General features: G+C 44.7%; 72 protein-coding genes and 2 pseudogenes (2 of these 74 only partly in view). 47 read left to right on the top strand and 27 right to left on the bottom strand.

The features are described from left to right. From ACFO0S_RS08155 to ACFO0S_RS08140, 5 genes are all read left to right on the top strand, one after another. Positions 1 to 180, top strand: partial view of a hypothetical protein gene (locus tag ACFO0S_RS08155; protein WP_378141326.1) — the end only. The gene continues 303 nt to the left of window position 1, outside the view; only the last 180 of its 483 coding nucleotides appear in the window; the start codon falls outside the window, past its left edge; it ends in the stop codon at positions 178 to 180. After that, positions 177 to 407: a hypothetical protein gene (locus tag ACFO0S_RS08150; protein ID WP_378141324.1), complete on the top strand. Its 231-nt coding sequence runs from the start codon at positions 177 to 179 to the stop codon at positions 405 to 407. The genes ACFO0S_RS08155 and ACFO0S_RS08150 overlap by 4 nt, the downstream gene beginning before the upstream one ends. Before the next feature lie 40 nt (positions 408 to 447). Then, positions 448 to 630 (top strand): hypothetical protein, encoded by a 183-nt coding sequence (locus tag ACFO0S_RS08145; RefSeq protein WP_378141323.1) that lies wholly within the window; start codon positions 448 to 450, stop codon positions 628 to 630. Positions 631 to 694: 64 nt separating this feature from the next. After that, on the top strand, positions 695 to 892 hold the full coding sequence (locus ACFO0S_RS14820) for a DUF6199 family natural product biosynthesis protein (protein ID WP_465251271.1): 198 nt from the start codon (positions 695 to 697) through the stop codon (positions 890 to 892). 33 nt (positions 893 to 925) lie between these two features. Beyond that, entirely contained in the window at positions 926 to 1,432 is a 507-nt protein-coding gene (locus ACFO0S_RS08140) for a GNAT family N-acetyltransferase (protein ID WP_378141322.1), read from the top strand. 54 nt (positions 1,433 to 1,486) lie between these two features. Here ACFO0S_RS08140 and ACFO0S_RS08135 read toward each other — a convergent pair whose 3' ends face one another. Continuing rightward, on the bottom strand, positions 1,487 to 1,942 hold the full coding sequence (locus ACFO0S_RS08135) for a hypothetical protein (RefSeq protein WP_378141321.1): 456 nt from the start codon (positions 1,940 to 1,942) through the stop codon (positions 1,487 to 1,489). Then, positions 1,939 to 2,145, bottom strand: a complete 207-nt coding sequence (locus ACFO0S_RS08130) for a helix-turn-helix transcriptional regulator (RefSeq protein WP_378141320.1) — start codon at positions 2,143 to 2,145, stop codon at positions 1,939 to 1,941. The genes ACFO0S_RS08135 and ACFO0S_RS08130 overlap by 4 nt, the downstream gene beginning before the upstream one ends. 196 nt (positions 2,146 to 2,341) lie before the next feature. Between ACFO0S_RS08130 and ACFO0S_RS08125 the strand changes: the two genes are divergently transcribed. Next, positions 2,342 to 3,073 carry a DUF2087 domain-containing protein gene (locus tag ACFO0S_RS08125; protein ID WP_378141319.1) on the top strand — a complete coding sequence of 244 codons (732 nt, stop codon included), beginning with the start codon at positions 2,342 to 2,344 and terminating at the stop codon, positions 3,071 to 3,073. 33 nt (positions 3,074 to 3,106) lie between these two features. Here ACFO0S_RS08125 and ACFO0S_RS08120 read toward each other — a convergent pair whose 3' ends face one another. Then, complete coding sequence (locus ACFO0S_RS08120) at positions 3,107 to 4,408, bottom strand: acetamidase/formamidase family protein (RefSeq protein WP_378141318.1); 1,302 nt, start codon at positions 4,406 to 4,408, stop codon at positions 3,107 to 3,109. A 126-nt stretch (positions 4,409 to 4,534) separates the two neighbouring features. Between ACFO0S_RS08120 and ACFO0S_RS08115 the strand changes: the two genes are divergently transcribed. Further along, on the top strand, positions 4,535 to 4,771 hold the full coding sequence (locus ACFO0S_RS08115; RefSeq protein ID WP_378141317.1) for a hypothetical protein: 237 nt from the start codon (positions 4,535 to 4,537) through the stop codon (positions 4,769 to 4,771). 112 nt (positions 4,772 to 4,883) lie between these two features. On the opposite strand, the gene ACFO0S_RS08110 is transcribed toward ACFO0S_RS08115, so the two are convergent. The 5 genes from ACFO0S_RS08110 to ACFO0S_RS08090 all read right to left on the bottom strand — a co-directional run bounded on the left by ACFO0S_RS08110 (position 4,884) and on the right by ACFO0S_RS08090 (position 6,821). Then, positions 4,884 to 5,099, bottom strand: a complete 216-nt coding sequence (locus ACFO0S_RS08110) for a hypothetical protein (protein WP_378141316.1) — start codon at positions 5,097 to 5,099, stop codon at positions 4,884 to 4,886. Positions 5,100 to 5,129: 30 nt separating this feature from the next. Then, positions 5,130 to 5,261 carry a hypothetical protein gene (locus tag ACFO0S_RS08105; RefSeq protein ID WP_378141315.1) on the bottom strand — a complete coding sequence of 44 codons (132 nt, stop codon included), beginning with the start codon at positions 5,259 to 5,261 and terminating at the stop codon, positions 5,130 to 5,132. Positions 5,262 to 5,286: 25 nt separating this feature from the next. Then, positions 5,287 to 5,733: a DUF4362 domain-containing protein gene (locus ACFO0S_RS08100; protein WP_378141313.1), complete on the bottom strand. Its 447-nt coding sequence runs from the start codon at positions 5,731 to 5,733 to the stop codon at positions 5,287 to 5,289. A gap of 181 nt (positions 5,734 to 5,914) precedes the next feature. Continuing rightward, positions 5,915 to 6,154: a hypothetical protein gene (locus ACFO0S_RS08095; RefSeq protein ID WP_378141312.1), complete on the bottom strand. Its 240-nt coding sequence runs from the start codon at positions 6,152 to 6,154 to the stop codon at positions 5,915 to 5,917. Between the two features lie 304 nt (positions 6,155 to 6,458). Further along, positions 6,459 to 6,821, bottom strand: a complete 363-nt coding sequence (locus ACFO0S_RS08090) for a VOC family protein (protein ID WP_378141310.1) — start codon at positions 6,819 to 6,821, stop codon at positions 6,459 to 6,461. A gap of 75 nt (positions 6,822 to 6,896) precedes the next feature. On the opposite strand from ACFO0S_RS08090, the gene ACFO0S_RS08085 reads away from it, so the two are divergent. The 6 genes from ACFO0S_RS08085 to ACFO0S_RS08060 are packed head-to-tail and all read left to right on the top strand — an operon-like array spanning position 6,897 to position 10,473. Further along, positions 6,897 to 7,208 (top strand): hypothetical protein, encoded by a 312-nt coding sequence (locus tag ACFO0S_RS08085; RefSeq protein WP_378141309.1) that lies wholly within the window; start codon positions 6,897 to 6,899, stop codon positions 7,206 to 7,208. Positions 7,209 to 7,245: 37 nt separating this feature from the next. Next, positions 7,246 to 7,800 (top strand): hypothetical protein, encoded by a 555-nt coding sequence (locus ACFO0S_RS08080; RefSeq protein WP_378141308.1) that lies wholly within the window; start codon positions 7,246 to 7,248, stop codon positions 7,798 to 7,800. A 1-nt stretch (position 7,801) separates the two neighbouring features. Then, the gene (locus ACFO0S_RS08075; protein WP_378141307.1) at positions 7,802 to 8,209 is read left to right on the top strand and encodes a DUF4181 domain-containing protein; all 408 of its coding nucleotides are present in this window, start codon (positions 7,802 to 7,804) and stop codon (positions 8,207 to 8,209) included. A gap of 52 nt (positions 8,210 to 8,261) precedes the next feature. Continuing rightward, the gene (locus tag ACFO0S_RS08070) at positions 8,262 to 8,660 is read left to right on the top strand and encodes a DUF4181 domain-containing protein (protein WP_378141306.1); all 399 of its coding nucleotides are present in this window, start codon (positions 8,262 to 8,264) and stop codon (positions 8,658 to 8,660) included. A 23-nt stretch (positions 8,661 to 8,683) separates the two neighbouring features. Further along, the gene (locus ACFO0S_RS08065; protein ID WP_378141305.1) at positions 8,684 to 9,991 is read left to right on the top strand and encodes a D-serine ammonia-lyase; all 1,308 of its coding nucleotides are present in this window, start codon (positions 8,684 to 8,686) and stop codon (positions 9,989 to 9,991) included. Continuing rightward, positions 9,988 to 10,473 (top strand): VanZ family protein, encoded by a 486-nt coding sequence (locus tag ACFO0S_RS08060; protein WP_378141304.1) that lies wholly within the window; start codon positions 9,988 to 9,990, stop codon positions 10,471 to 10,473. The genes ACFO0S_RS08065 and ACFO0S_RS08060 overlap by 4 nt, the downstream gene beginning before the upstream one ends. Before the next feature lie 326 nt (positions 10,474 to 10,799). Here ACFO0S_RS08060 and ACFO0S_RS08055 read toward each other — a convergent pair whose 3' ends face one another. After that, the gene (locus tag ACFO0S_RS08055; RefSeq protein ID WP_378141303.1) at positions 10,800 to 11,336 is read right to left on the bottom strand and encodes a superoxide dismutase family protein; all 537 of its coding nucleotides are present in this window, start codon (positions 11,334 to 11,336) and stop codon (positions 10,800 to 10,802) included. 250 nt (positions 11,337 to 11,586) lie between these two features. On the opposite strand from ACFO0S_RS08055, the gene ACFO0S_RS08050 reads away from it, so the two are divergent. From ACFO0S_RS08050 to ACFO0S_RS08040, 3 genes are all read left to right on the top strand, one after another. Continuing rightward, on the top strand, positions 11,587 to 12,666 hold the full coding sequence (locus tag ACFO0S_RS08050) for a type III polyketide synthase (RefSeq protein WP_378141302.1): 1,080 nt from the start codon (positions 11,587 to 11,589) through the stop codon (positions 12,664 to 12,666). Further along, entirely contained in the window at positions 12,657 to 13,193 is a 537-nt protein-coding gene (locus ACFO0S_RS08045; RefSeq protein WP_378141301.1) for an isoprenylcysteine carboxyl methyltransferase family protein, read from the top strand. The genes ACFO0S_RS08050 and ACFO0S_RS08045 overlap by 10 nt, the downstream gene beginning before the upstream one ends. A 288-nt stretch (positions 13,194 to 13,481) precedes the next feature. Continuing rightward, the gene (locus tag ACFO0S_RS08040; protein ID WP_378141300.1) at positions 13,482 to 13,865 is read left to right on the top strand and encodes a DnaJ family domain-containing protein; all 384 of its coding nucleotides are present in this window, start codon (positions 13,482 to 13,484) and stop codon (positions 13,863 to 13,865) included. Here the strand turns inward: ACFO0S_RS08040 and ACFO0S_RS08035 are convergent. Then, a complete protein-coding gene (locus tag ACFO0S_RS08035) occupies positions 13,862 to 14,125 on the bottom strand; it encodes a hypothetical protein (protein ID WP_378141299.1) in 264 nt (87 codons plus the stop codon). The genes ACFO0S_RS08040 and ACFO0S_RS08035 overlap by 4 nt on opposite strands. A 13-nt stretch (positions 14,126 to 14,138) precedes the next feature. Here ACFO0S_RS08035 and ACFO0S_RS08030 point away from each other — a divergent pair, with 13 nt between their 5' ends. After that, a complete protein-coding gene (locus ACFO0S_RS08030; protein ID WP_378141298.1) occupies positions 14,139 to 14,297 on the top strand; it encodes a hypothetical protein in 159 nt (52 codons plus the stop codon). A 315-nt stretch (positions 14,298 to 14,612) separates the two neighbouring features. After that, positions 14,613 to 15,038, top strand: coding sequence for a protein-tyrosine phosphatase family protein (locus tag ACFO0S_RS08025; protein ID WP_378141297.1), 426 nt, complete (start codon positions 14,613 to 14,615; stop codon positions 15,036 to 15,038). Positions 15,039 to 15,079: 41 nt separating this feature from the next. Here the strand turns inward: ACFO0S_RS08025 and ACFO0S_RS08020 are convergent, their stop codons facing one another. Then, positions 15,080 to 15,322, bottom strand: a complete 243-nt coding sequence (locus ACFO0S_RS08020; RefSeq protein ID WP_378141296.1) for a hypothetical protein — start codon at positions 15,320 to 15,322, stop codon at positions 15,080 to 15,082. Positions 15,323 to 15,421: 99 nt separating this feature from the next. Between ACFO0S_RS08020 and ACFO0S_RS08015 the strand changes: the two genes are divergently transcribed. The 18 genes from ACFO0S_RS08015 to ACFO0S_RS07930 all read left to right on the top strand — a co-directional run bounded on the left by ACFO0S_RS08015 (position 15,422) and on the right by ACFO0S_RS07930 (position 27,704). Next, positions 15,422 to 15,823 (top strand): hypothetical protein, encoded by a 402-nt coding sequence (locus ACFO0S_RS08015; protein ID WP_378141295.1) that lies wholly within the window; start codon positions 15,422 to 15,424, stop codon positions 15,821 to 15,823. A gap of 110 nt (positions 15,824 to 15,933) precedes the next feature. Next, on the top strand, positions 15,934 to 16,572 hold the full coding sequence (locus ACFO0S_RS08010; protein ID WP_378141294.1) for a FusB/FusC family EF-G-binding protein: 639 nt from the start codon (positions 15,934 to 15,936) through the stop codon (positions 16,570 to 16,572). 63 nt (positions 16,573 to 16,635) lie between these two features. Continuing rightward, positions 16,636 to 16,848 carry a hypothetical protein gene (locus ACFO0S_RS08005; protein ID WP_378141293.1) on the top strand — a complete coding sequence of 71 codons (213 nt, stop codon included), beginning with the start codon at positions 16,636 to 16,638 and terminating at the stop codon, positions 16,846 to 16,848. A gap of 18 nt (positions 16,849 to 16,866) precedes the next feature. After that, positions 16,867 to 17,289, top strand: a complete 423-nt coding sequence (locus ACFO0S_RS08000; RefSeq protein WP_378141291.1) for a hypothetical protein — start codon at positions 16,867 to 16,869, stop codon at positions 17,287 to 17,289. Between the two features lie 68 nt (positions 17,290 to 17,357). Next, complete coding sequence (locus ACFO0S_RS07995; RefSeq protein ID WP_378141290.1) at positions 17,358 to 17,753, top strand: thiol-disulfide oxidoreductase DCC family protein; 396 nt, start codon at positions 17,358 to 17,360, stop codon at positions 17,751 to 17,753. A 43-nt stretch (positions 17,754 to 17,796) separates the two neighbouring features. Further along, on the top strand, positions 17,797 to 18,009 hold the full coding sequence (locus ACFO0S_RS07990; protein WP_378141289.1) for a hypothetical protein: 213 nt from the start codon (positions 17,797 to 17,799) through the stop codon (positions 18,007 to 18,009). Beyond that, entirely contained in the window at positions 18,006 to 18,410 is a 405-nt protein-coding gene (locus ACFO0S_RS07985) for an RDD family protein (RefSeq protein WP_378141288.1), read from the top strand. Before ACFO0S_RS07990 ends, ACFO0S_RS07985 begins: the two co-directional genes overlap by 4 nt. Positions 18,411 to 18,514: 104 nt before the next feature. Next, entirely contained in the window at positions 18,515 to 19,084 is a 570-nt protein-coding gene (locus ACFO0S_RS07980) for a maltose acetyltransferase domain-containing protein (protein ID WP_378141287.1), read from the top strand. Further along, positions 19,081 to 19,281, top strand: coding sequence for a hypothetical protein (locus ACFO0S_RS07975; RefSeq protein WP_378141285.1), 201 nt, complete (start codon positions 19,081 to 19,083; stop codon positions 19,279 to 19,281). Before ACFO0S_RS07980 ends, ACFO0S_RS07975 begins: the two co-directional genes overlap by 4 nt. After that, entirely contained in the window at positions 19,278 to 19,646 is a 369-nt protein-coding gene (locus tag ACFO0S_RS07970) for a hypothetical protein (RefSeq protein WP_378141284.1), read from the top strand. The genes ACFO0S_RS07975 and ACFO0S_RS07970 overlap by 4 nt, the downstream gene beginning before the upstream one ends. Continuing rightward, the gene (aac(6'), locus tag ACFO0S_RS07965; protein WP_378141283.1) at positions 19,643 to 20,830 is read left to right on the top strand and encodes an aminoglycoside 6'-N-acetyltransferase; all 1,188 of its coding nucleotides are present in this window, start codon (positions 19,643 to 19,645) and stop codon (positions 20,828 to 20,830) included. Before ACFO0S_RS07970 ends, aac(6') begins: the two co-directional genes overlap by 4 nt. Further along, on the top strand, positions 20,831 to 21,292 hold the full coding sequence (locus tag ACFO0S_RS07960) for a GNAT family N-acetyltransferase (RefSeq protein ID WP_378141282.1): 462 nt from the start codon (positions 20,831 to 20,833) through the stop codon (positions 21,290 to 21,292). Between the two features lie 71 nt (positions 21,293 to 21,363). Next, positions 21,364 to 21,867 (top strand): VanZ family protein, encoded by a 504-nt coding sequence (locus ACFO0S_RS07955; protein ID WP_378141280.1) that lies wholly within the window; start codon positions 21,364 to 21,366, stop codon positions 21,865 to 21,867. Between the two features lie 302 nt (positions 21,868 to 22,169). Beyond that, positions 22,170 to 22,373 carry a hypothetical protein gene (locus ACFO0S_RS07950; protein ID WP_378141279.1) on the top strand — a complete coding sequence of 68 codons (204 nt, stop codon included), beginning with the start codon at positions 22,170 to 22,172 and terminating at the stop codon, positions 22,371 to 22,373. Positions 22,374 to 22,413: 40 nt separating this feature from the next. Next, the gene (locus tag ACFO0S_RS07945; protein WP_378141278.1) at positions 22,414 to 23,061 is read left to right on the top strand and encodes an SDR family oxidoreductase; all 648 of its coding nucleotides are present in this window, start codon (positions 22,414 to 22,416) and stop codon (positions 23,059 to 23,061) included. An 81-nt stretch (positions 23,062 to 23,142) separates the two neighbouring features. Beyond that, positions 23,143 to 24,480: a 3' terminal RNA ribose 2'-O-methyltransferase Hen1 gene (locus ACFO0S_RS07940; protein WP_378141277.1), complete on the top strand. Its 1,338-nt coding sequence runs from the start codon at positions 23,143 to 23,145 to the stop codon at positions 24,478 to 24,480. Then, complete coding sequence (locus ACFO0S_RS07935; protein ID WP_378141276.1) at positions 24,477 to 27,053, top strand: AAA family ATPase; 2,577 nt, start codon at positions 24,477 to 24,479, stop codon at positions 27,051 to 27,053. Before ACFO0S_RS07940 ends, ACFO0S_RS07935 begins: the two co-directional genes overlap by 4 nt. Positions 27,054 to 27,509: 456 nt before the next feature. Next, complete coding sequence (locus ACFO0S_RS07930; RefSeq protein WP_378141274.1) at positions 27,510 to 27,704, top strand: hypothetical protein; 195 nt, start codon at positions 27,510 to 27,512, stop codon at positions 27,702 to 27,704. Positions 27,705 to 27,748: 44 nt separating this feature from the next. On the opposite strand, the gene ACFO0S_RS07925 is transcribed toward ACFO0S_RS07930, so the two are convergent. The 4 genes and pseudogenes from ACFO0S_RS07925 to ACFO0S_RS07910 all read right to left on the bottom strand — a co-directional run bounded on the left by ACFO0S_RS07925 (position 27,749) and on the right by ACFO0S_RS07910 (position 31,708). After that, positions 27,749 to 28,480 carry an NADPH-dependent oxidoreductase gene (locus tag ACFO0S_RS07925; RefSeq protein WP_378141273.1) on the bottom strand — a complete coding sequence of 244 codons (732 nt, stop codon included), beginning with the start codon at positions 28,478 to 28,480 and terminating at the stop codon, positions 27,749 to 27,751. 92 nt (positions 28,481 to 28,572) lie between these two features. Then, a pseudogene (locus tag ACFO0S_RS07920) lies at positions 28,573 to 29,570 on the bottom strand (anion permease). 9 nt (positions 29,571 to 29,579) lie between these two features. After that, a pseudogene (locus ACFO0S_RS07915) lies at positions 29,580 to 30,188 on the bottom strand (DUF47 domain-containing protein); the annotation flags it as partial. Positions 30,189 to 30,394: 206 nt separating this feature from the next. Then, entirely contained in the window at positions 30,395 to 31,708 is a 1,314-nt protein-coding gene (locus tag ACFO0S_RS07910) for a short-chain fatty acid transporter (protein ID WP_378141272.1), read from the bottom strand. 161 nt (positions 31,709 to 31,869) lie between these two features. Between ACFO0S_RS07910 and ACFO0S_RS07905 the strand changes: the two genes are divergently transcribed. Both ACFO0S_RS07905 and ACFO0S_RS07900 read left to right on the top strand, forming a co-directional pair. Further along, complete coding sequence (locus tag ACFO0S_RS07905; protein ID WP_378141270.1) at positions 31,870 to 32,400, top strand: NfeD family membrane protein; 531 nt, start codon at positions 31,870 to 31,872, stop codon at positions 32,398 to 32,400. A 12-nt stretch (positions 32,401 to 32,412) separates the two neighbouring features. Further along, positions 32,413 to 33,981 carry an SPFH domain-containing protein gene (locus ACFO0S_RS07900; RefSeq protein WP_378141269.1) on the top strand — a complete coding sequence of 523 codons (1,569 nt, stop codon included), beginning with the start codon at positions 32,413 to 32,415 and terminating at the stop codon, positions 33,979 to 33,981. Between the two features lie 315 nt (positions 33,982 to 34,296). Here ACFO0S_RS07900 and ACFO0S_RS07895 read toward each other — a convergent pair whose 3' ends face one another. The 3 genes from ACFO0S_RS07895 to ACFO0S_RS07885 all read right to left on the bottom strand — a co-directional run bounded on the left by ACFO0S_RS07895 (position 34,297) and on the right by ACFO0S_RS07885 (position 35,911). Next, positions 34,297 to 35,262 carry a nuclease-related domain-containing protein gene (locus ACFO0S_RS07895; RefSeq protein ID WP_378141268.1) on the bottom strand — a complete coding sequence of 322 codons (966 nt, stop codon included), beginning with the start codon at positions 35,260 to 35,262 and terminating at the stop codon, positions 34,297 to 34,299. A gap of 26 nt (positions 35,263 to 35,288) precedes the next feature. After that, complete coding sequence (locus ACFO0S_RS07890) at positions 35,289 to 35,531, bottom strand: hypothetical protein (RefSeq protein WP_378141267.1); 243 nt, start codon at positions 35,529 to 35,531, stop codon at positions 35,289 to 35,291. Between the two features lie 107 nt (positions 35,532 to 35,638). Further along, positions 35,639 to 35,911, bottom strand: coding sequence for a hypothetical protein (locus ACFO0S_RS07885; RefSeq protein WP_378141266.1), 273 nt, complete (start codon positions 35,909 to 35,911; stop codon positions 35,639 to 35,641). A 23-nt stretch (positions 35,912 to 35,934) separates the two neighbouring features. On the opposite strand from ACFO0S_RS07885, the gene ACFO0S_RS07880 reads away from it, so the two are divergent. Continuing rightward, positions 35,935 to 36,396, top strand: a complete 462-nt coding sequence (locus tag ACFO0S_RS07880) for a hypothetical protein (protein ID WP_378141264.1) — start codon at positions 35,935 to 35,937, stop codon at positions 36,394 to 36,396. Positions 36,397 to 36,442: 46 nt separating this feature from the next. Here ACFO0S_RS07880 and ACFO0S_RS07875 read toward each other — a convergent pair whose 3' ends face one another. Beyond that, on the bottom strand, positions 36,443 to 37,978 hold the full coding sequence (locus tag ACFO0S_RS07875) for an FAD-dependent oxidoreductase (RefSeq protein ID WP_378141263.1): 1,536 nt from the start codon (positions 37,976 to 37,978) through the stop codon (positions 36,443 to 36,445). Positions 37,979 to 38,143: 165 nt separating this feature from the next. Here ACFO0S_RS07875 and ACFO0S_RS07870 point away from each other — a divergent pair, with 165 nt between their 5' ends. The 4 genes from ACFO0S_RS07870 to ACFO0S_RS07855 all read left to right on the top strand — a co-directional run bounded on the left by ACFO0S_RS07870 (position 38,144) and on the right by ACFO0S_RS07855 (position 44,001). Further along, on the top strand, positions 38,144 to 39,607 hold the full coding sequence (locus tag ACFO0S_RS07870) for a circularly permuted type 2 ATP-grasp protein (RefSeq protein WP_378141262.1): 1,464 nt from the start codon (positions 38,144 to 38,146) through the stop codon (positions 39,605 to 39,607). After that, positions 39,588 to 41,465, top strand: coding sequence for an alpha-E domain-containing protein (locus ACFO0S_RS07865; protein ID WP_378141261.1), 1,878 nt, complete (start codon positions 39,588 to 39,590; stop codon positions 41,463 to 41,465). The genes ACFO0S_RS07870 and ACFO0S_RS07865 overlap by 20 nt, the downstream gene beginning before the upstream one ends. A gap of 225 nt (positions 41,466 to 41,690) precedes the next feature. Further along, positions 41,691 to 42,482: a LysM peptidoglycan-binding and 3D domain-containing protein gene (locus ACFO0S_RS07860; protein WP_378141259.1), complete on the top strand. Its 792-nt coding sequence runs from the start codon at positions 41,691 to 41,693 to the stop codon at positions 42,480 to 42,482. A 139-nt stretch (positions 42,483 to 42,621) separates the two neighbouring features. Continuing rightward, positions 42,622 to 44,001 (top strand): MATE family efflux transporter, encoded by a 1,380-nt coding sequence (locus tag ACFO0S_RS07855; protein ID WP_378141258.1) that lies wholly within the window; start codon positions 42,622 to 42,624, stop codon positions 43,999 to 44,001. A gap of 19 nt (positions 44,002 to 44,020) precedes the next feature. Here the strand turns inward: ACFO0S_RS07855 and ACFO0S_RS07850 are convergent, their stop codons facing one another. After that, on the bottom strand, positions 44,021 to 44,185 hold the full coding sequence (locus ACFO0S_RS07850) for a hypothetical protein (RefSeq protein ID WP_378141257.1): 165 nt from the start codon (positions 44,183 to 44,185) through the stop codon (positions 44,021 to 44,023). Positions 44,186 to 44,240: 55 nt separating this feature from the next. Then, positions 44,241 to 44,849, bottom strand: coding sequence for a hypothetical protein (locus ACFO0S_RS07845; protein ID WP_378141255.1), 609 nt, complete (start codon positions 44,847 to 44,849; stop codon positions 44,241 to 44,243). Between the two features lie 163 nt (positions 44,850 to 45,012). Here ACFO0S_RS07845 and ACFO0S_RS07840 point away from each other — a divergent pair, with 163 nt between their 5' ends. From ACFO0S_RS07840 to ACFO0S_RS07825, 4 genes are all read left to right on the top strand, one after another. Next, the gene (locus tag ACFO0S_RS07840) at positions 45,013 to 45,597 is read left to right on the top strand and encodes a sigma-70 family RNA polymerase sigma factor (protein ID WP_378141253.1); all 585 of its coding nucleotides are present in this window, start codon (positions 45,013 to 45,015) and stop codon (positions 45,595 to 45,597) included. Continuing rightward, positions 45,578 to 46,384, top strand: a complete 807-nt coding sequence (locus ACFO0S_RS07835) for an anti-sigma factor (RefSeq protein WP_378141252.1) — start codon at positions 45,578 to 45,580, stop codon at positions 46,382 to 46,384. The genes ACFO0S_RS07840 and ACFO0S_RS07835 overlap by 20 nt, the downstream gene beginning before the upstream one ends. Positions 46,385 to 46,792: 408 nt before the next feature. Next, a complete protein-coding gene (locus tag ACFO0S_RS07830; protein ID WP_378141250.1) occupies positions 46,793 to 48,184 on the top strand; it encodes a copper amine oxidase in 1,392 nt (463 codons plus the stop codon). Positions 48,185 to 48,187: 3 nt separating this feature from the next. Beyond that, positions 48,188 to 48,850 carry a class F sortase gene (locus tag ACFO0S_RS07825; protein WP_378141249.1) on the top strand — a complete coding sequence of 221 codons (663 nt, stop codon included), beginning with the start codon at positions 48,188 to 48,190 and terminating at the stop codon, positions 48,848 to 48,850. Between the two features lie 278 nt (positions 48,851 to 49,128). Here ACFO0S_RS07825 and trpA read toward each other — a convergent pair whose 3' ends face one another. The 6 genes in view from trpA to ACFO0S_RS07795 are tightly spaced (at most 34 nt apart) and all read right to left on the bottom strand, a layout consistent with a single transcriptional unit that may run on beyond the window. Further along, entirely contained in the window at positions 49,129 to 49,926 is a 798-nt protein-coding gene (trpA, locus tag ACFO0S_RS07820) for a tryptophan synthase subunit alpha (RefSeq protein ID WP_378141247.1), read from the bottom strand. Continuing rightward, entirely contained in the window at positions 49,923 to 51,134 is a 1,212-nt protein-coding gene (gene trpB, locus ACFO0S_RS07815; RefSeq protein WP_378141246.1) for a tryptophan synthase subunit beta, read from the bottom strand. The genes trpA and trpB overlap by 4 nt, the downstream gene beginning before the upstream one ends. Next, positions 51,131 to 51,742, bottom strand: coding sequence for a phosphoribosylanthranilate isomerase (locus ACFO0S_RS07810; RefSeq protein WP_378141245.1), 612 nt, complete (start codon positions 51,740 to 51,742; stop codon positions 51,131 to 51,133). The genes trpB and ACFO0S_RS07810 overlap by 4 nt, the downstream gene beginning before the upstream one ends. Beyond that, positions 51,729 to 52,517: an indole-3-glycerol phosphate synthase TrpC gene (gene trpC, locus ACFO0S_RS07805; protein ID WP_378141244.1), complete on the bottom strand. Its 789-nt coding sequence runs from the start codon at positions 52,515 to 52,517 to the stop codon at positions 51,729 to 51,731. Before trpC ends, ACFO0S_RS07810 begins: the two co-directional genes overlap by 14 nt. Next, positions 52,514 to 53,473 (bottom strand): anthranilate phosphoribosyltransferase, encoded by a 960-nt coding sequence (gene trpD, locus ACFO0S_RS07800; protein ID WP_465251272.1) that lies wholly within the window; start codon positions 53,471 to 53,473, stop codon positions 52,514 to 52,516. Before trpD ends, trpC begins: the two co-directional genes overlap by 4 nt. A 34-nt stretch (positions 53,474 to 53,507) precedes the next feature. Continuing rightward, on the bottom strand, positions 53,508 to 53,851 hold the 3' portion of the coding sequence (locus tag ACFO0S_RS07795; protein WP_378141242.1) for an anthranilate synthase component II. The gene runs 235 nt beyond the window's last position; the window shows 344 of its 579 coding nt (coding positions 236-579); the start codon falls outside the window, past its right edge; the stop codon is at positions 53,508 to 53,510.

The following is a 53,851-nucleotide window of genomic DNA, read 5'->3' as shown; positions in this document are numbered from 1 at the left end:
GTGGGGAGTTCATTTGACGTAGAAACGACATCGACGTTCATCCGTTGGAATGTCGAAAAGAACTACAGCGATTACGTCGTTCAGACGGAAGAGGACCTCGCGTATGCAGTCGACCCTTATACGGGAGAAGTGGAGCAGCTAGTAGATGGATTCACTTTTGGGGAGGACGAAAGAAATTGAAAATCTTAAAAGTCCTTGTCGGGTCGATTGGGATAACTAGCGTCATTATTCATTTCGTTACGAAAGAGACTCTCTTTTTTACGATTTTCCTAAGCGTTTTACCATTTATTTGGGGATTCGCAGCGTACGATGAGTGGAGAGCAGAGAGAAGGTTTCTTTCTGCTTTCTTGATGATCGTTACGTTAGCATCTATCATTCTTGCCGTAGATGTCTTTTTTATATCTTGATGGATTGAAGTACAATCAGTTTTTAAAAAGAGGTGTACATATGTCAACTAAACATGAAGACCAAAAACCATTCAATGATGTAATGGATCATCTGAATAAAGTGGAAGGCTATCCTGTACGGAAGGCAAAAAATCTTCCTCGACCGATTCAATGGATAGGCTACTTTATGGCAGGTGGAATCGTCCTAATCATATTAGGCATGGTAATAAACCTGTTCATGTAAAACATCATAGAATCAACTATCAAATGACTGTCTTTGCATAGTCATCAAAAATAAAGGAGCAATTATGTTCGGATACATACTATTTCGAATTATCGTTGGACTGTTTTTTGCATTCGCCCCCGCCTTCGTTTGGTTCATCTTAATTGGGTGGTTATTTAAAGAAGCAGAGCCAAGCGATGCAGCCCTCTTAGTCTTTCGTTGGATTGGCTATATCACATTGTTTATAGTAGCCATGAATATCCTTGGTTTTTTCTTTCCTTGATTATAAATTTAGATTAAGAAACGAGGAATACCCATGATTCGTTTAGCTGAACCACGTGATGCAGAAGAGATGCTGCAGATTCAAAAAGATGTACTACAAGAAGAGATTTATTTCGTATCCAGCCTAGAGGAATTTCACCAGACGGTTGAAGGCCAGCGGGAATGGATTCAAGCAAAACAAGCGCATCCGAATGAAGTGCTGTTTGTGGCAGAAGATGAAGGGCGCGTCGTAGGATGGCTCGTGTTTCAAACAGAAGGCCGACAAAAGACACGGCACACAGGTAAGTTTGGGGTCATGCTAAGTGCGGATAGCCGCGGGAAGGGTATCGGTAAACAATTAGTGATGGCTCTTCTCGACTGGGCACATGCGCATCCGGAAATTGAAAAGGTTTCGCTTTTCACGTTTTCCACCAATACGCGTGCCATATCACTTTACAAAAGCTTAGGTTTTGTAGAGGAAGGACGCAAATTGAAGGAATATAAGTTTCCAGATGGCAGCTATGTCGATGACGTGATCATGAGTCGATTTGTAAACGAATAAAACACGTAAGGTAGCTGTAATAGAGCGCCATACGTGTTTTTTTTTTTTGAGAAATTACCGCTGAATAAGTAAAAAAGCCAGGTAGGCGACTAAAACAAAGTACCAGACCAATGTGACAGCGAACAAAATTAAAGGGATGGCGAGATGCGGTTGACTCAAAAGGCCAATGATTAAAAGAGGTGACAGGATGATGGAGAGGAAACCAGCACCGATCACTGCTTTCGTCAAAATCGTTCCTTGATACTCATCCAATTTCTGTGAACGACTTGTGAAAGATAAAATCAAAATAACTGCGGTCACGGTGAAAATGCCCCAACCAAGATAGTAAAGCACACCACCATAAAGAGCCTCTATCCAACCATTCCAGAACCATAAGTTTGCCGAATTCATAGGTGGTAAAATGCTTTCGAACTCCATATGATCAGAAATCGCTAAGTACATACCTCCATAAATAAGGCTCATGAATGTAATAAATATCGCGTTGTATGATTTATTGGTCAACCACTTCACTTCCGTTCACTCTCCTCAAAACAAAAGATGTCTTCAATAGATTGTTCAAAAAACGTTGCCAGATCATAAGCGAGCCAAATAGAGGGCTCAAACTTTCCGTTTTCCACAGCATTGATTGCTTGACGTGATACGCCAACTTCCGCAGCCAATTCTTTCTGCGTCAATTTCTTCTCTTCCCGAAGCTCCTTAATACGATTTTTCACAGCGCCTCTCCTTTATATGTCAAGTATACTTGACTTGATTGTGCGCTTTTTACTATATCGTGTCAAGTGAACATGACACCTCGATATATTTTGTTAGTAGAAATATTTATTTATAAACAAATATTAATTTTGTTTACATAATTAAAAATAAAGTATTATAATGTTTATTAAATAATTAACGAGACGAGTGATTGTTATGAAGAGGGTAGATACAGAGGTGTTGGACCTGCAGAGAGGCTATGAAGAACTAGAACAAGGCTTTGCTTGTCTGTTTTGTAATCAAGCATATCTGAAAGGGGAAGTTTTTCCGGTAGGTGAACGATTTTTTACCGCAGAAATGCGCATGAAGATCCATATTTCAGAAAATCACCAGTCAGCTTTTCATGCACTGCTTGCTCTCGATAAAAAGGACACGAGTTTATCAGATGTTCAGAAAGAGTTACTGACACTATTCTATGAAGGGCATGACGACAAGGAAGTCATGAAACGGTCAACTGCGAACAGTGTGTCGACGATTCGACAACATCGCTTCAAGTTGCGGGAAAAGGAACGACAGGCAAAGGTATTCTTAGCCATCATGCAAAACTTACAAACACATCAGAATTATGTAGAGGTACACAAGGGGGCCACACAAGTGGATGAACGTTATGCTATCACGGCAGCAGAAACAGACAAGGTTTTAACCACCTACTTCAAAGAAGGACTGGACGGGAAAGTCGAGACGATTCCAAGTAAAGAGAAGCGCAAAATTATTTTGTTGCAGCACATTATCAAACGCTTCCATGCGAATAAACAGTATTCGGAAAAAGAAATGAATGAAGTGTTAAAAGGGGTACATGACGACTACGTGTCGCTCCGTCGATATCTGATCGAATACGGCTTCTTTGACCGCAACAAAGACGGTTCACTGTACTGGATGAAATCATAAAAGCGTCGGAGGGAAGTTCCCCCGACGCTTGTTTTAATAGTGATAATGCGTGGTCACGACATCATAGAGTCCGGCTTTTTTCAGATAATCAATAGGTGCGAGGAACGTGATGGTCACGACACCAGGATGCCGGCCAATTTCAATCGACCCTGTAATGGTTGTCCGGTTCATGATCTCCGGAACCGTCACGCCAAATAGGTCAGCAGCTCGTTGCAACCCGTTTTCTGTCGCAAGGTTCAAGTTCGAGTCTGTGCCAAGCACAGAAATCGGCAAAGACTCTTCTAACTTGTCGATGTTCCATTGTTTAGCGATGGCTTCTGCATTCTTACGCTCTTCCGCAGTGAAAGGTTTCGCTGTATACGGAAGGTCTTCAACATTCGGAAGTAGAATCGGCCCTTGTAAGTTGACGCCTTTGATCACGTGGACTTGCAAGTGCACAATTCCGGAAACGTCCGCTGTGTGTCCAGCAATTTCACCATCTCCTTGCATCGCATGCATGTCACCTAAATAGATGCCGCCACCTGGAACTTTCACAGGACAGATCAATGTAGCGCCTGCACGAACCCGACTGATGTCCATATGACCGTCTGTACGGTGTTCTTTTAATTCGTCTTCTGTCACTTTGTAATCATGCGGAGCCCCGACAAGGAACGAACCAAAGTCTCCGGCATTATGAGAATCTGGCATCGGTTTTGAAGGCGTAGTGCCGAGCTGACCGAGGAAAGGTCGCATGCGTGCGACGACCCCGACCAAGTCATGTGGTGCGAACGTAACAATCGGGTTCTGTACCGAGTTCTCGGGTGTCTGCATATAGTGTCGGCCGTCTTGCGCAATGGTCTCTGCTGCTTCTTTCGACACAGTGACTCCAACATCCGCCTGTTCACTAAACCCTATGGTGTAACCGTTCGTGAACACAAATGGCGTGACGTCTGCATCACAATTCGCACAGCGAATCGCTTCCTGCCCAATTCCTTTGATGACCGTATCCGGATACATCGTCCCGCATCCTGGACATTTTACAGCGACGAATGGGTCTCCGAGAAAGCGCCCTTCAACTGGGGCGTCATTGCCGGACGAGGTTGCCAACGACGTGACGCGAATTGAATGGATCTTCACAACAATCGCGTCACCTGGTTCAGCGCCTTCCACATAGACGGGTTTTGTGACTTCATGTCCGCCGCGTATACATGGGGTAATCATTGGACCCCAACAGCCCGGAGCGGTATTCGCAAGGATATGTCCACCGTCCCGCACTGGGCCAAGCATTTCTTTTCTTGGATCCAGTACACCATCGATAAATGAGTTCACCAAAAGTGTATCTACTGCCTTTGCCATTTCTCTTCCACCCCTTATCTGAAAATTCAATTTTAGTATAGCTCGAATTCGAGGTGAAGTCATGTAATTGAAACTTTTCGTCCCGTGGAACGTAGAATGACTATCAAGATAAAAAGGGTGAAACAAATGAATAAATTAGGGACGGTAATTGGCGTCTTGGCACTAACAAGTATTATCTTATCGTGGACGACGGATTACGTACTTTTTAATTTGCTGACATCACCGCTGTTAGCCATACTGTTTACAATTTCAGCGCTCGATTCGAAAAAGAATGATCGTAAAGGGTTTATGTGGTTGTACATAGTTTTAGCCATTCTCGGTTATGTCATTGCGTTTGTGGAATGGACGGCGTATTTTTCTTGATTAAGTAAAGTAAATTCTAATAGTGGGTGAATAAAAATAGACCTATTCTCAGATTTTTATGAGAATAGGTCTGTTTATTTAAATAGTACTTTTAACAAGGTATAGACACTCATTATTCCTTCATCTTTTGTATAAAAACAGTCCCAGGGACCTGACCCGGCATACTTAGTTTCATACGCCCATCCCAATACACTTTTACTTTGTCACCCTTATTGTATGTAGAGCCGAATTGACGATTTAAAAAGGGGACATCATAAAAATCTCCTGCAAATTCTTCTACTCTTTCATCTAGGAGTGCATCTAATTCAGCATCTGACAATGCTGACACTTGAGAACTGCTGAGACCAAGTTCGAAAAGTTAAATGGCTCGAATACGTTTGTCATCTGTAGATGCTACGTAACCCTCTGTAACCACGATTGAGGATATATAACGTGTAGTTATAACCAAACCTATTAAAAGGATGGCACCAATAATCAATTTAAATTTCATGATTCCTCATCCTTTCATGGATACATTAGTTTGGCAAATCCAGCAACACAATCGAATCTTGCTCACCTTCACAACCAGTAAATTTAAAAGTAACGCTACTCTGCGTTTCTTCGCGGTCGATAGCCGTACATGTATAGTTGCGAATGACTTGGGAGCCAAAGCCGTCACGACGGGTATCATAAGTTATCTCAAATAGTTCACCTGTAAACTCCACTTCTTTGACAATCGGATCGCCTTCGGTGGTATATGAAATGATACGAACGCTATCCGGCTCAAAAACCTCCACCTTTTGTATAAATTCCTCGAGCTGTTCGAGATTTGTGATTTCGCCATGTGTATCGACAATATCTTCTGGAAGTTCCTCAAGCGGTTCAACAGTAGAAGGGTCGACTGTGATGACAGTGCCTTCTTCACCAGAAGTACATCCTATCATCAGCATCACCAGTGTCATACTACTCAACAATCGCTTCATGTTGAAGTCCTCGCTTTCGTTGGAGCAAAAGTTGAATGAGGTAGAACACGGTCGCAGCTATACTCCCCATGACAGCGAAACCAATCATTTCTGAATAAGTGGGAACTGTTAACAAAATCGGGATGGTAATGAGCGCAGCGAGGCCTCCGAGACAGGAGTACACTAAAATCCCAAGTAACCATCACACCCAAGCAGCAGAATGATTAAATCTCTGTAGTAGCTTATCCCCGCCATATGAAAGGGGAATGCCAGCAATCAAATAGATAGGGCCTGCATAGATAATCACAAAAAAAACCACTTCCCAAAATCCAAAGTAATACGTACCTACATCACGCTCAGCTTTAGGAACATATAGATTCCAAGAATACAAAAGTGCGAAAACAATTATAGCGAACACCGCAGTGAGTAATTTAACTTTCATCCGATCACGTCCTCCTACAACTTCTAACGATTCAAGGAAACAATAGTTCCACAATTTCTTCCATTTTACCAAACTTTTTGTCGACTTCTTCCAAATTTTAAGAAACAATGAATGAATTCAAATTAAAAGACTGTACACTTAACTTACTTTTCAAGAGCAAGTTTTTCTTGGGAATTACATGGTAAATACTTCTATATCAGGTATAATGAAGTGAGAATAATGAAACTATTGGCAATACGAATCGTATAGTAGGAAAGGGGAAGTATAACAAAAGCCCTTCCGCCAAAACAGAAGAGCCCTGTTCTTATAATTTCTGAATCATCTCCACCCGGTTTCCGAACGGGTCACGGAACTCAAACCGGTCGTACCCCGGAATCGGAATGCCAGAAAGAATCTCGATACCTTCTGATTCTAGTGTGCGTTTCCAGACATCTAAGTTGCTGACGAGATAGGCAAGGTGTGCTTTAGTGGTTGATCGGTCGAACCCTTCTTCTGTCCCAACATGGACTTCTTGCATACCAACTTTCAGCCAGAACCCACCTCGTCCTTGTAAGGATTCCGGCTTCTGGATTTCCTCTAAGTTCAACACGTCGCAGTAAAACGCTTTTCCTTCAATTTCTGTTCCTTTCGGAATCGTGATTTGTGCATGATGCAGACCTTGAATCATGTTCAATTCCCCCTTTGTCGTTAGGTTCAGTATGCCGGAAAGTACAAGAAAAAGAAATAGAAAGGATGTATACATATGAACATAGCGCTTTTCTCTATTACCACATTTGTGATTTTATTAATAGGTATAGTAGGTCTTGTTCAATTGGCATCAGATCGTTATGAACGAATGGAGACGATTGCTTTTTCCATGCTGCTTGTTCTCTTTGGGGGATTTGCATCAATCATAAGCTTTTTAGCTTTAGAGACCTTTATGTATTCTCCATTTGAATGGTTTGTCTTTTCTGGGTTTGCTTTCGGAATCTCGATTTTGATTGTTGGCTTCGTATTGGGTTCGTATGCGTTTCTCAAAATAGAGGAAGTCTCATCTGAACAAAGAAGCCCATGAAAAAATTAGAAATAAAAAGAAAACAGAGGGAATTGACATGCTACACGAAAAATCACCGCGCGCAATCTTCATGGTCTGGGCTATTGTCGTTGTACTACTTTCACCACTCTTCATTTTGTTTTTGCCACTCGTCATCACGCAGACGCTTTTCTACGATCCAGAACAAATCGTGGTGCTCGCACCGTCTAAAAATCATGGGCTGATTACCTGGTCATTTGGAATTCTATTTACGATTCTCGTCATGCTCGCCTTAAAACGAAACAAATGGACGTATGCCATGACCGGTGTGTTAACGCTCGCCTCCGTTGCGACGCTTGCCCTATCAACACTCAGTTACGTAGCGATCCATCCAGAGCATATCACGATTCAAGACTACACAGAAAAACGCCATTACAACATGAACGAATTCACAAAGGTCATTTATGAGTACGGTACTAGTGAACGTGGACGCTACCAGTTCATTACGAAAACAGGGGAAGCCGTCTATATTGAAGACAGTCCGCAACTAGAATTTGAAAAGCGCAGTAAAATTTACCGCACGGCACTTGCACACGATTTGGAGTTTGTGGAGCGGCCGTACGAGGGGGAATAAAGTGGAACCATTCACTATCATTTTATTATCTACGATGGTTTATTTAGTCATGTTATTGACCGTTATCTACATTTTAAAACGCAAATGGCAATTGGTTATTAAGCCGATGGATTATTATTCACAAACTCATAGACGGTTAAACTACTCGATTAAAGGAATCGCTATTCTACTCCTTCTTTCAGTGGGGCTGTATCAAATCAATCAAGGTAAGCCAAGCATTCTACTAGTTAGCATCCCTTTCCTTATGAATGGATTCGAAGAGTTGCTACGGATTTACATGCAAAAGAAGTACAACGAGAATCCGAAATGGATTATCATCTCTTGGCTGAACTTTAGTGCGCCAGCTGTCATGCTGCTCATTATTCTAGTAGTCTATTTCTCTAGTTCAATGGGTGTCGTGAAGGGGTAGCGAGTAGACAAATCCCACCATCCTGTGACCAAATTCAGAAGGAGGCACTTCCATGCCACTTGAAAAAATTGTGTTCACGGTATCTCTTGGTTTTTTTGCCATTTGGCTTTTGGAATTTACGTTAAGTAAGCGGTGGGATCTTCCAAAAGAAAAGGAACGCATCTATTACTCCAAGATGCATCGTATCCTCTTCCATACACTGATAGCGATTTCATTTCTTGCCACCATGACTGTCTCCTTCCTAATGTCAACTGGTACAGTTTCTTATGTCGCACTTGCATTACCTGCTATTAGCTCAGGAACCACGGAGTTGCTAAAAGCGTTTATGCAATGGAAGCACGCCGAAAATCGGTATCTGTACAAAGCTACTCTCCTCAGTTCAATAGGTACGGTCATCATCTTTGTGTTGATGGTCACCAGTATTTTTGAGGGAATGGATGCCACTATCTAAACCACAAAGGAGCTACAAATAAGATGAATACTGCTGATCTAATCAAACAATTCCCCATCATTGAACAGCTACAGGCGCATACCGAGACGCTCTGGACCAATCCCCATTTGGAACCGACGAAAGCGGCACTCGAAAAAGCTCCTCTTACCTACGCAGACGTTTTAGATGCGGAAGCACGCCTCCAGCGATTTGCGCCGTACCTTCAGCTCGCTTTCCCGGAAACTGAGAAATCCAAAGGCATCATTGAATCTGTATTGGACCCGATTCCGCGCATGCAGCGGGAACTTGAAGCGGCGTATACTGTGGCACTTCCGGGCCGGTTTTTCATGAAGTACGATAGCCATTTGCCGATCTCCGGATCCATTAAAGCGCGGGGCGGTATTTACGAAGTCTTAAAGCATGCTGAAACCTTGGCAATTGAAGCGGGTCGCTTACATGTCCAGGACGATTACGCGAAACTTCTAAGCGAAGAGTTTCGTAAATTTTTCTCAAAGTACTCCATTGCTGTTGGATCAACAGGCAATCTAGGACTGAGCATCGGCATTATGAGTGCAAAGCTCGGCTTCCATGTGACAGTCCATATGTCAGCGGATGCGAAAGCATGGAAGAAAGAATTGCTGCGTGAGAAGGGTGTGGAAGTCATCGAGTACGAGAGCGACTACAGTCTTGCTGTGGAACGTGGGCGGGAACAGGCGGCAGCGGACCCTTTCTGCCACTTTATCGACGATGAAAATTCGACAGATTTATTCCTTGGCTATGCCGTGGCAGGGCTTCGATTGAAACAGCAGTTGGAACAAAAAGGATTACCTGTCGATGCGGAACATCCCCTCTATGTATATCTCCCATGCGGAGTGGGTGGAGGACCAGGTGGTGTCGCGTTTGGGCTCAAGCATGCGTTTGGCGATGACGTGCATTGTTTCTTCGCGGAACCGACGCATTCTCCTTGTATGTTGCTTGGACTTGTTACGGATATACACGACGCAATTTCTGTAGAAGACATTGGTCTTGATAACAAAACGGAAGCGGATGGACTTGCTGTCGGACGTGCTTCAGGATTCGTAGGAAACGTGATGAAGCCGATGCTTGCTGGGGCATATACTGTGTCAGATGAGACGCTCTTTGCTTTGCTTGGCAAGTTTCATGAAATGGAAGGGGTCTTTTTGGAACCGTCCGCCTTAGCTGGCTTATTTGGGCCGGTTCATCTTGCTCGGGCCGGACAACTTGAGAATGCAAAGAGTGCTACGCACTTGATCTGGGCAACAGGTGGTGGCATGGTGCCAGCGGAGATGAGAAGCGAGTATCTTGCGAAGGCTCGTGAGGCAAGGCCGTGAAGTGGGTCCGGGTTTTTGCTTGGATGAGTTTCGCAGGATACTTGGTTGTGCTGCTGACATTGCTCTATGTGTCTGGACGCTTTGGTTCCTTCACGGATTACTCGTTTGCTGAAAAGATTCGGTATGCATCAAATTTTGTGCCCCTTGCGACCATCCGTGAATACATAACCGCCTACCAGAATGAAACACTCAATCTATCGATCATCGTCCGGAACTTAGGTGGGAACTTGATTGCATTCACACCATTTGGCTTTTTCCTGCCGCTTTTATTCCGGCGCTTACGTCCGCTTATGCCGTTTCTTCTAACGTTTATCGCAATCCTCTTTGTGATTGAGTCCGTGCAACTTTTAACCATGCGCGGCAGTTTCGATGTCGATGATTTCATTTTAAACATTCCGAGTGCCTTAATGGGTTGGGGTCTCTATCAATTAGGTGAAAAGCTTGTGAAGCAATCACGTTGGGAGTTGAAGACGAGTGGATAAGGCCATATTTGGACCGAGGGACGAACCCAGGGTCGAACCCTGGGTCGCCGAGTAGGTCGGTGGGTGGGACGAACCCAGGGTCGGACCCTGGGTCGCCGAGTAAGCCAGCGGGTAGGACAAAAGCTTGAAGTGGGGAAGGGCTTACTAGCAAGGGCTTGGACAGCTGAGTTTTTTAGGGGATGGTGGGTGTTTCGTTTCCCTAAAATCAGTTTGTCATGACAAATCGATTTAGTGCCGAAACTAAGTCGATTAGCACCGAAACAAAGGCCGTTAAGACCGAAACCCTAATTGGTGACTGCGTTCCGCTTGGCGTGTTTGGGTATTACTCATTCTATAATCCCACAAGCTATGCGATCTCCAGAATTCCCTGAAGGGTCTGTTACATAATCGTCGGGTCCTGCATGGATAACAAGTGCACTACCATCCGCATCAAGTAATGAATTCTTCTGCCCTTTTTCAAGCGTCACATTGGAAGTTACTATTTCAACATCTACCGTGCCGTTTTTCAAGATAACTAAATTAGGCAGGTCACCAGCATGAAACCCTTTTGGATTATCAAAGCCGTGTTCTTTATCCGAAGGGTTGAAATGAGCTCCAGCTGTTGTAAACTTCGGTGCCTCACACTTCCCAATTTCATGAAAGTGAACTGCTTTTTCACCTGGCTCTAAACCACTTAAAATTAACCGGATTTTAACACCCTTCTTTGTTTCTGTCAGTTCTGCTGTTCCAATTCCTTTTCCTTCCGAATTCACAATTGATGTAGCAAGCTTATGCTGAATCTCTCCACTTACTGGAATCATCATATCTTGTTTACTGCACCCTGTCATAAGCAAAATAAACCCTATCAACATCCACTTCTTCAAAATTAAGAACCTCCATGTTAATGACGTGTCATTAGCATGATGGCTTTATTTTCAATAATTATACTTTATAGGATGACTGTCAATCGTACAACGATACATGCAATGCATCCACTAATGGTTTACGGCAGTTCCCAACTATGTGTCCGTAAAAGAATACAAGATTCTACCTATTGAACATCCATTTTTTGAATATACTTTCTTTGTTATGGAGAAGCTGAGACTATTATTGAACCATACAAGGAGAATCTGTATGCCACACATCCATTCAATCAGCTCATATAAACCGCCGTATTCATACTCTCAAAAAGATGCAGCTTTATTGTTGAAGAATTTATTTACCGATCACTACACCGACTTAGACCGGATGTTAAAAGTATTTGAAAATGGTGAAATAGAATCGAGACAGTTTTGTGTACCGATGGAGTGGTTCGAACATCCACATGATTTAGAAGAAAGGAATCGTCTATATATCGAGTTAGCTACTTCTTATGGTACGCTCGCGGTTGATGCTTGCTTGAACAATTCCAATTTCTTAAAAAAGCCTATACATCCTTCAGAGATTGACGGAATTTTTTTCATTTCCAGTTCTGGTTTTTCAACGCCTAGTATTGATGCACGTATTACAAACCAATTGCCATTTTCGGATTACGTCAAACGAATTCCGATTTGGGGTTTAGGATGTGCTGGTGGTGCATCCGGCTTGAGTCGTGCATTTGAATTTTGCCTTGCGTATCCAAAAGCGAAGGTACTTGTTTTGTGTGTTGAGCTCTGTAGCCTCACCTTTCAGCCAAATGACTACACGAAAAGCAATTTGATAGGGGCTTCTTTATTTGCTGACGGAGTTGCATGTGCCTTAGTTTGTGGAGATGAAGTGGAAGTCTCTTCAAGTGAACCTCGTCCAAGTTTTGTCGCTACAGCTTCTAAAATAATGGATAATTCAGAAGATGTAATGGGTTGGAATATGAAAAATGATGGTCTGCATGTGGTCTTCTCGAAAAGTATCCCTTCCATTATTGAAAAATGGTTAGAACCTTTTGTAACTGAATTTTTAAACGAGTATCAATTCTCAGCAGAACAAATTGATCATTTTATTGCACACCCAGGTGGAAAAAAAGTTTTAGCTGCGTATGAAAAAGCATTGGGATTCGATTCTACTCAAACGGATATATCGAGAGAAGTATTAAAGCACAACGGCAATATGTCCTCCCCAACGGTTTTATATGTGTTAGAAGAATTTATGAAGCAGAAGAAGAGTGTTGGAGATATTGGATTATTAACCGCCCTGGGTCCAGGGTTCAGTGGCGAATTGGTGCTTTTAAAATGGACATAAATGAACTCGTTTTTTTTACCATTTTCGGATTTGTCATTATTCAACGGATAATTGAATTATTTATAGCGAAGCGAAATGAAGAGTGGATTAAATCTCAAGGTGGGTATGAAGTGGGCAAACGTCATTATCCATTTATGGTTGCTTTGCACGTCGGATTTTTTATTAGCCTCTTGCTCGAATTCACCTTACTAGATCGAGGGTTATCCTTATTTTTGATACCACTTCTTATAATCTTTGCAATAACTCAATTAATGAGAATATGGGTACTTTCCTCGTTAGGACGATTTTGGAATACAAAAATTATGATTCTCCCTGGAGCTTCAGTTGTGAAAAAAGGACCTTTTCGATTTATGAGACATCCTAATTACACAATTGTAGCTCTTGAACTATTAGTGATTCCATTAATGTTCAATGCATTTATAACTGTATTTGTGTTTTCTTTATTAAATTTGTGGATGTTATCTGTGCGAATTCCAATTGAAGAAGCAGCACTGTCTGAAGATACAAATTATAAGGAAGTTTTCTGATGATAAAGAAAAAATGAGACAACCCCAGGGCTTGTATCGCAAACCAAGTAAACTTGGCTTGTGATTCAAGACCTGGGGTTTAATAATTGCTACGCTTTTTTAGGTGGATGAAAATCCCGTGTTGTCACAACAATTTACTGTTCTGTCACGAAAAATCGCTTTTCTGTAAGTTGAATGACCGCTTATCCTTACAACACCAAGATTGTTTCCTCATCTGTCACATTTAGCGGTAGGAATGAAGACTTTCGCATAGAAATAACTAAAGAGAAGAAAAAGGAGGCGGAAGAAGTGAAGGATGATCAACCGCATTACTCAGATTTGATTGGCGAGATTTTGAAGGAATATACGAAAACAGGTGGCATGGATAACCTGCCAGGTGCGGGGAAACCTTTGTCAGAGGAGTATTTAAAAGGCGATGTCTTTCAGCATTTTCAACGTTTAGCAAAAGACTCAGGTTACAAACCCTATTGGCTGGATCTCCAACACCAGATTCGAGATGCCCTGATTGCACTTGATCAAGACCTACAAAATGGCAAAAAGCGAGATGCGGACCTTCGTTTAAAGTCCATCAACGATAAGATTTATACGTACAATCAGCAGTGTCCGCCTCCAATGCAAAAGGGCTCTGTTCGACTGGATACCCTTTCGGAAGCTGTGGAACGGTGGCGTTAGTCAGTAACATTAAACTCATTTGCCTCTAGATACCGCCAGTGTGTGTGGGAGTCGAGCGTTTCAAAATAGTCGAGCATGTAATCTTCGGGTTGGATATCTTCATTCATTTCAGCTTTTAAAGATTTGGCAAACTCAATCTCATTTTGAAGCGCATAGATTTCCTTTCTCAGTGTCTCTAAAGCGTCGAGTTGGGTGGTATTTAACTTCACTGGATGCGTAGAAGCATTTCCCGCCAGTTCATCAGCAAAATACGTGGGCATTCAAGGGAATAAGATGTATTTTGAATTCACAAAACAAAAAGTTCAAGAAATCGGGGATCGTCCGGAAGTGTTAATGCAAGTAGGTGGTACTTCCGGTGGAAAAGCATTTGTCATCACTTTTGCGTACTGGATTGTGGGAATAGCCATCGGGATGATGATTCTATTTATGTAAGTAAGACGTGAGGGAGGTTCATCTTTTAATTCCGTATATCCTAATGTCCAAAGAAATCTTTTTATACATAGCCATCATTTGTGTGGTTATCGCACTCGTTGTTTGGCAAATCAACCGAATGCAAATAAAGAATGCATAAAAAAAGCCGGTTTCCTAGTCAAGAGGAAGTCGGCTATTTATATTGGCTATTTAGGTGTTTCGATCACATAAATCACAATGAAAAGCGTAATGAAACCAACGATTAGAAGTTTAGCATAGCGTACAAAAAACCGAATCGGGTATAGTGAAGATAAGAGAAAAAGGGAGGATGATACGATGAGTTCTTATAATGAATTAATCCCAGGTAAGGTCTATATTGGTGGGGCGGCTGCAGCAGGAGAAGTAGCTGAGAAAGAACATGTGGATGTGATTTATGATTTACGTGCGGAAGCAGCGGAAAAAGGCGAACTGTCGACCCCGCAAAGTGTGTCGTTACCATTAAAAGAAGACGAAGGTGGACAAGCGGATTCAATAAAGCAAGTCGCTCAGCAGATTGTTTCCGATTTTGATGAAGGAAAGTCAGTGTTCTTCCACTGCCAAGGAGGAAGTGGCCGGACGGGAACCATTGCTGCTGCCGTTCTACTTGAAATGGGTCGAGCTTCGACCGTAGAGGATGCCATTCAGCAAGTGCAGAGTGTACGAGATACAGTGAAAGTGAAACCGGAGTTCAGCAATGCCCTTACGGAGTTATACGAGCAATAAAAATATCCCTTCTAGCATCAGTATTAGCTAGGAGGGATTTTTTAAATCAATTTGCCTTCACGCCATTTGTTGCGACGATAAAGGGTGACTACGAACAAAGCCCACATTTGGATAGTCAAGATATAGATGAACCAAGTAAGTGGGTGGTCCGTGAAGAAGACGAAAACAATGATAGTATGTGTACTGATAGCTAGAAGAGAATAACGGACAACACCCATTTCTGCGAATGTTGCTTGCACAGTTAAGAAGAACAGCAATAAAAAAATTGGTAACCAAAAAATCACATCAACTTTCCTCCCTTTAATTCAGTTTACAAAATATTCTTTCAAAACGAAACCTTTTGTTTATAAAAATGGTAATATGATGTAAAAAGGGGTCGGAGGATGAAAAAAATACTTATGCTATGCATGCTCTTCCTTGTGCTGTTTGGATGCACGAATCCATTCGAAGAAACCGTTCGAGACTCGCTACCCGGTCTTTTAGAAGAAGCGGTACTTTCACCAGACAATGAAATGATCCACCTCGAATCAGTTGGAAACCGACGGGCAGTTGCTGTTCTCGTCGAGCCTAACGAAATGCAATCCACCTATCATGTGGCCGTTATAGAAAGGATTTCACCAAACTGGAAGATGGTAGAAATCATCAACGTGTCAGATGTAAGAGTGAATGCAGGTGTTCAGCTCGACCATCTCGGTGCAGGCATCGCAACAGACACATCTTTAGAAGAAAGCACATATGTGACGCTTCCTGAAGAAGGTCGATATCTCTGGTATACATATAGATAGCGGCCACTATTCACTCTACCTCTCAATGATAGGCCTGTTCCTGCCTATGTGTAGGAACTTTTTTTGTGTGGTGGTGCATGATACGATAGAACGAGAAAGGGGCGAATTAGATGGAGTTTTTATCAGTAGCCAACGAACGATTCATCACTACACAAGTCACAAAATTATTAAATGCACGTACGGCTTCTAAAGATAAAGACGTGATTGCGGCAGTAAAAGGGTTAATTGAGACCGAGCTGGCTGCCCAGCTGCCTGACCGTCCGGAAACGGAGCAAATCATTAGGCAACTTTTAGAGGTAGAAGATCGTACCCATGCAGACTTGTTTTTACATGCGTTAAAAGCCTATGTCATTCCGTTTACCTATCCGCAAGCAGAGGTCGTCAAGAAACTCTTTAAGAAAGAGAAGCGACTGCGCTTACCAAAACTTGATGCATATGATTGGAAATCAGTGACGTATTTATCATGGAAGGATTCTGGGACGCATCGGCAATACTTTGTGACGCGGCAGGACGAAGACTGGAAGACGCTTCAAGGAGTGACCCAGTCAGATACGGTCAAAGGTATCTGCCGTATCTGCCGTCATCATACACTCGTCAACCTGTTTACGGCCACTGTAAAAGGGAAGGCCGAAGACGCATTTACCTCCTATAGTCACTACATTTGTGAAGACCCTGCCGTATGTAACGCAAATCTTGACAACGAAGAGCAAATTTTTAGCTTCATCGAAGAAAATTTGAAAAGAAATTAGAGGATTTTGTCGGAGCCATGGAGAACTTATGGAGTAGCTATGAAGTTCAAAGGGGTGAGCGACATGTTTTCCTTGGTTCGGTTTTTGCTATGGATTGCTTTTATCTATCTGTATTACCAGACAGCGGAGTGGCTTTGGAATGAATTCCTGCCTGCATTATCTGGTGCGGGTGTGTTGCTGATGAGCATCGGAGTCATGTTTTTTTGTGTCATCTTTGCTCAGATAACGGTCTGGAAAATCAGTGATTTGTTTGTACGGGAAAAATATTATGAGTAAGTGAGGACATCTAACAGCATGAGAATAGTACATAGTATAGTCTTGTTAACGCTTCTTTTTGCAACGCCTGCGTATGCAGCCTATGAGTTTGTAGTGCATGAGGGGAAAGTATATGAAGTGACAACTCAGGAAATTTTACCGGAAGACGTTGGCACGGCCATTGGCGAGGTGACGACAATGTCTACAGAGATTGAAAACGGGGCATCCAATGTCTTTCCTGTCGGAACGTTTTATTATGAAGTCCAAGGAATCGATCGACGTGAAACCATCGCAGTGGAAAAAGAACCAGGTGTGTTCGTACTAGCGAATTATGCAGAACCGAAAGGGAGCGGCTTCTCGATTTGGACAGCGCTCTTAGTCGTGGTCGGCATTTTAGTCATCATTGTGGGAACGATGTCGTTCCGCAATCAGCGCAGCCATGTGAAACAATACGGTGAATAACAGAACCCTCGACAAAGGGTTTAGTGCTATACTTTAAGTGATAGCTCTAGTGGGAGGAGGCAAATCATATGGAACCATCACTCGTGCTATACGACGGGCTTTGTAACTTCTGTGATGCCAGCGTGAAATTTATTTGGAAGCACAATACAGCGGGTACAATCCATTTCACCTCCCTTCAAGGTGAGACAGGTCAACAGTTGTTACGACAGCATCAGATTCCATCTGACATCGACAGCTTTATCTTTATTGAAAACGGAAAAGCCTATCTGGAATCAGATGCTGCATTTCAAGTAGCCCGTCATCTAGACGGTCCATGGAAGATGTTGAGTGTAGGTCGAATACTTCCTAAATCGTTGCGTAACGCAGGGTACCATGTAATTGCTCGAAACCGCTATAAATGGTTTGGTCAAAAGGATGCGTGTGAAATTCCGCCTCCGGAAGTGCGTGCTCGGTTCATTGATTGAAACTTTTTCAACGTTTTTTCGTACGTATGAAGAGGTGAGGAATATGAAATTTTGGCTTGGCATGGTTTTACTTGCGTTTATCACAATAGCACTTGGACAATGGATTTCCGGAATGGTGTTAACGTACATGTACCAACCAGGAGACGAGCGAACGACATTCACAACCTTCTACTGGATGATACAAAGCCTTGTGACGGGGACCATCTTTTGGCTTATAATCCAAGGATATTTAAAGAAAAAGGGAGTGCTCGCATGAAAGAACTTAGTAAAAAACGTACCAAAGCGATATTGATCGATACGGTGATTGCTACAGCAGTATCCATCGGAATTGAAACGGCTCTTAAAAGTGTCACTAAGAAAAATCGCTCAGCGGAAGCCGTTTACGCAACGTTGTTGCCTACATTTGTCATGTGGGGAATGGAGGCCATCCAAATGAAGAACAATGGACAAACACTAGGCTACAAAGCAGTGGGTCTCAAATTAGAAACAGAAGATGGACAGAATCCAAGCTGTGAGCAAGTCCTGAAACGAGCAGTTTATCGCGATATGGTAAGTACGTTTGATTATCTAAAAGACCGCAAAGGGTTTGAAGGAAAAGACGGGAGCGCCTATCCACATGATCAAAAATTTGGCACCGTCGTGCGTGAAGTAAACTAAAGTTTATGAAAGCTGTACACATCTAAACTATGTGTGCAGCTTTTTATCTTCTTTGTCTTTTTAAGTCACATTCGCGATAATAGAAGAAAGGGGTGTGATAGAAAATGACCGAAAAAGAATCTATGCTTGCAGGGGAAATGTATCTTGCCCAAGATCCTGAACTCGTCGCGGAAAGGACCCGAGCCCGCCAACTAGTTTATACATATAACCTGACGTTGCCTGAAGAAACGAAACGTCGTGAAGAGATCTTACAACAACTATTAGGAGAAACCACGGATATCCCGGTCATTGAACCGTCCCTCCGAGTGGATTATGGCTACAATATTCAAACCGGAAAAGCATTCTTTGCTAATTTTGACTGTGTGTTTCTCGACGTGTGTGAAATCCGGTTTGGAGACCGGTGCATGCTTGGGCCTGGTGTTCACATCTATACAGCTACCCATCCGCTGGATTCTGTTGAACGCTCATCAGGGAGAGAGTATGGCATTCCTGTTAGAATCGGCGACGATGTATGGATTGGGGGAGGCGCTCTTATTCTACCTGGCGTTACGATAGGAAATCGAGCCATCATCGCGTCCGGAGCGGTCGTCACCAAAGATGTACCGAGTGACGTTGTCGTAGGTGGTAATCCGGCTCGTATTATCAAACAATTGAAAGCAGGAAGTCAGACATGAAATCAACACGAGAAAAGCGTTTAATGTTAATGATTTTTCATTATATCGTCTCTATAGCCGCACTGATTTTTATCTTTATTTACCGCGAACGACTTCAAGAACTGGGGACACTTTGGCTGTATATTGGCATCACAGTTATTCTACTCGCGCTCGCCTTCTTTGAAACGTATCGGTACCGAAAGGAGAACCACTCATGAAACGATGGAAATGGCTCGCTTTTATCGTGCTTCTTGTTACCAATGTCGTAGTTGTCAGTTATGCCTACCAAAACAGCCAGTACCGTTCATTGGATGCGCACGCGGGCTTTCCGATTGCAAAATCTGCCGAACGCATCGAGCAGACAGAGGGCTTGACCATTTATACATGGGACAAAGCGAAGCAGGATAAAGGATTACCCCTAGATTATCAGATGATTATTTGGCAACGCGGTTGGGAGAAAACAAGTGACCAAGGACCAACGACATTTTACCGGAAAGGCAATTATGAAGTGATGATCACGGTGCTTAATAATGAAATCAGCCTCCATGACGTGCCGGATGCGGAAGGGGATGGCAACAAATGATCACACAACTCAAAGATGATCAATACGAGACACTCTTACCTTTACTAAACGGTTTATGGCCTGGCCAAACACCGAGTGAGTGGCAAGACGAACTTGTTGGATTTGTAGGCGATAAGGATGCTGCCTTTTTTGTCGCATGGAATGATGATGAAGCTATTGGATTTTCACAAGTTCAGTTACGGCGTGATTATGTAGAAGGTTCTTCCTCATCTCCGGTCGGTTATTTAGAAGGTTTATATGTAGACGAGCAGATGCGAAACCAAGGCATTGCTCGTAAATTGGTGGAAGTAGCAGAACAATGGGCTTTCCGCCGCGGGTGTACAGAATTCGGAAGTGAGGTCGAACTACATAATGTGGAAAGTCAACAGATGCACGAAAGACTGGGGTTTCAAGAAGCAAATCGAACAGTTTCTTATATAAAAACCATTGGAGGGAGTCAAATGATGGATTGTGTTGTTATCACGGGGTCTTCAAAAGGATTGGGAGAAGGTCTAGTTGAAAGTTTTGTAGAAAAAGGAATTCCGGTCATCGGGATTTCTCGAACGGAATCTGCCACTCAGTCAGGAGTCACATCCCTTTTATATGATTTATCAAAGTCAGGGGTCCCGCTTACAGCTACAGAGCATGTGTGGCAAGAGATTGAAAAGATTGGAGCGAAACGTGTGACGGTCATTCACAATGCGAGTGTGATTGACCCCATCGAAAGGGTAGGAAATCTGGATCCGGACCGTTTGGAAACTGCCTTCCGCGTCAATGTGATGGCACCGATGCTGATGACAAACAGTTTGTTCCAACATGCGCGCGGTACAGATGTGCAACTGACGATTGTCAATGTTACATCGGGGGCAGGGTCCCGTCCGATTTCCGGGTGGAGTGTCTACAACAGCACGAAAGCTGCCATCAATATGCACACCGAAGTCGCAGGGTTAGAGCTTGAGCAGTCGCAGAGTTCGCACCGGGTCATCGCTTATAATCCGGGTGTGATGGACACAGGCATGCAAGAAACGATTCGCAGTTCTTCTGCCGATGCATTTGCGGATTTGGGTCGGTTTAAAGAACTGAAAGAAAAAGGTGACTTACGCTCGCCACGCACTGTTGCCGATGCCCTTCGCGACCTTTTGTTTGCAGGTGATGTGACAAACGGTGAAATCTATCTTGTGACAGACTTACTGGAGGGTAAGTAAATGGAGGTCATCTACCGATTAGCGAATCTAGCTGATGCGTCGGCACTAGCAGATATGCGGTTTGACTTTACGGCAGAAGATTATAATATCGATGCTTCAGAAGAGGCTCGTCAAGAATTTCATCAAACATTCCTAGCGCAGGCAGATGATTTATTCGGAAGCGACCGATGGGCTATTTGGGTAGCTGAAGTGGAAGGAGAGCTCGTTTCTCATATCTACTTACAAAAGATTGATAAGATTGTCCGTCCGGAACGTATGCCGTACCCTTTCTACTACATGACCAATGTTTATACTAAACCGGACTTCCGGGGGAAGGGGATTGGCGGGGAGCTTATTGAGCATGCCAATGCCTGGCTCACTGATCAGCGTGCAGAATTCACGATGGTCTGGCCGAGTGAGGGAGGTCGGAAATTCTATGAATCTCACGGGTATAAAACGCTTAACGACCCAATGGCTCGTTAGGATATCTTTCGTATCTTTCTAGATTCTGTTGTAGAATAGAACCTTGACGCATGAATTTAGGAGAAAATAGAATGAAAAAACTGACACGAGGCGCGCTCTGGGTGACATTTCTCATTTACTTAGCAATCGTCATTCGATTGGTCGTGTTGAAGGAAATGGATGCAGAAAGCGCTGTAAACAATATTTTTGAACGAGAGCAGCCAAGTATTTGGACCCGCAATAACTTTACACTGTTTGAAACAATCGGACTTTACTGGAACGACACTCGCATCCCCTGGACGGTCCGGTTGATGAATCTCGGAGGCAATGTCGTGGGCTTCATTCCATTTGGTTTGATGTTACCGTTATTGTTCCGTCACAAACCATATTTCCTGCTGACAGTCATTTACGGGTTCCTGTTTAGTCTTGGACTAGAGCTCGCTCAGTGGTTTATGGCTGTGGGAAGTTTTGACGTGGATGATTTATTCTTAAATACCATTGGTGTCATCGTCGGGTATATCGTATTCCGGGTGCTGCACGTTATCTTTCCAATCCGGAACTATCTCTATTCACCAAAAATAAACCGCTCTTCCTGATTGTGTTCAGGAGAGCGGTTTTTGCATGCTGAATAGGATTTTTGTGTGAATGGACCGGGGAGGTAGTGGTAATGGAACTGTCTAGAAGTCGAAATAGACCGGGTAAATCCCGCAAACGGACCTTCATAATAGATACTCTTTCCATAGCGGCTATATTGGACCGGTTACGAACTATTAATGGACCGGGTAACCCATGCGTATGGACCTCCCTCCTCCTCCTTCCTCAATTACCCTTCCGAAGTCACATAGCTTGGTTTCTACCTGAAGTTTATGGTAGCTTATAAGACAAAGGTGGGAAACACATGAAATGTACGCGCAGTTTGGTCTGGGGAAGTCTTCTATTATTTCTTTACTTCATAAGTTTAGGAGCCGTATGGACAGGCCTTCAAACCCAGTGGCCACAACTCGGCCATCCCCTAGGGGCACTTGTTTTACTAGTGTTAGCCTACGTGGCGATGGAAAAATCGGTCAGCTACCTAGCGAAAAAGAGAAGCTGGAGCTGTTAAGAAATTGCTGTGAAATCGAACACACAAGGAGAGATTTCACATGAAAGTATTCGTAGTTGGAGCAAATGGACAGGTTGGACACGAACTGGTTAACACGCTACACAAGAACGAGTCTCATGAAGTCACGGCCATGGTTCGAAAAGAGGAGCAACAAAAAGACTTTGAAGATAAAGGGATTCACAGCGTACTCGCTGACTTAGAAGGTTCGGTCGATGATCTCGCGGAGGCGATGAAAGGCTATGAGGCCGTCATCTTCGCAGCAGGTTCAGGCGGAAGCACAGGTCCTGACAAGACTTTATTGATTGATTTAGACGGTGCCGTGAAAACTGTGGAAGCCGCTGAAAAAGCAGGCGTAAAGCGTTACGTTATGCTAAGTGCGTTTGGTGCAGGTGACCGCTCAACATGGAGCGATGAAATCAAACCATACTATGTTGCGAAATACTATGCAGATCATCACGTGGAGGAGTCGTCGCTCGACTGGACGATTTTACGTCCAGGTGCATTAACGAATAACACCCCAACAGGCAAGTTTGCAGCCGGAAAAGACGCAAAACCAGGTGACATCACGCGTGGTGACGTCGCCCGCGCTCTTGTGCATGTTGTAGATGATTCATCGACTTCGAAACAAGCAATTGAACTCGTGAATGGTGAACACCCGATTGCAGATGCATTAAAAAGTGGGCTATAAATAAGACGGTCAGTACTTCATGTGCTGACTGTTTCTTTGTATAAAATGGGATATACTTAAAGAAAAAGGAGGCGCCGCCATATGCAATTGCGCATTCGTTCTTCTGCACCTCATGCGAACGTCCTCACGCACCTGTTTGCCAAAAACCCTGGGCGACGTCATGAACGCCATGAAAAAGACCAAGCCGTTCGCTTTACCTATCTGACAGCGACCGATGAAGAGATCGATGCACTTCTTTATGTGGAAACAAATCCTATGTCGTGGACAAAGTCCGCAGATGGGCCAATAGATATCACTCATTATATACATGACCGGAATATCGTGACGAGCACCGTATTTTTGTCTTTAATACGCACCACGCTAGGGACGGCATTGAATGGCAAAGTTAAGGATGAGTGGGCGGAATGGGTCGACCACAAGTTCCCTCTAATCGTCACCGTTGGACCCGTCGCGACGGCCTATTCATTAGAAGAAGTCACTCGGTTATTTGAACCCTTAGGCTACACAGCCACTTACAAACTTCCCAAAGAAGAAACCGTCCTAAAGGAGACGGCACGAAAATCTGTTTTCCTTCTTACCTTAGAAGGAACGGTTTCTTTGAAAATGTTACTTAGTCATCTTTGGATTTTGCTGCCTATTTTAGATGCAGAGATGCATCACTTCCTTGATAACGAACAAGTTGAAAAACTGAAACGTTACGGGGAAGGGTGGCTAGACAAACATCCGCTCCGTGAAGACATCGTGCGGAAGTACGTGAAGTTTCCAGGATTGGTTGAACAATTCATTCCTAAACAAGAGCGGGGAAATACGCAACCTCGTTTAAACGACGCACGCTATGAGTGGATTGCTGAACAAATCGATGTGCAAAAAACGCGAACTGTTGTGGATTTTGGTGCAGGAGGGGGGAAACTTTCGGAACGTCTTGCATTTATGCCGGGTATTGAACAGATCTGGGCAGTTGAACCATCAGCACGCGCACTTAAAAAAGCGCACAAACGATTTGAAGCGCTGACCAATCGAAATGGCTGTTCTGTTCCAGAAGCAGCTTGGGGCTCGCTGTATTATTATGATGCCCAATGGAAAGATAAAGGAGCTATCGTTCTCTGCGAAGTCATTGAACATATCGAAGAGGAGCGACTTCCGACTATTTTTAACATGATTTTGCATGATTATTTCCCGAAACATTTAATTCTTACTACTCCAAACAGTGAGTACAATGCCGTCTACGGGCTTGAGACGTCTCGACATACCGATCACCGTTTCGAATGGACGCGTGCAGAATTTCAAGAGTGGTGCGAGAAGATGAACTTACACCAGATTTACACGATTACATTTCACGGCATCGGAGAGCACCATCCGGAATTCGGGTCACCGACACAAGCAGCTATCTTTACACGAAAGGAGTGGACTCGCCCATGACGATTCAACTTCCGTATGCAGGGATCGTGTTATGTATCGGACCCTCTAACAGTGGAAAATCTACTCTTCTGAAACAGTGGGTAGCGGACCGTACCATCTCACAAGATGAAATAATCAGTTCCGATGCGTGCCGTCTTCAAGTCAGCGGCACTAGTTTTACGCCATGGTCACACGAAAACCCTCAAAAGCAAGCATACTTACGCGAAGAATACGCACAGATTTCTGAGCAAGCCTTTCATCTGATGGAAACATTGACGGAAGCCCGCCTGAAATTAGGAAAACTAGCCATTATCGACGCAACGAATTTGGCAGCGGTCGATCGGGAGCGCTACCGCAAGCTCGCACATCGGTATCACTTACCGCTAGTCGGTCTCATTTTTTCCATCTCTGAAGAACAATTACTTATAAGGGATGAGAGACGTGATCAGGCGAGAGGGTCGCGCCGCATTAAAACCCAGGTTCGCCAGTTAAAGGGAGAACTACGTACGATTGAGCGTGAAGATTTTGATAGCTTATTTACAATTGAAACCAGCATAGAAGAGGTGAAACGAGCAACTTCTCCGTACACATTGGCCATTGATCAAGGACTAGACATCATCGGCGATATTCATGGTTGTATGGATGAATGGCTTGAACTCCTTATGAAACTCGGTTATGAACGGGGAGCTGACGGATTGTATCGTCATCCGGAAGGACGAAAAATTTTATCACTTGGTGATGTGATGAGCCGTGGTCCTCGCTCACTCGATGCGATGTTGTTTTTTGAAAAACATATTGAAGCAGGACTTGCCTATATGATTGATTCGAATCATGGGTGGAAGATTGCACGCTGGCTTGACGGACGAAAAGTCACGCTCACGCACGGCGATGAAAAAGTAGAAGAAGAGTTTCAAGCATATGAGCGTGCACACGGAAAAGACGCCGTTCGTGATTTGAAAAATCGTATGAAACGAATGCTGCTGGAGGCACCCTCTCATTACATCATTGAGGAGGCAGGTATCCCGTTAGCCGTTGCAGTTCACGCTGGTATCCGTGATGAATTTATTGGTCGCCACTCTGCAAAAGTAGCCGACTTTTGCCGTTATGGTCCGGTCATAGGTGTGCAACCGAATGGCAAGCCGACACGAGGGGACTGGACGATTGAACATACGTTGCCTGTCCTTGTTGTCTGGGGACATGACCCACGTCCGGTTCCGGTCGAGATTCAGCGCACCATCAACATCGATCAAGGGGCCGTATTTGGGGGGGAGTTAACCGCACTCCGTTTGCCCTCAAAAGAACTCGTCCAAGTTGACGCAAAAGACTATGCCCAGGCGGTCATCAATCCATTAGAAGAATGGTTTGAAAAACGTTTGAAGCCACCTGCAATTCAAAAATGGTTAAATGGCTTCACCGCGAAGACGAGTGATGGAGCAATACGAATTAACAGTCAACAGACGAAGACAGCTCTCGATTACTTTTCACACGCTACACTTCCGTTGGAACAACTGGTTTATCTGCCTCCAACGATGAGTCCACCACCAGTGTCAGATCGTCATGACTATTTGGAACATCCGGAAGAAGCGATTGCCTATTTCGAGAAGCAAGGGATTCATGAGCTGATTGTCGAGAAGAAACATATGGGAAGTCGCGCAGTGATCCTGCTCTTTCAATCGACAGACGCCGCGCGCAAATGGACCGGCTATTCAGATACGGTCGTTATCACATCCCGTACAGGAAGGGACTTCTTTGAAGGTGAGCGAAAGCGGGCCATGCATGAACGCATTCACGAAGCCGTTAGGAAAGCAGGTTACTTCCAAGAGTTTGATACAGAATGGCTGTTACTCGACGCAGAAATCCTTCCCTGGAATGTGAAGGCGGGAGAATTAATCGCAAGTGAGTATGCACATGTGGCACATGCAGCTATTTTAGACCGTTCGGAAATTGTCAACACCCTCTCTGAAAAGGCGACAACCGATGTCTCAGATTGGCGAGAGCAAGCTGAAAAAGGTCTAGAAGACGCACATGCTTTCAAAGATGCCTACGCACCGTACGTCTGGTCTGTGGAAAACGAAACCGCTATTCAAGTTGCCGTATTCCATGTCCTTGCGCATCAACACGAACTTCTTACCTCAAAACCACATTCTTGGCATATGGAACAAAGTCAAAAGCTAGCCGATGTGAGTGATGTGTTCATTGCCACTGAGTACCGATTGATTTTCGGGGAAGAGGGCAAAGAGGAAGCTATTCGCTGGTGGCATGAACTGACAGAGGCTGGTGGAGAAGGTTTCGTTGTGAAACCTCTACATTGGTCGGTAACGGGGGCAAACGGCCGAGTGGTTCAACCAGCGATGAAAGTAAGAGGCCGCGAATACTTACGTCTGATTTATGGTATGAATTATTTAGAACCGGAAGTGCTGGCGTATGTGAAAAAACGGTCATTGAAAAAGAAACAACAAATGGCACTTGATGAATATGCCCTTGGACTGGAAGGGATTCGAAGGTTGATTCATCAAGAATCTGTTGAACGCATTCATGAGTGCGTACTTGCTGTTTTGGCAATCGAGTCAGATCCAGTCGATCCGCGTCTATAAAGAACGGTTGCTAGTGCATAACAGTTGTGTGCACTATCGAAATAGCAGGTCGATAAGGGATACAATAAAAGCGCTGTTCTAGTAGCTGATTGCTCAGCATAGATTGGTTGAGGAATGCCCGCCTTCATTTTTTAGGAGATTCCGCAACCGGAAAGTAATGGAAATGTAACAAACGGGTCGCTGACACTCATTGCAAATGAGTATGAATTCTTTCTACAGTCGCCACCCGAGACACAAAGGGGAAAGCTCGCAAACGAAGCAGTGTCAAGGTTTCAACGCGGGGAAGACGTGGGAAGAATCCATGAATGTATCATAGGCGCGTATGCGTTAAATTCGAAAAATTAAAAGAAATTTGTCAAATGATGTAACGAAATCAACTCTTAAACGTACTGAAATAGTATAGAAACACTATAGGTTTATACTTGTAAGTAAGAATCAGGCGTGAGGAGGGGGAAGATGTACAGCTTAATGGAGGATTTTTTCGGGATGGTCAAAAATGTCGTAGCCATGGGCCTTTATTTCGTTGTTGGGTTTCTTGGTGTGGTGGGAATTGTGTACCTGCTCACCCATCTTTTCTCCATGGTCGCTGCCGCATCTGTTCTGGATGATCAATTCCGTATTGTGTGGCAAACCATTCGCTATCGCATGTGAAAAAAGCAGCTTGCATCGAAGACGATACAGGCTGCTTTTTTTGTTTACTTCATTTCAAACCCTTGTTTCTTCAAATAGGCACTGATTTCTTCGCGACGCGGGGCTTTTAAGAAGTCCGCCATCTGTTTTGTCCAGGTCGTGCTCTTTTGATTGCTGCTGCGTTTCTCGTAATACACGTGAATCGTCTCATCGTAAGCAGGGAGCAATTCCGCATACTTCTCCGCATCGTACGTATTTTCATGAAGAATGGCCTCGACTGGAAGACGCGGTTTCACTTCGTTTGTCTCGACCGGCACCCCTAGCGTCAACCCGTATACCGGAAAGACGCCTTTTGGTAGTCCGACCAATTCACTGATCTTCTCGATATTGCTCCGCACGCCGCCTATGTAACAAATTCCGTACCCCTTGGACTCTGCGGCAAGAGCAAGATTCTGAGCCATCAACCCCACATCTGTGACAGCGACAATCAAGTTTTCCGCTAAATCATACACGATCGGCTCGTTGTGCATGTCAGATGCGTGCGTGAGTCTCCGGTAATCTGCACACATCAACAGGACAGCTCCAGCTGTTTTCATTTGCAACGGATTATTGGACAGTTCTCCAAGAGCCGCTCGCTTTTCTTCATCCGTTACCCACACCACACTGTAGGTTTGGACAAAATGAGAGGTTGCCGCCATTTGTGCAGCTTCTATTAGCTCACTCACTTGTTCGCGTGTCAGCGGTTGCCCGTCATAATGACGAACAGACGCATGTGATTTCATGAGTTCAAGTACCATCGATTCCCATCCTTTCGAGTTCAATTCACGTATTTAGTGTACCATTCCGTCGAAAAAAACGTGTACTTCGCCAATCGAAGCACACGCATGAATTAAAAGAATAGGTTGAGTAGTTGATAGAACAGTGCGGCAAGAGCAGCCGAAATCGGCAATGTGATAATCCACGTAATGACGATTTTTCGTGCTACGCCCATTTTACACCTTTTACACGCTGTGCTGAACCTACCCCCATAATGGCCGAGGAAATAACGTGTGTGGTCGAAACGGGTAGTGCGACAGTCGTCGCCCCGAAAATAATCATGGCAGACGATAAATCCGCTGCCGCGCCATTCACCGGACGAATCTTCATGATCTTTCCGCCGACCGTTTTAATAATTTTGTATCCACCTACAGATGTTCCAAGTCCCATAGCAGTGGCCGCAGCAATTCGCACCCACAAAGGAATGTCCGTAGTGGTTTGTAAGTTAGCTGCAATCAACGCCATAGTGATGATTCCCATAGCTTTTTGTGCGTCATTGGTTCCATGTGTAAATGCTTGCAGAGCCGCTGTACCGATCTGGAAAATCCGGAAGCGACGGTTGGTCTTATAGAGACTGGCATTTTTAAATAGGATTTTAAACAAACTCATCATTAAAAATCCAACCGCTAGTGCGATAAAAGGAGATATCAACAAGGCTTGCAAGATTTTGAGAAACCCATCGTAATTCAGAATTCCAAATCCAGCAGCCGAGATGGCAGCTCCTGCAATTGATCCGATGAGTGCGTGGGACGAACTAGAAGGAATACCGTAATACCATGTAATTAAGTTCCAGGTAATGGCTGCAAGAAGAGCCGCCAAAATGATGACAGATCCATTGGATAAAGCAAACGGATCGACAATGTCTTTCGTAATCGTCTTCGCCACGCCCGTAAACGTCAAGGCTCCAACAAAGTTCATAATAGCCGCGAGCAATACCGCTTTCCGCGGGCTAAGTGCACGTGTGGAAACGGATGTTGCGATTGCGTTAGCTGTATCATGGAATCCGTTGATAAAATCGAACGCCAAGGCGAAAATGACCACTAAAATCGTAAGGGTTAATAAAATATCCATTGTCGTCTCCTATGCGTTACGCATGATGATCGTCTCAACAGTATGGGCTACATTTTGTGTATAGTCTGCGATCTCTTCTAATTTTTCATACAAATCTTTGAACTGCATAATGCGGATTGGGTTTGTTTCTGTTACAAACAATTGTTTGAGAGAAGAACGGAATATTTCGTCGCACTTGCGTTCGAAATCTTTGATTAAAATGGAATGGTCACGCATAGCGAGAAGTTTTTTCTTCTGAAGAAGCTCCATTGCTTTGACCATCTCATCACTTGCTTTAACAATCAAGTTCACAAATGTGCGCATGGACTCATCGATTTCAATAAGTGAATAAATTTCTAAATGAGCTGTGAAATGCTCGAGGCCATCTAACACGTCGTCCATGCGGACTGCGAGGGCTAGAATGTCTTCACGTTCGATAGGTGTCATAAAAGCATGATTTAATCGTCCAATCAGTTCATGGACCAATTTATCACCTGCTGTTTCGTAGGCTTTCATCTGTTGACTAAGTTCTTGCAAATCTTGAACCGTAACTATTTTAAAGTCCTCTGTATAGTGTGCTGCTTTTTGAACATTCTTCGCAATGTCATAAAGTGCATGGAAAAATGGATCTGGTTTTTTGAATCAAACATGTGTGTCCCTCCTGGACGTAGTATGTGAAAACTTCATCATAATACCACTATTTTTGCTTTGTCACTATAGTTTTTATTCGGGATGTACAAAATTTATAAAGCCGTAATAATAAGATTCTACTTATTCTCAAACTATATTAATATAGTTATAGAGACGAAAAGAATCCCCCTTCTCTAAAAAGAAGGGGGTAAAGTTTAGAAGAAAAAGAGACCAATACTGATGACGATTCCACTTAAAATTAAGACGAATACACAATATCCCATTATGTCTTTTGCTTTCAATCCAGCAATTGCAAGCGCTGGAAGTGCCCAGAATGGTTGAATCATGTTTGTCCATGCATCGCCCCAAGCGATGGCCATGGCCGTTTTGGAGTAGCTGACGCCAAGTTCTGAAGCGGCCTGTAACATAATAGGAGCTTGAACCGCCCATTGTCCTCCGCCGGATGGAACGAAGAAGTTGACCAGTCCTGCTGCATAAAACGTAAATAGATGGAAAGTGTACTCATTGGAGATGCTCACGAATGCTTGCGACATGACACCGGCAAGTCCGGACGTGACCATCATTCCCATGATTCCTGCATAGAATGGGAACTGAATGATAATGCCAGATGTCGTTTTCACTGCAGTCGCTACGGCAGCTAAATAATTTCGCGGTGTGCCGTGGAATAGAATGCCTAGTATGAAGAACAGTGTATTTACAATATTTAAGTTCAAATCAAAGCCACGTGTTGAAAAATGCCATACGAGATAGACAATACCAATGGCTCCAATCAAGATGGATAAGATATAGCTATCTTCCATACGGGAAGCAGGTGTAATGGTACTTGGTTTTTCAACCACGACTTCATCTTCAAGAAGTTTTGGATCAACAGTGAATGTGTCTTCTGGTTTTGGCATCATTAAACGGTTGAGAATAGGGACGGTAACCAAAAGAGCCAATACGATGACTAAATTATATGTAGAAAACAGAGTTTCTGATGTAGGGACGACACCCATAATGTCTTGGAAAGGATGGTCGACAGTAGCGATCGAAAGCGGAATTGACCCGGCAAGACCTCCGTGCCAAATGATAAATCCGGAATAGGCACTGGCAATCAACAAGCGGTAATCAACCGTTGTTACTTTTCGAGCAATTTCCTTTGCAAATAACGCACCGATAACGAGACCGAAGCCCCAGTTGATCCAGTTCGCAATCAAGGCAACAACGGTTACCAAAATAATCGCGCCGCCTGCTGTTTTGACTGTCCCGGCTAACTTACTTAGTAGGCGTTTGATCGGTGGACTAGAAGCGAGCACGTGACCAGCTAAAAGAACAACGACCATTTGCATCGTGAAGGCCAGTAAGCCCCAGAAGCCGTCTCCCCAGTATGTAACCATATCGAGAGGGCTTGATTCAGTTAAACCAATCCCAAGTAAGAAGACTAGGAGCGTCAGAATAATAACGAATATGTATGGGTCCGGTAAATAACGCTCCATTAACCGATTCGAAAAACGTGTAAGGGTTTTCATAAATTCCTCCTTGAAAAGTTTTTGTACACCCCTAGAAGTATATCTCAAATTCAGACTATTCTCTAGAGTGAAATTTTTTAAGAAACGATGAAACTTTCCAGATTTCGCAACGTATAACTAGATGACCACTAAATATGACGGAAATTGGCAGGTGATGTAGGATGGAGATTTTGGGCTATTCGATGGAGCAAGTGTACTTCTTCGTGCTCGTCTTAATGGCAGCTGGAACGTTCTTATATTTATTTTTTGGTGATGTAACGGAAGCCATCGGAGAAGGAATTCCTTTTCTCCACCCGACACTCGTGCTCGCCTTCGTCACACTCACGTCCGCTACCGGGTTTTTCTTGGAGTGGCTGACGGATCTAAATAGTTGGATCATTTTGATTGCCAGTTTGTTGATTGCCGGAATTTTAGATATGCTCATTTATTTCTTCGTCTTGATTCCGATGGCGTCTGCGGAAGTATCGCTTGCGTATACGGATGAACAGCTTGCTGGACAGGTAGCGACAGTGATCATCCCAATTCCTGCAGATGGCTACGGCGAAATTTTAATCGAGACCGTCAATGGCAATCTAGCGAAGCGGGCGACTGGACTTGAGAATGAAGACATCGACTATGGCAAGACCGTGTTAGTGGTGGAAGTAGAAGATGGTACGTTCTATGTAAAAGAGTACGAACCAATTAAAATTTAGGGGGAAACACACATGGGAATGGAATGGATCGTAATTGGTATTGTTGCGTTTGTCTTGCTTTCAGTCATCGGAGTTTATGTTGCCAAGTACAAGACAGTAGGTCCGGACGAGGCACTCATTGTAACAGGAAGTTATTTAGGTTCAAAAAATGTACATACGGATGAGAGCGGCAACCGCATCAAAATCATCCGTGGTGGAGGTACGTTCGTACTTCCTGTATTCCAACAATCCGAGCCACTGAGCTTACTTTCAAGCAAACTAGAAGTTACCACTCCGGAAGTATATACAGAGCAGGGAGTTCCTGTTATGGCAGACGGAACGGCAATCATCAAGATTGGCGGAACGATTCCACAGATTGCAACTGCAGCTGAGCAGTTCCTTGGAAAATCAAAAGAAGACCGTGAGATCGAAGCGAAGGAAGTTTTAGAAGGTCACTTACGCTCCATCCTTGGTTCGATGACAGTCGAAGAAATTTACAAAAATCGTGATAAGTTCTCGCAAGAAGTTCAGCGCGTTGCATCCCATGACCTTGCGAAAATGGGACTAATCATCGTTTCGTTCACAATCAAAGACGTGCGTGATAAAAATGGGTACCTTGAGTCTCTAGGGAAACCACGTATTGCTCAGGTGAAACGTGATGCCGACATCGCGACAGCGGAAGCGGAAAAAGAAACACGCATCAAGCGTGCCGAAGCGTCCAAAGATGCCCAGCGTGCAGAGCTTGAACGTGCGACAGAAATCGCGGAAGCGGAAAAAGAAAATCAATTAAAAGTCGCTGAATACCGCCGCGAACAAGATAGCGCAAAAGCTCGTGCCGACCAAGCCTATGAGCTAGAATCTGCACGTGCCAAGCAGCAAGTAACCGAACAAGAGATGCAAGTGCAAATCATCGAGCGTCAAAAGCAAATCGAACTAGAAGAGAAAGAGATTCTGCGTCGTGAGAAGCAGTACGATTCAGAAGTGAAGAAGAAAGCGGACGCAGACCGCTATGCAGTCGAGCAAAATGCAGCGGCTGACAAAGCGCGCCAAATGGCATCTGCAGATGCAGAAAAGTACTCGATTGAAGCACGTGCTAAAGCGGACGCAGAAAAAGTTCGTCTCGACGGGATGGCGAAAGCCGATTCTGAGCGTGCACAAGGGGAAACGGAAGCCGAAATCATTCGCTTGAAAGGTCTGGCGGAAGCAGAAGCGAAACGCAAAATCGCGGAAGCCTTCGAGCAATACGGACAAGCGGCTGTTCTCGATATGATTGTCCGCATGATGCCAGAATACGCGAAACAAATTGCTGCTCCACTTGGCAACATCGACAAGATTACAGTCGTCGATACAGGAGGTGGCGAAGGCGGTGGCGCTAATAAAGTCACGTCTTACGCAACCAATTTAATGTCGACTTTACAAGAGACACTCAAAGCATCATCAGGAATCGACGTGAAAGAGATGCTGGAGAACTACTCAGGCAAAGGCACGATTCGCCCAAGCCTCGACCGCATCTCAGACGGCCTGTTTGCTGAAAAAGCAGCAGATTCATCAGAGTCTGATGGGAAGAAGAAAGAACTGCAGACGACATTAAAAGAAAGCTAACGAAAATGTACCCCAACCTCTCGAGGTTGGGGTATTTTTGTGGGGAGAAGGTTGATTGTGGGTGGTGAGTGGGTGTTCGGGGGTGGTGAGCGGGTGTTCATTAGCCATGAAACGTGATTTATTGGCCATGAATCATAAGTTATTGACCATGATTAAAGAGTTATTAGCCATCGTGGTCGTTTCATTAGCCTAAACTATAATTATGGAAATCTATTAATAGAAAAAAACTAATTGGTTTTAGATCTTACTAGAAAGAACTTAAGTAATAAGCTCCTCCAATAGAATCTTTCAACAATTAGCTTTTTATCAACTCAACTATTTATTGTTTATCTCCATCCATTTTACTTGTTTAGGGGTAACTGTATGATAAGAGCGATTACGACGATTTCCACTGATTTGTAATCGTTTCGATTGTATTAAATCTTGAAGATTTCTTGATCGAAGAGACGGGATTAATTGTTGTAGCATTTGCATAGATAAATTTTCTCCCATAAAGTGAAACAAAAGACAAATGTTCTCTGGTAACATGGAATTTACTCGACATTTACAATTCATGCACACCCAAGTCTTTTCAAATAATTTAGCCATTGAGTAACACGCCATGCATTGCATACCGTTAAGTAAATCTAATGGGGATACACTATATCGTTCACACATATTCGTCTGCCAAAACGGAGTCGCTTTCGATTGGATTCGTCTAACCAAGGGGCGAAGCGACACATTCGCTGATTCTTCATTCGGAAGGTTTGAAATGAATGCGGGTAACTGCTTTACAAATAATAAAGGATGGGGTGCTTCGAACATAAGGGGGTCAATCACTGCCGACCGGTTTGCCCATACGATAGCTGTGTATACCGGTACAGATTGATTTCCAAGAAGCTTTTTGAAGTGCATGACATTTCGCGTCATCTGTGTGAAGGGACAATCCATGGCTTGTACTATCCCATCAAGTGTCCGGACTAGTTGGGGCGGAGCGTGTTGCAATCGTATGTGCCCTTTAATATTTTTTACTTCAAGTAGAAGAATATAGGATTTTGTGAAGATGACGAAGTCGATTTGAATGGAATATGCGTTGGGGATGCGCATGTGGAAATCATGGAGGACGTATGCAGATTGATTATGTAGAGCTTCCTGTAAATACGAGAGCACCCTCTCTTCACCGTGTCGACCAGCTAATTGATTACTCTTCATGGATAACAGCAAAGGATAGCTCGCATGAGTAGATGGAACCCTCGCAAGAAACATTTGTAATGAGTTTCTCTGTGGTTCTGGTGAAAACACTTTTATAAAAACTCCTCCTTGGTAGCTTATACTTCCTGAACCTTCTTCCATGAATTCCGCTGCTGGAACGTGGCAAAGGCAACACCCCAGAACATGATTAAGAACAAATAATTGATAAATACAAGGTCGTGGTTGTTAAAGAAAATAAAGACGGTTGACGTATATACGATTGCTGTCATAACGGTCGCACGTAGCCTATACGTTAACCCGAGGTGAGCCTGTATGACAAAAAGAAGGATGGAAATGAGGAAGGGTAAATGAAAGGTCATAGGCAGCCTCTTTTCTAATGGTATTTTTTCTCATTGTAGATAGTATTTGTTTGAATTGCAAGATAATTTTGAAGTGGGGAAGATCTTTCTAGCAAGGGCTTGTGTAGTCAGGTTTCAATCTTGTTGGTAGGTGCGAGGAGATTTGTTTCTATAATTTCATTTGTGACTAATGGGATGCCAATCATGGAGAATAAAATACGAATCATGGCTAATAAAAAGAGATTCATGGCCAATAAAACGAAACTCATGGCCAATAAAACGAAACTCATGGCTAATGAACGCCCGCTCACCCGCCCTGAACGCCCGCTCACCAACCCAAATCCACCACCAACCCACCCAAACCTTACCCAATCTATGCTATACTCAATACCAATAACCAATACCCATCAGAAAGAGGCTACGTATGCTAAGCTTTGAACAAAAACAAGCGATCATCGAATCGTTCCCTGAACTCACCAAAAAACAGATCTCTCTGAAACGTCTGAACTACCACTTTGAAGACAGCCAGTATGACAAGACGATTGTCGTGCAACAACTTCACCCGAACGGCAACGGATTCATCTTTGTTGGGGAAGGTGGCCCCTACGAGGCAGATGAACGCGGTCTGATCAATATCTTTGATGCGACAGAAGACGACATCAAAGAAATGATTCGCTACTCGATTGCGCTTCTGTCGACAAAAGAAGAAGACGCATCTGAAGAAGCAGGCGAACAAGTGTGGCGCAACCGTGAAGGTGGCGAATTGAAGCTCGTGAACGAAGATGATTTATGGAACATCTATCATGGCCTGAACTTAGAAGATAGCTTTGAATCACAAGAAGCGGCTATTCTCTATCTAAAAGAAGAAGGCTTCCGTCGCAACTAAAAAACCTTAGCTTTCCCAATAAACGGGAAGCTAAGGTTTTTGTATGTTATGACTGTTTCGGCTGAACTTGCTCGAGTGGTTCTGTTGCTGGACCTTCTAGTACGTCACCGCGGTAACTGAAGCGGGAACCATGACATGGGCAATCCCATGAGCGTTCCGCTTGATTGAATGCGACATCACAGCCCATATGTGTACAAGCGGGCTTTACAAACGTCACAGCCCCTTGCTCATCTTTATATGCTGCCAGCTTCTGACCGTCGACACGAACGATTTTCCCTTCATCCAAACCGAGTTCGTCAAGAGATGCCTCGGCTCCCGTCAATTTCCCCTTAATCAATTCTTTCGCCACACCCGCATTGTCTTTAATGAAGCTACCGACATCCTTTGGCTTCAATTTTGAGCGTGTTGGCGAGAACAGTTCTTCATAAGGATTGGAACGGTCAAGGGCCAGGTCATGCAATATGTGAGCGGCTGCAATTCCATTCGACATTCCCCACTTTGAGAATCCGGTTGCGACAAAGACATTCGGCATGCCTGTCACCATTTGTCCGATGTATGGAAGATGGTCAAGAGGGGCCAAATCTTGAGCGGACCAGTGGTGGGTCACTTCTGTTGTGCCGAAGTGTTCTGCCGCAAAATCCCGGAGCTTTGCGTAATTGTTTCGCGTGCTCTCTTCGTGGCGACCAGAGACATGTCCTTCGCCACCGATTTGGAGGAGTCGTTCGCCCGATGCATCAAGCACACTACGAATGGAACGAGTTGGACTTTCTACATTGATGTACATGCCGAGGTCTTCCTGAACATTCCCGCGTAAAGTCATCGCGTAACTGCGTTCAGGACGCATGCGAGAAAAGTACAGTCCTTCAAAATCGTTAAACGGGAAGTGACTCGTGACGAGAACTTGCTGGGCATCCACTTTATGGCCATCCACCAGTTCAACTTGACTCGGCATGTGAACCGTCTTCGCGCGGGAGTTCTCATAAAATTTGACGCCTGCATCAGTTGCTTCTTTCACAAGAGTAGCCAATAAATATACAGGATGGAACTGTAATTGGTCATCGAGCCGTAACGCCTTCCGAATGGGGAAAGGTAGGTCGGTTTCGGTCGTAAGCGTTGCGCCTGGAATACCTAGTTTCTGATACGCTTCATACTCTTTTTCAAGTTGCTCCTCACCCTTTGTCGACTCTGAATAGAGGTAGGCAGGACGAGTCTCTAAACCGCAGTCGATACCAAGCTCATCGACGAGCTGTTTAACCCAGTCCATGGCTTTTCGATTGGCTTCGTAGTAATCCCCTGCTTGCTGTTCTGAAAACGTGGAGATCAATTCGTCGTAAATTAATCCATGTTGCGCAGTAAGTTTCGCAGTTGTATAACCCGTTGTCCCGTGAAGCAATCGGCCGCCTTCTAGAACCGTTACAAGCCGACCGGAATTTCGCAGTAAATACGCAGCTGTAATGCCGACGATACCGCCTCCCACAATAACGATATCTGTTCGAATCGATTCATTTAAAGGGGCAAATTCCGGAATTTGAGGACCATCGAGCCAGTAAGACGAAGGTTCATTTGTAAACGATTGAGTCATATAAATTCCTCCTTCATTGTTCTTCAGTATTGTTCCTGTACCCTACTTCTAATCAAAGTAACACCGGCAGAGAAAAAATTTCCAAACCTATGTGTCTATACTCACTCAGAAGAGGGTATGAGAACTAGTGATTAGCATAAAATTAAAATGAATGGAGGCCAGCACATGTTCGACAAGTACGAAGTTCCACCGTTTTTCGACGAAATGCTTGAAAAAGATAAATCCCCTAAGCCGCATTATCAAAACTTCTATCAGAAACTACAAGAAGCGAATGAAGAAACGTTGAGAGAGAAGCATGAGCTCGCCCAACTGTCATTTCTTAGACAAGGCATCACTTTCACAGTCTATCACCAGAATGTAGGAACAGAGCGGACGATGCCATTTGACTTCGTACCGATTATTATACCCGATGAAGATTGGAAGAAAATCGAAAAAGGGATGGCCCAACGCACCGAAGCCTTGAACTGTTTTTTAAAGGATATTTACCATGAAGGTAAAATCTTAGAAGCGGGGATTGTGCCAAGAGACCTTGTGGAAAACAACGCCTACTATTATAAAGACCAGGCGGCAGGTGTTCGTGTACCTCTTGATAACCATATTTTCCTTGCGGGAATCGACCTTATTCGGGATGAGCATGGGAATTATAAGGTCCTTGAAGACAATCTGCGGAATCCATCTGGAATGTCCTATGTTTATCAAAACCGCTACGTGATGCGTCAAGTATATCCGGAATTTTTTGCGGAAGAACCTGTACATACGTTGGAGCACCAATTGACGTATCTCCACGAAGCGATGCTCGACCATGCACCGGAAGGCGTGGGCAATCCACTAGCTGTACTGTTGACGCCGGGGATGTATAACGCGGCTTACTATGACCACGTGTTTCTTGCCCAGCAGATGGGCCTCCATCTTGTGGAAGGACGGGACCTTGTCATTAAAGACGACTATGTTTTTATGAAAACGATTCGAGGACTGCAGCGGATTGATATCATTTATCGTAGAATTGATGATGACTATCTAGACCCAGAAGCATTTCGTCCGGATTCGATGCTAGGAGTACGGGGTCTTGTCGAGGTATATAAAAAAGGAAATGTGGCCATCTTGAATGCAATAGGGAACGGAGTAGCAGATGATAAAGCGATGTATTCCTACGTACCTGATATGATCCGTTTTTACCTGGACGAAGAGCCAATTATCGAAAACGTTCAGACGTATCGACTAGAAGAAGAAGAGACGCGCAACTGGGTGCTTGAGAATATCCGGAAACTCGTCATCAAGAATGTAGGTGAATCTGGAGGCTACGACATGTTGATCGGACCTCATGCGGATGAAGACGTGATTGAGAGTTTCAAAGAAAAGATTTTAGGGAATCCGAAACAGTACATTGCACAGCCTACGATTCAGTTGTCACGGGCTCCATCCTATCAGGGAGAAGAGTTCTACCCTTGTCATGTTGATTTACGGGTTTTTGTGATGCGCGGAAAAGAGACGCATGTGCTTCCGGGTGGCCTTTCTCGTGTGGCACTCAAAAAAGGTTCACTCGTCGTCAACTCGTCACAGGGTGGCGGTGCAAAAGATACATGGATTTTAAAGAATGGGGGAACGCACGATGCTGAGCCGCGTAGCTGATGCCCTCTACTGGATGGCGCGAAACATAGAACGATCCGAAAGTCATTCCCGCATTATGCACGTCCATCTGACGCAGATGTTAGAAGCGGGGAATAAAGACATTTTTCAAGAAGACGATTATCAAGTGTTATTTGAAGTTTGTGCGACGTCAGATGAGTTAAAAAAACTTGAACAACAAGGAAAGACACGTGTCGAAGATCTGATTTCCTATCTAGCATTTGGTAAAGGAAACTTGAATTCTGCGCTATGTAACATTCGAATTGCCCGTGACAATGCACGTGTCACCCGTGATTATATTCCGAATGATTTATTTGAAGCATGGAACCAATTTTATTTGACCTCGCAAAATTTGCCTGAAAAGCCGTACTCCATCCATAAAATGCGCGACTTTTTCAATGAGACGAAGCAGGCTTCTTATATGGCCCAAGGCATAATTGAAGCAGCCATGTCGCGTGATGTGGCATATTATATGTTGAAGATAGGAAAATGGCTGGAACGTGCAGAAAAAACAGCACGAATCTTGAATGTCGTCAGTGAACAGACGAAAGGTCGAGAAGAAGTGTATGAAACAACGGACTATTATTATTGGTCAAGTGCTCTCCGCATGGTAAATGGGTATGAAGCGTATTTGAAATCCAATCCACCACGGATGGACGCGACGAAAATTTTATCGTTTTTAATAACGAATGAAGATTTTCCGAGATCAATCCGGTATTGTATGGATCATGTCAGGGAAGCAATTGATGCACTTGAAAATGCGAAAGTCGCCCGTTATTCTGTTGAGCTCTACGAGGCGATGGATGCCTTACGACGTGAATTTAACGATATGAAGATTCAAGATTTAGATACGAATCAAACCATAGACTTCTTAAATCAATTCCAAAACAAGTGTAATCAGATCGGGCAGATCTTCTCGAGGACGTATTTCCTGATTGAACCGGTTACCACTACTTTCTCTCAACATCAAGAGCCAGCCCTTCCGCCAGAAATGAGGAGAAAGACAGCTATGAAGTATAAAATTGAACATACAAATGTCTTTGACTATGAGACCGTGGTCGATCAAAGTATGAATTCTATCCGTCTGAAACCACGTTCCGATGAGTGTCAGCGATTATTGTCTTATCGCACCGATATTTCCCCAATGACCATCACGAAAGCACATACAGACATCTGGGGGAATAGTGTGGAGACATTCTTTATTGCCGAACGTCACCAACATCTAGAAATCAAATCGACCTCCATCGTTAGTATTCAGCGCAGTCCATTCATTAATCAGATTGACTACTCCCCGGAGATGAAAGACATTTTCCATTCAGATCTATTCCAGGAACACTATGCCGGTTACTTAGCAAATACAGCGTATACGTATTTGAATACCGAACAGATGGACCGCGTGGATGCAGCGATTGGCTTGATGAATAATCCCGTTCAGTATTCCATAGATGTGATGCGGTATGTGTATGACGTGTTCTCCTATGACCCAAACGCAACGGATGTAAGTACGAAAGCGACAGAGTCGTTTGAATTAAGTGGAGGGGTATGTCAAGATATGGCGCACGTCATGCTCGGCATTTTACGAACCAAGCAAATTCCTGCACGTTACGTCAGTGGGTACTTATATGTGGGCGAAGATTCCGCACTCGTAGGCGATGCAGCAAGCCATGCATGGGTAGAAGTCATGGTTCCAGGGATTGGATGGGTCGGGTTAGATCCAACCAATAACGTAGAAGCGTTAGAAAATCACATCCGGATGTGTGTAGGACGTGACTATTCTGACGTAAGCCCTGTTCAAGGAGTCTATCGCGGAGGTGCGGCGAGTATCGATGTAAAAGTAAGTGTTAGTTTAATTTCTTCCTGATAATATAAGCCATTTGCAAGGGATTCACCTTGTGAATGGCTATTTTTTTGTGTTTTGTTATGTGAAATCGCCTGTGTAATGTCATTGTCATATTTGTTTTTTGATTGTTATAGACGTTATGTCCCTGTTTTGTATTTGATAGTTTATTTCAATAGTCCTGTTATCATCCTGCAATGTTGAGGTGGTACGATTGGTACTGTTAGTGAAAAGGAGGAATTTCAATTTATGAAAAAGCAAATCGTTGCACTAACCGCTATCACAGGTTTATTCATTGGCGCAGCTAATGCGTCTGCAGCTGAACAATCATATACAGTTAAAAGCGGGGACACATTGTGGTCCATTGCACAACAAAACAAAGTAAGTGTGGAAAATCTACAAGAGTGGAACGACTTAGAGTCTTCAGTGATTTTCCCAGAACAAGAATTAACACTCGAAAAGTTCAAGTCGTACACAGTGGTTAGTGGCGATACACTTTACAACATTGCGAAAGCATATAATGTTTCTGTTCAAGATATTCAAGGCTGGAACGGTTTGTCATCTGACTTAATCCTTCCTGGACAAGTCGTATTTGTTGAAGGAAATGAATATAATGCACCAAAAGCAGTAGAAAGTTCACAAGCTGTAAATACATCAGCAGGAACGTCTGCTTCTAATTCGACAACAGCATCTGCACCAGCAGCATCTCAATCTACGAAATCTACTCAACAAGCTTCAGCACCAGCTACTGCACGTACATTAACAGTAGAAGCAACAGCTTACACAGCGTATTGCACAGGGTGTTCTGGTACAACAGCAACAGGAATTGACTTACGTTCAAACCCGAACCAAAAAGTTATCGCAGTTGATCCAAACGTGATTCCACTTGGTTCACGTGTATGGGTAGAAGGCTATGGTGAAGCCATCGCTGGAGATACAGGCGGCGCAATCAAAGGAAACAAGATTGATGTCTTTATCCCCAATCAACAAGACGCTCTTAACTGGGGCCGTAAATCGGTTACGATTAAAATCTTAGACTAATAGAAAACGAGTAACGAACATAGGAACCTCAGACTTCTGTCTGGGGTTTATTTTTTTTGCATGTACGCCTTTTTAACTCTTTTCTTTTTGGGAAAGTCTACTATGATAAGGAAATATTTAAGGAAAGAAGGATGTTTTTGTGTGGAAAAAGCCAAAGCAGACCGGTGATTTAAACCTGTTTCATCTAACGTGGCCCATCTTTTTAGAAGTCTTTTTGTTCATGCTCATGGGAATCGTGGATACGTTCATGTTAAGTTCGCTGTCGGACGATGCCGTTTCCGGGGTGGGAGCTGCCAATCAATACATTCATATTGCCATTTTAATTTTAGAGGTCGTTGCAGCAGGTGCATCTATTGTCGTTGCTCAGTTTTTAGGTTCGAAGTTAATTAAAGAAGCATCCCGTGTGGCTGCACTATCAATTACCTTGAACCTGGTTATTGGAATTGTCTTGAGCATCATCTATTTGATTTTTGCCAAAGCAATGATGGTGGCGATGAACCTTCAAGGTGATGTCTTGGATTACGCTCAAAGTTACCTATCCATTGTGGGAGGTGCAATCTTCTTACAGGCGATCATCAACTCTCTTTCGGCAGTAATTCGTGTACACGGATGGACGAAGCAGACGATGTACGTTTCTCTAGGAATGAACGTGATTCACGTCATTGGGAACTATGTACTGATTTTCGGTAAATTTGGGTTTCCGGAACTCGGCGTGGAGGGAGCAGCTATCTCTTCAATCGGAAGTCGTTTCCTAGCAATGCTCGTCTTTTTCTGGCTCTTCTATCAAGTGATGGAAGTGCGAGTGAAGTGGAGAGATTATTTCAATTGGTCAAAAGAGTATGTAGGGAAAATCTTGAAAATTGGACTTCCTGCCGCATTTGAGCAGATTCTCTACCAAGCCGCTCAAATTGTGTTCTTGTTCTATATTACGTATTTAGGGGCTGAATCACTGGCTGCCCGTCAATATGCGCATAACATTTCAATGTTCACGTACTTGTTCGCTATTGCAATTGGTATGGGGACAGCCATCATCGTAGGTCGTTTTGTTGGTGCAGGTCGTTCGGAGGAAGCATACATCCAGCTATGGAAAAGTGTACGCTATGCCATGACGTTCACAGTATCCGCTGTGGTACTTGTTGTCCTTTTCAGGGAACCGATTATAGCCATCTTTACGGATAATCCGGAAGTACTCAAGTTAGCAGCCCAAGTACTGGTCCTTGGCCTATTTTTAGAGACCGGTCGTACGCTAAACATCGTGATTATCAACTCGTTGAGAGCTGCTGGTGATGCACGTTTTCCAGTGCTCATGGGAGCGATTTCGATGATTGGAATCAGTTTGCCACTCGGGTATGTTTTTGTATTTATCTTCGATTGGGGACTTGCTGGTGTGTGGGCGGCGATTGCCATTGATGAGTGGACGCGAGGACTGATCATGCTGTTCCGCTGGAAGAGCAAACGATGGAAACGGTATGCTCTTGTGAAACCTTTACCTGACGGACAAGAAGCCGAGTCACTATAAAGTGACCCGGCTCAATTTTTTAGCCAAACATCGGGAATACGTATGAAATCAGGAACCAAAGAACACCGAAGAAAATAATGATGTAGGCTGCGTATTTAATGAACGTTGCTCCAACGAGACCGCTGTCTGTCCTCTCTTCACGATGTACTTCAACGTGCTTTTCTTCATGACGATTGTTATCCATTACGCTTCACTCCTTTACGCATTGTTTACACTTAAAGTACCCCAGTGACTAAAAGTTAAACTTCTTTCATGCGTGGGTTAAACAACAGCACAAGAGGTGGCCCAAGAATCGGCAGAAAAGCGAGTGGTTTCATGCGCGCTTCCGGATAGAAATGGTAGACCGCATAGATGGAGAGACCCCATAAAATGAACCAATCCACCGTCATGACAGAGACCAAGTGAGACTTCTTGAACGCATCCATGTAAGCTTCAAGGGAGATTCCGTTTTGTAATGTGATCAAGTTGGCAATCGTCACTAAGATTAAAAAGGCGAGCCACGTTTTGGATTGCAAGATGTTCAAAAGCCATGCAGGCGTGCGCAGTTTTCGTTCCGGTGGTCGATTGCCTAATGCAAAGTAAGGCAACAGGGAAAACGCGCCGAGTCCAAACGAGACGAGTAAGAACGGCCATGCAGGCCAGCGCATTCTGTCATTGCGTAGCAGTAAGGTAAGAAAAACCAGCGGGAAAATACCTAGTGAGTTAAATACGGTTAACACCAGTGGGTCGATAGCAGCCCAGTTCGCTTGAAACACTTCGGAAAGGACCGGATCACTTGTATTCCCTCGTCCGGCCGCAAAAAATACGGCATAGCCGATCAGCAGGATCCAAATAATCATGAAAATCATTGTGTCACCCCATTTCTTTTCATCATACCAGAAGTAAATTTAGGCAGTCGAATTTGTCTAAAAGTGAGCCAAACTGAAACATGTTTCGTTATCTTATTGATATACAGCCCTTGTACCTTTTCTGTATGATGTTTAAAACGGAGAGTGGAGGAGGGGATACTCATTGTCTTTTACAGATGAAGAACTGTATGCGCGGATTGTGGCGAAAGATTCGGAAGCGCTCGAGATGCTTTATGACAAGTATGAGCGACTTGTTTATTCATTTGCTTATCGTATGGTGCAAGATGCCCAGCGCGCAGAAGATGTGGTACAAGATGTATTTTCAAAGCTTTGGCGAGACCATGCAGCATTTGATGCAACGAAAGGGAAATTTTCGTCCTGGTTGCTGACGATGACACGCAATCGCTGTTTAGATATCCTTCGCAAAGTATCGAAGCAACAAGAAGTGGGATTGCTCGAAAAAGATACAGACCGGGCTACTGAAACGGTGGGTGAACTGCCGGAACAGGCCACGGAATGGAAAGAAAAAAGCGAACGAATTCGAGAGGCGTTGTCCTATTTAAAAGAAGACCAGAGAAAAATCGTTGAGTTGTTTTATTTTCATGGCTATTCACAAGACCGAATTTCCAAAGACTTGAACATCCCACTTGGAACGGTAAAAGGGAGGATAAGGTTGGCCTTGCAGCATCTCAGAAAACGATTGGAACCAGAAAGGGGGGATTTAGCAGATGGAACGATTGATGTGTGAGCAAACGATTGATTATTTTAATGGACAACTCACAGAAGATGAACAGAAAGCGTTTGAAGATCATTTAACAACTTGTGCGGATTGTCAGCAAGAACTGGCCGAATGGCAGATGCTTGCAGAAGATTTACCGTATGTATCGGAAAGTGTGGAACCGCCTGTCGGGATGAAGGAAAGGGTGTTGTCTTCAATTTTAGATGAAGGAAGACAGGTGAGTGTACCTTCAGAACAAGTATTGGATGAAACGATAGAAAAGGCACCACAATCGTCACCTGTTCTTCCATTTAAGAAACCTGCTAAACGCCAGCATGCGACGCGGTTTATGCCACTCGTTGCTGCAGCGCTGGTGATTTCCCTCGTTGGAAATGCTTTTCTAGGGTGGACGGTCCAGAATCAGAGAGCTGCTATCGACACGCAAAGCGAGACGGTAGACCAATTGATAGCCCTTGTGAATCTACAGCCTCTTGAAGGAGATTCCACAGGAACGGCTTCAATTGTTCGACACGGAGACGAAATCCGAGTAGTTGTTCAAGCCTCTTCGCTTCCGGAATTAGCCGATGAAGAAGTATACCAAGTATGGTTGATTGATAGTGAAGATGAAAGTGGCCCGGACCGTGCCGGTACGTTCACGTCGAGTGGAACCGATGGAGCTGTCGTTTATACGTTACCAGTGGGACAAGAGTTCTCATGGGACCAGATCGCCGTTTCTCATGAACCCAACAAAGATAGTGAAACGCCTCTTGGAGATGTATTGATGGCAAGCGCGATTAGCGCACCAGAAAGTGAATAAATAGGACAAGTTGAGGAAGCCACGCAGCGATGCGTGGCTTATTTGTTTGGAAAAAGCAGTGGGGAGTGGATGAGCCGGTGTTTGAGAGGGGTGAGCGATCGTTCATTAGCCATGAGACTTGATTTATTAGCCATGAAACTTGATTTATTAGCCATGAAACTTGATTTATTAGCCATGATTTGAAGTTTATTAGCCATCATCGGCATTCCATTAACCACAACTCGAGTTATGGAAACTCCCCACTCACCACCACCCAATTCTCACCTCTAATCCACTTACGAACCTCCAGCTACCAAAGCCCTTTCTAAAAAGATTTAAATAATTTTTTAAAAAAGTGATCCATCTTGTGACCCGCTCCGTTAGCTTAATGTAAAAACAATCGAAACCAAACGAAAAGGAGAGATTCACATGAATAACAAAATGAAAACAAAAACTATTGTAGCTGCAACTTTATCAATGAGTATGTTAGTACCAGCTGTCGCTTTAGCAGATGACCACGGGGATCATTCGTCACATGCAACTGGCGCAGCAACAGGCGACATGGGGGTATCATCACCAGCATCAGAACTTCGCTCTGCACTAACTCACTTATTTACAGAGCACGCATTCTTAGCAGTAGAAACGTTGAAAAAAGGTGCAGACGGAACGGAAGATTTTGAAGCATTGGCGGGTGCACTAAATGGAAACACAGATGATTTAACAGCTGCTGTCTCTTCCGTATACGGTGATGAGGCAGGTGCTCAATTTAAAGAAATCTGGAGCAGCCATATTGGGTACTTCGTAGATTATGCGAATGCTACTGCAGCAGGTGACCAAGCAGGAAAAGACCAAGCTGTTGCAGACTTAGGCGAATATATTAAAGAACAAGCAGCTTTCCTAGATTCAGCAACTGAAGGACGTCTAAAAGCAGCAGATCTAGAAGCAGGTTTAAAAATGCACGTTGACCAATTAGTTTGGGCGTTTGACAGCTATGTAGCTGGAGATTATGAAACATCGTATATGAATGAACGTGAAGCAATCGATCATATGGTCATGGTAGCAGCGGGTCTAGCTACAGCCATTACAGACCAATTCCCGGATCAATTTGAAAACACGATGGCTGTCACACCAGCGGCTGATCTTCGTGCGAACCTTGATCGCATCTTCACAGAGCATGCAGGACTTGCTGTGATGGCGATGCAAAATGGTATCGATGGCGACCCGGATTATGATGCATCCGCAGCAGCACTACTTGCGAATGCCGATGACTTATCAGCAGCCGTAGCTTCTGTCTACGGTGAAGAAGGTGGAGCACAGTTTAAAGAAATCTGGAACAGTCATATCGGTTACTTTGTAGACTACGTGGTAGCAACAGCAAATGATGATGCAGCTGGTCAAGAGCAAGCAATGGCAGAGCTTGATGAATATATCGTCGAACAAGCCGCATTCTTAGCAGCAGCAACGGAAGACCGTTTACCAGCAGCAGACTTGGAAGCGGGATTAACAGCTCACGTAGATCAGTTACTAGCCGCGTTTGACTTGTATGTGGAAGGTGACTATGAAGGAGCTTACAGCAACTTACGTGAAGCATATGCGCACATGTTGATGCCTTCAGAAGCCATCTCTGGAGCAATTGTCGACCAATTCCCTGAAAACTTCCAAGGGTCAGCAATGCCAGATGGAATGCCGAAAACAGGTATGGGTGGAACAGCAGATGAAAACGGTATGGGTGCAGAAGGCTTCTTGCTTGGAAGCTTGCTAGCAGCATCACTTGGTGCTACAGCATTTGTCGCTCGTCGCCGTAAAAACAGCGAAGCCTAAGCCATGAACACTTTCCTGCGAACTGTAGGAACTCTTCTCCTCAGCAGTGCCTTGCTGGCAGGTTGTCAGCAGGCGACTGAGGAACCCACACCTGAAAATTCGAATACATTGGCTCAAACTGATAGCAACCTAGAGGAGACAGTTGTGAAATCGGAAGCATCCATTGGCCTTCCGGGCTCACAATTAACTGCATCCAAATTGATTAAAGATGAACGGGAAGGAATTGTGCCCGATCGGATCCGTATACCGGCTATTGAGGTAGACGCCAAAATCCAGCGCACACCGCTTCTCGACAATGGGCAAATGGGGGTACCTGATGTCGCGGAAGAGCCAGGTTGGTACGAACAAGGCTATCTACCCGGTGAACCCGGAAACGCCGTCATCGCAGGTCATGTCGATTGGACGGATGGTCCCGCCGTCTTTTATGAATTGAACAAACTAAAGCCAGGTGACGAAGTGCATGTGGAATCGTTAGACGGGAAAAACCTGACATTTGTCGTCCAGCGTATGGAGACTTACCCAATGGACGATTCACCTGTACGCTCCATCTTCGGTTTTAGCAATGGCAGCCACCTCAATCTCATCACCTGTACAGGCGATTGGAACACGGAAGGGCGCTTCTATGAAGATCGACTCGTGGTATATACCACATTGAAAACCGATTAGACTGCATATCTAGACACAACCAAAAACCCGATTCTTCGTTAAAGGAGAATCGGGTTTTTGCGTTGAGTTTTTAGTAAGAACTTGGGTAGTTGGATGTTGGGATGAGTAGTATGGGCCGGTTATTTTGTTTCCATAATTCCATTTGTGGTTAATGGTAGACAAATTATGGTCAAAAATTCAGAAATCATGGCGAATAAAACAAGTTTCATGGCCAATAAACTAGAATTCATGGCTAATGAACGTCCGCTCACCATCTCATCTCCTCACCAAACCACCTTCTATTTGTTCACCGCTAGGCGGTCTTTTCTAGCAAGGGCTTGGCCAATCAACGGCAAAATCGTATCTTCTGCTCCTTTTTGGAACGCGTCCACCACGTAACTACCGACTATCACGCCGTCCACCACAGCGCCGAGTTGCTCTATGTGTTCTGGTAGCGATACCCCAAACCCTGCCATGACAGGGACCGGACTCACGGCTTTCAATGCCTTGAGGTGTGTGAATACCTCATCCGGTAGGGACTGCCGGGTACCCGTAATCCCGTTCACGGTGACCGCATAGACAAATCCTTGAGACGCTTCCGCAATCCGTCCGATCCGTTCAGCGGGACTTGTCAAGCTAACGAGTTGAATCAGGTCGATGGAGACGTCGTTCAATGCAGCCTTCAATTCCTCTGACTCTTCAAGTGGCACGTCGGGCACAATGACGCCAGCGATTCCGGCTGCTTCGGCTAACTGCGCAAATGTCGTAAGTTCCAGCTGAACAACTGGGTTGTAATACGTCATGATCACGAGAGGGATAGACAGTTCCTCTTTAAACGATGCCACTTCCTCAAGAACGCCACGTAACGTCGTTCCAGCAGCCAGGGCACGAAGACCAGCTTCTTGAATCACCGGACCATCTGCTACCGGATCGGAAAAGGGGATACCGAGTTCCACTGCCGTCGCACCAGCTTGTTCCAGAAACTGAAGACGCTCTCGAAGTGCTGAGAGCCCTCCGTCTCCCGCCATGATGTAGGGGATAAATGCCGTTTCTCCACGTGAGACGCGTACTTCGATCTGATGTTGTAATCGACTCATTCCGCATCCTCCTTTTTCGCCAAGGCTTCTCGAATGGTGTGCACGTCTTTATCGCCACGTCCCGATAAGCAGATGACCACTGTATCTTCTGGCGTCAATGTAGGTAACAACATTTCAAGGTGCGCAACAGCATGCGCCGATTCAAGTGCCGGAATGATGCCTTCTGTTTGAGCGAGTAGTTGAAGGGCTTCTAAGGCTTGTTGGTCGGTCACAGATGTATAGGTGACGCGACCGGTATCATGAAGATAGCTATGCTCCGGTCCAATTCCGGGGTAGTCTAGACCTGCTGAAATCGAATGGGCCTCTTGGACCTGACCCGCTTCGTCTTGTAACAAGTGCATCATAGCCCCATGTAAGACGCCGACTTTTCCACCTGTTAGACTCGCGGCGTGCTTGCCGGTTTCTACGCCATGCCCAGCCGCTTCTACACCGATTAGCGCAACTTCGGTATCTTCAATGAACGGGTAGAACATGCCCATCGCGTTACTTCCTCCGCCAATGCAAGCGATGACGTGAGAAGGAAGTTTTCCGTTCACATCTAAACTTTGTCGGCGTGTTTCCGCACCGATCACCGCTTGGAAGTCACGAACGATCTGAGGGAAAGGGTGAGGACCTAGTACAGACCCCATAATGTAATGGGTGTCTTCGACATGTGTAACCCAGTAACGAAGTGCCTCATTGACAGCATCTTTTAACGTGCCACTGCCTTGTGACACTTCGACGACTTTTGCTCCGAGCAGTTCCATTCGGAAGACGTTGAGTTGCTGGCGACGAATATCCTCTTTGCCCATGAAGATGGTGCACTCGAGACCGAATAACGCACTGACCGTAGCCGTAGCCACCCCGTGTTGACCGGCTCCTGTTTCCGCTACGACTTTCTTTTTGCCCATTCGTTTAGCAAGAAGAGCCTGGCCGACAGTGTTGTTAATTTTGTGTGCGCCAGTGTGGTTCAAGTCTTCGCGTTTCAAGTACACCTTGGCACTGCCATAATGATCCGTCAGACGCTCTGCAAAATACAGTGGGTTTTCTCGTCCGACATACTGCTCCAAATAATAAGTAACTTCTTGTTGGAACTCTTCATCTTGCTGTGCCTTTTTGTAGGCCACTTCTAGTTCGTGCAGGGCATGCATCAAAGTTTCCGGAACGAACTGACCGCCATAAGGGCCAAAACGTCCGCGTGTATCTGGTAATGTATAGGGTTGTGTCATCGTGTAGCCTCCCGTACGGCGCGAATAAATGCCGTTATTTTTTCTGGATCCTTTGTGCCAGCCGTTTCGACACCACTTGATACATCGACCATGACTGGCCGCACTTGCTGTATAGCTGCTGCCACATTTCCTGGATTCAATCCACCTGCTAAAATGAATGGTCGCGTCAAGCGGTAGTGTTCAAGTTCTTTCCAGTTGAACGTGTGTCCGGACCCACCCCGGTAAGCAGTACCCGGCGCATCGACCAAAATCAGTGGAGCGGGGCTCGCGAATGCGTTGGCCGCATCTTCAGACGAACGAATCGAATAGGCACGGATGACAGGAACATCAATCGATTCCAAGATTTCATCCGGTTCATCTCCATGTAGTTGAACATAATCTAGCGGTACGTCGCGGGCGATTCGATTGATGTCTTCCGGAAGGCTGTCCACAAAGACACCGACTTTCTTCACGGAAGAGGGAATCAAACGCGCAAGCTCACGCGCTTGTTTGGGTGTGACTTTTCGAGAACTTTCAGCAAAGACAAAGCCAATGGCATCAGCGCCTGCATCGACCGCCACCTTAACATGCTCGGCTTGTTTTAAGCCACAGATTTTAATGCGCGTCATCTGTATGCCTCCTTACTTTCAGTTTCGGCAGTGCCTCTTCCACCGAATTTGAGCGGACAAGCGACTCCCCAACAAGAAGGCCGTGTGCACCGAATGAACTTGCTTGAAGGGCATCGTGCGCAGAGACGATGCCACTCTCACTGATTAAATAAATGCCACGGTCCCGAGGGAGCAGTTCAGCAATCGTTTGTGTAGTTTCTAGGGAAACTTCAAAAGTTTTTAAGTTGCGATTATTCACCCCGATGAGTTCAGCACCTAACTCAAGTGCAGTTGCAAGCTCTTCCGGGGTATGAACTTCTACAAGGACCTCAAGTCCAAGGTCTGTAGCGAATGTAAATAATTTATGAAGCGTTTGGGCTTCTAGTGCTGCCACAATCAAAAGAATCAGGGACGCACCGTGCGCATACGCTTTTTCAATCTGAACGGTATCAATGATAAATTCCTTACATAGGACAGGAACCTCAACAGATTCGGCCACCGCTTTCAAGTCGTCGAAGGACCCTTTAAAATACGTCGTGTCGGTCAGGACAGAAATCGCAGCGGCACCACTCTTCTCATAGCGTTTAGCAAGTTCTACCGCATCAAGTGAAGGGTGGATGACCCCTTTCGATGGAGACGCACGCTTGATTTCGGCAATCACTTCTAACGTGTCAGACGACCGTAATCGGTCCGAGAGTTTCGTCCGAAGGGGGATAGTCCGTGTAGGGAAAGTCTCTTTTCGAAACGTATCCACTTCTTGTTGTTTTGTCGTCAAAATCGTATCCAAGATGGTCATGGACTCACCTCCACAAGTTTTGGGTAGTTCGTGAGTTTCGCTTTAGCGCTTCCGGATTGAATGCTGTGTCTCGCTATCTCGATCCCGTGGTGCACCGAAGGAACTCGTTCCGCAGCAAATAGCGCAAGTCCGGCATTGAGCAGCGTGGTGTCGAGATACGCAGAAGGCTTACCATCCAACACGTCTTCTAAAATACGGGCATTCGTCTCTGCGTCTCCGCCGAGAATGTCGGGACGTGTATAAGTAGGTAACCCCGTTTCTTCTACAGCTAAAGTGTGCGTGGTGATACTGCCTTCATGAAGCAATGTGTAGTGAGTGGCACCTTCAAGAGATGCCTCGTCTAGCTCACCATGCCCTGTGACAATGATGGCACGGCGTCTTCCGAGTAAGTGTGCAGCTTGCGCTAACGTTTGTTGCATATCCTGCCGGTATACGCCGATCAACTGACAATCGAGTGAGTACGGGTTGGCAAGTGGGCCAATCAAGTTGAAGAGCGTCGGTTGACCGATGGCTTTGCGCAGAGGTTGCAACTGCTTGAGTGCTGGGTGCACGTCCGGTGCGAACAGAAACGCTAAGCCTTGAGAAGTCAGTTGTTCCGCACTCTCTTCCGGCGAAAGGGAAAGGGTTAGCCCTAGAGCTGCCAATACATCGGAACTCCCGGAACGGCTTGAAATGCTGCGGTTGCCGTGTTTTGCAACGGTTAAGCCTGCCCCGGCTAAGACAAAGGCAGAAGTAGTGCTGACGTTAAATGTGCCCGACTGGTCGCCACCAGTTCCGCATGTATCTAATAACGGGACGGAGACAGTAGGGTAGGAGGTGGCGCGTGCCATCAAAGCGTCCACAGCTCCTGCTAATTCCTCTGCTGTTTCTCCACGTGCATGAAGGGCAAGTAGGAAATCTCTCATGTCTGTTTGAGAGGTGTTTGGTTCAAAGAAGGTCTCGATAAGCTGTCTCATCTCATCTCGTGTCAGCGTTTTGCCTTGCTGAACCTCATCTAGTAATTGTCTCAACTGAACTCACTCCTTGTAAAAACGTTGCTAGTCTTGTGCGTCCGTCCGGCGTACCAATTGATTCAGGATGATACTGCATGCCATAGACCGGAAGGGTGCGGTGTTTCATTTCCATCAATGCCCCGTCTTCCTGAGCAAATGCCACAGGTTCTAATAGCGGCGGCAAGGTCTCCGGATCCACAGCCAGCGAATGATAGCGCATGACGCGTCCTGCATCTTGTCCTGTCTGTGCATCCCGTAACTGCGACGTCTTTCCGTGAAAAATTGCAGGTGCCGGAATAATCTGTCCGCCGAAATACAGACCCATTAGTTGATGCCCTAAGC

This window comes from Chryseomicrobium palamuruense (assembly GCF_042649045.1).
Taxonomy (GTDB): domain Bacteria; phylum Bacillota; class Bacilli; order Bacillales_A; family Planococcaceae; genus Chryseomicrobium; species Chryseomicrobium palamuruense.
This window is presented reverse-complemented; position numbering and strand designations above follow the sequence as displayed.

Bases quoted from the DNA above. Each gene is read 5' to 3' on its own strand.
- ACFO0S_RS07870 (WP_378141262.1), top strand. From the start codon at position 38,144: ATGTTCGACAAGTACGAAGTTCCACCGTTTTTCGACGAAATGCTTGAA.
- ACFO0S_RS08030 (WP_378141298.1), top strand. From the start codon at position 14,139: ATGTATTTTGAATTCACAAAACAAAAAGTTCAAGAAATCGGGGATCGT.
- ACFO0S_RS07880 (WP_378141264.1), top strand. From the start codon at position 35,935: ATGCTAAGCTTTGAACAAAAACAAGCGATCATCGAATCGTTCCCTGAA.
- ACFO0S_RS07835 (WP_378141252.1), top strand. From the start codon at position 45,578: ATGGAACGATTGATGTGTGAGCAAACGATTGATTATTTTAATGGACAA.
- ACFO0S_RS07935 (WP_378141276.1), top strand. From the start codon at position 24,477: ATGACGATTCAACTTCCGTATGCAGGGATCGTGTTATGTATCGGACCC.
- ACFO0S_RS07955 (WP_378141280.1), top strand. From the start codon at position 21,364: ATGAAAAAACTGACACGAGGCGCGCTCTGGGTGACATTTCTCATTTAC.
- ACFO0S_RS07865 (WP_378141261.1), top strand. From the start codon at position 39,588: ATGCTGAGCCGCGTAGCTGATGCCCTCTACTGGATGGCGCGAAACATA.
- ACFO0S_RS07905 (WP_378141270.1), top strand. From the start codon at position 31,870: ATGGAGATTTTGGGCTATTCGATGGAGCAAGTGTACTTCTTCGTGCTC.
- ACFO0S_RS08015 (WP_378141295.1), top strand. From the start codon at position 15,422: ATGAAAAAAATACTTATGCTATGCATGCTCTTCCTTGTGCTGTTTGGA.
- ACFO0S_RS08120 (WP_378141318.1), bottom strand. From the start codon at position 4,408: ATGGCAAAGGCAGTAGATACACTTTTGGTGAACTCATTTATCGATGGT.
- ACFO0S_RS07970 (WP_378141284.1), top strand. From the start codon at position 19,278: ATGAAACGATGGAAATGGCTCGCTTTTATCGTGCTTCTTGTTACCAAT.
- ACFO0S_RS07990 (WP_378141289.1), top strand. From the start codon at position 17,797: ATGAAATTTTGGCTTGGCATGGTTTTACTTGCGTTTATCACAATAGCA.
- ACFO0S_RS08095 (WP_378141312.1), bottom strand. From the start codon at position 6,154: ATGAAAGTTAAATTACTCACTGCGGTGTTCGCTATAATTGTTTTCGCA.
- ACFO0S_RS07950 (WP_378141279.1), top strand. From the start codon at position 22,170: ATGAAATGTACGCGCAGTTTGGTCTGGGGAAGTCTTCTATTATTTCTT.
- ACFO0S_RS07860 (WP_378141259.1), top strand. From the start codon at position 41,691: ATGAAAAAGCAAATCGTTGCACTAACCGCTATCACAGGTTTATTCATT.
- ACFO0S_RS07875 (WP_378141263.1), bottom strand. From the start codon at position 37,978: ATGACTCAATCGTTTACAAATGAACCTTCGTCTTACTGGCTCGATGGT.
- ACFO0S_RS14820 (WP_465251271.1), top strand. From the start codon at position 695: ATGTTCGGATACATACTATTTCGAATTATCGTTGGACTGTTTTTTGCA.
- ACFO0S_RS07945 (WP_378141278.1), top strand. From the start codon at position 22,414: ATGAAAGTATTCGTAGTTGGAGCAAATGGACAGGTTGGACACGAACTG.
- ACFO0S_RS07975 (WP_378141285.1), top strand. From the start codon at position 19,081: ATGAAATCAACACGAGAAAAGCGTTTAATGTTAATGATTTTTCATTAT.
- ACFO0S_RS07925 (WP_378141273.1), bottom strand. From the start codon at position 28,480: ATGGTACTTGAACTCATGAAATCACATGCGTCTGTTCGTCATTATGAC.
- ACFO0S_RS08045 (WP_378141301.1), top strand. From the start codon at position 12,657: ATGGACATAAATGAACTCGTTTTTTTTACCATTTTCGGATTTGTCATT.
- trpD (WP_465251272.1), bottom strand. From the start codon at position 53,473: ATGAGACAGCTTATCGAGACCTTCTTTGAACCAAACACCTCTCAAACA.
- ACFO0S_RS08035 (WP_378141299.1), bottom strand. From the start codon at position 14,125: ATGCCCACGTATTTTGCTGATGAACTGGCGGGAAATGCTTCTACGCAT.
- ACFO0S_RS07845 (WP_378141255.1), bottom strand. From the start codon at position 44,849: ATGATTTTCATGATTATTTGGATCCTGCTGATCGGCTATGCCGTATTT.
- trpC (WP_378141244.1), bottom strand. From the start codon at position 52,517: ATGACCATCTTGGATACGATTTTGACGACAAAACAACAAGAAGTGGAT.
- ACFO0S_RS07980 (WP_378141287.1), top strand. From the start codon at position 18,515: ATGACCGAAAAAGAATCTATGCTTGCAGGGGAAATGTATCTTGCCCAA.
- trpA (WP_378141247.1), bottom strand. From the start codon at position 49,926: ATGAGTCGATTACAACATCAGATCGAAGTACGCGTCTCACGTGGAGAA.
- ACFO0S_RS07940 (WP_378141277.1), top strand. From the start codon at position 23,143: ATGCAATTGCGCATTCGTTCTTCTGCACCTCATGCGAACGTCCTCACG.
- ACFO0S_RS07850 (WP_378141257.1), bottom strand. From the start codon at position 44,185: ATGGATAACAATCGTCATGAAGAAAAGCACGTTGAAGTACATCGTGAA.
- ACFO0S_RS08100 (WP_378141313.1), bottom strand. From the start codon at position 5,733: ATGAAGCGATTGTTGAGTAGTATGACACTGGTGATGCTGATGATAGGA.
- ACFO0S_RS08115 (WP_378141317.1), top strand. From the start codon at position 4,535: ATGAATAAATTAGGGACGGTAATTGGCGTCTTGGCACTAACAAGTATT.
- ACFO0S_RS08070 (WP_378141306.1), top strand. From the start codon at position 8,262: ATGCCACTTGAAAAAATTGTGTTCACGGTATCTCTTGGTTTTTTTGCC.
- ACFO0S_RS08010 (WP_378141294.1), top strand. From the start codon at position 15,934: ATGGAGTTTTTATCAGTAGCCAACGAACGATTCATCACTACACAAGTC.
- ACFO0S_RS07810 (WP_378141245.1), bottom strand. From the start codon at position 51,742: ATGACGCGCATTAAAATCTGTGGCTTAAAACAAGCCGAGCATGTTAAG.
- ACFO0S_RS07900 (WP_378141269.1), top strand. From the start codon at position 32,413: ATGGGAATGGAATGGATCGTAATTGGTATTGTTGCGTTTGTCTTGCTT.
- trpB (WP_378141246.1), bottom strand. From the start codon at position 51,134: ATGACACAACCCTATACATTACCAGATACACGCGGACGTTTTGGCCCT.
- ACFO0S_RS07825 (WP_378141249.1), top strand. From the start codon at position 48,188: ATGAACACTTTCCTGCGAACTGTAGGAACTCTTCTCCTCAGCAGTGCC.
- ACFO0S_RS08005 (WP_378141293.1), top strand. From the start codon at position 16,636: ATGTTTTCCTTGGTTCGGTTTTTGCTATGGATTGCTTTTATCTATCTG.
- ACFO0S_RS07985 (WP_378141288.1), top strand. From the start codon at position 18,006: ATGAAAGAACTTAGTAAAAAACGTACCAAAGCGATATTGATCGATACG.
- ACFO0S_RS07830 (WP_378141250.1), top strand. From the start codon at position 46,793: ATGAATAACAAAATGAAAACAAAAACTATTGTAGCTGCAACTTTATCA.
- ACFO0S_RS08105 (WP_378141315.1), bottom strand. From the start codon at position 5,261: ATGAAATTTAAATTGATTATTGGTGCCATCCTTTTAATAGGTTTGGTT.
- ACFO0S_RS08140 (WP_378141322.1), top strand. From the start codon at position 926: ATGATTCGTTTAGCTGAACCACGTGATGCAGAAGAGATGCTGCAGATT.
- ACFO0S_RS07960 (WP_378141282.1), top strand. From the start codon at position 20,831: ATGGAGGTCATCTACCGATTAGCGAATCTAGCTGATGCGTCGGCACTA.
- ACFO0S_RS07995 (WP_378141290.1), top strand. From the start codon at position 17,358: ATGGAACCATCACTCGTGCTATACGACGGGCTTTGTAACTTCTGTGAT.
- ACFO0S_RS08125 (WP_378141319.1), top strand. From the start codon at position 2,342: ATGAAGAGGGTAGATACAGAGGTGTTGGACCTGCAGAGAGGCTATGAA.
- ACFO0S_RS08065 (WP_378141305.1), top strand. From the start codon at position 8,684: ATGAATACTGCTGATCTAATCAAACAATTCCCCATCATTGAACAGCTA.
- ACFO0S_RS07930 (WP_378141274.1), top strand. From the start codon at position 27,510: ATGTACAGCTTAATGGAGGATTTTTTCGGGATGGTCAAAAATGTCGTA.
- ACFO0S_RS08000 (WP_378141291.1), top strand. From the start codon at position 16,867: ATGAGAATAGTACATAGTATAGTCTTGTTAACGCTTCTTTTTGCAACG.
- ACFO0S_RS08025 (WP_378141297.1), top strand. From the start codon at position 14,613: ATGAGTTCTTATAATGAATTAATCCCAGGTAAGGTCTATATTGGTGGG.
- ACFO0S_RS08085 (WP_378141309.1), top strand. From the start codon at position 6,897: ATGAACATAGCGCTTTTCTCTATTACCACATTTGTGATTTTATTAATA.
- ACFO0S_RS08145 (WP_378141323.1), top strand. From the start codon at position 448: ATGTCAACTAAACATGAAGACCAAAAACCATTCAATGATGTAATGGAT.
- ACFO0S_RS08050 (WP_378141302.1), top strand. From the start codon at position 11,587: ATGCCACACATCCATTCAATCAGCTCATATAAACCGCCGTATTCATAC.
- ACFO0S_RS07890 (WP_378141267.1), bottom strand. From the start codon at position 35,531: ATGACCTTTCATTTACCCTTCCTCATTTCCATCCTTCTTTTTGTCATA.
- ACFO0S_RS07910 (WP_378141272.1), bottom strand. From the start codon at position 31,708: ATGAAAACCCTTACACGTTTTTCGAATCGGTTAATGGAGCGTTATTTA.
- ACFO0S_RS08090 (WP_378141310.1), bottom strand. From the start codon at position 6,821: ATGATTCAAGGTCTGCATCATGCACAAATCACGATTCCGAAAGGAACA.
- ACFO0S_RS08080 (WP_378141308.1), top strand. From the start codon at position 7,246: ATGCTACACGAAAAATCACCGCGCGCAATCTTCATGGTCTGGGCTATT.